The organism is Aureisphaera sp., from assembly GCF_059726885.1.
The window spans coordinates 3,207,108-3,264,778 of the sequence record NZ_AP041051.1 but is presented as its reverse complement, the minus strand read 5'-3'; the positions used below and the strand labels follow the sequence as shown (position 1 = coordinate 3,264,778).

Annotated in this window: 55 protein-coding genes and 1 other RNA gene (2 of these 56 cut by a window edge); 23 read left to right on the top strand and 33 right to left on the bottom strand. The window is 40.4% G+C overall.

Features of this window, described 5'->3' with window-relative positions; translation table 11 throughout:
- The 3 genes from AC6JAD_RS14700 to AC6JAD_RS14690 form a co-directional block, all read left to right on the top strand.
- Positions 1-2,318 carry the 3' portion of an ATP-dependent Clp protease ATP-binding subunit gene (locus AC6JAD_RS14700; protein WP_461303108.1) on the top strand. The gene continues 241 nt to the left of window position 1, outside the view, so only the last 2,318 of its 2,559 coding nucleotides appear in the window; its start codon lies beyond the left edge, outside the window; it ends in the stop codon at positions 2,316-2,318.
- Positions 2,319-2,404: 86 nt separating this feature from the next.
- Positions 2,405-2,788 (top strand): hypothetical protein, encoded by a 384-nt coding sequence (locus tag AC6JAD_RS14695; RefSeq protein WP_461303107.1) that lies wholly within the window; start codon positions 2,405-2,407, stop codon positions 2,786-2,788.
- Between the two features lie 4 nt (positions 2,789-2,792).
- Positions 2,793-3,119 (top strand): TraR/DksA C4-type zinc finger protein, encoded by a 327-nt coding sequence (locus AC6JAD_RS14690; RefSeq protein ID WP_461303106.1) that lies wholly within the window; start codon positions 2,793-2,795, stop codon positions 3,117-3,119.
- A 9-nt stretch (positions 3,120-3,128) separates the two neighbouring features.
- Here the strand turns inward: AC6JAD_RS14690 and AC6JAD_RS14685 are convergent, their stop codons facing one another.
- Together AC6JAD_RS14685 and hutH are read right to left on the bottom strand one after the other, a co-directional pair.
- A complete protein-coding gene (locus tag AC6JAD_RS14685) occupies positions 3,129-3,995 on the bottom strand; it encodes a GH12 family glycosyl hydrolase domain-containing protein (RefSeq protein WP_461303105.1) in 867 nt (288 codons plus the stop codon).
- A 40-nt stretch (positions 3,996-4,035) separates the two neighbouring features.
- The gene (hutH, locus tag AC6JAD_RS14680) at positions 4,036-5,544 is read right to left on the bottom strand and encodes a histidine ammonia-lyase (protein ID WP_461303104.1); all 1,509 of its coding nucleotides are present in this window, start codon (positions 5,542-5,544) and stop codon (positions 4,036-4,038) included.
- Positions 5,545-5,654: 110 nt separating this feature from the next.
- Between hutH and AC6JAD_RS14675 the strand changes: the two genes are divergently transcribed.
- Positions 5,655-6,665, top strand: coding sequence for a TlpA family protein disulfide reductase (locus AC6JAD_RS14675; RefSeq protein WP_461303103.1), 1,011 nt, complete (start codon positions 5,655-5,657; stop codon positions 6,663-6,665).
- A 55-nt stretch (positions 6,666-6,720) separates the two neighbouring features.
- On the opposite strand, the gene AC6JAD_RS14670 is transcribed toward AC6JAD_RS14675, so the two are convergent.
- Positions 6,721-8,277 (bottom strand): NAD(P)H-hydrate dehydratase, encoded by a 1,557-nt coding sequence (locus tag AC6JAD_RS14670; protein WP_461303102.1) that lies wholly within the window; start codon positions 8,275-8,277, stop codon positions 6,721-6,723.
- A gap of 108 nt (positions 8,278-8,385) precedes the next feature.
- Here AC6JAD_RS14670 and gcvT point away from each other — a divergent pair, with 108 nt between their 5' ends.
- From gcvT to AC6JAD_RS14650, 4 genes are read left to right on the top strand one after another with little or no spacing between them, the layout of a single operon-like run.
- Positions 8,386-9,468: a glycine cleavage system aminomethyltransferase GcvT gene (gcvT, locus tag AC6JAD_RS14665; protein ID WP_461303101.1), complete on the top strand. Its 1,083-nt coding sequence runs from the start codon at positions 8,386-8,388 to the stop codon at positions 9,466-9,468.
- Position 9,469: 1 nt separating this feature from the next.
- Positions 9,470-10,384, top strand: a complete 915-nt coding sequence (locus AC6JAD_RS14660; protein ID WP_461303100.1) for a glutaminase — start codon at positions 9,470-9,472, stop codon at positions 10,382-10,384.
- Between the two features lie 7 nt (positions 10,385-10,391).
- The gene (locus tag AC6JAD_RS14655) at positions 10,392-11,261 is read left to right on the top strand and encodes a sugar nucleotide-binding protein (RefSeq protein WP_461303099.1); all 870 of its coding nucleotides are present in this window, start codon (positions 10,392-10,394) and stop codon (positions 11,259-11,261) included.
- Positions 11,258-11,539 carry a 4a-hydroxytetrahydrobiopterin dehydratase gene (locus AC6JAD_RS14650; RefSeq protein WP_461303098.1) on the top strand — a complete coding sequence of 94 codons (282 nt, stop codon included), beginning with the start codon at positions 11,258-11,260 and terminating at the stop codon, positions 11,537-11,539. The genes AC6JAD_RS14655 and AC6JAD_RS14650 overlap by 4 nt, the downstream gene beginning before the upstream one ends.
- Before the next feature lie 3 nt (positions 11,540-11,542).
- On the opposite strand, the gene AC6JAD_RS14645 is transcribed toward AC6JAD_RS14650, so the two are convergent.
- Positions 11,543-15,370 (bottom strand): M48 family metallopeptidase, encoded by a 3,828-nt coding sequence (locus AC6JAD_RS14645; RefSeq protein WP_461303097.1) that lies wholly within the window; start codon positions 15,368-15,370, stop codon positions 11,543-11,545.
- Positions 15,371-15,573: 203 nt separating this feature from the next.
- On the opposite strand from AC6JAD_RS14645, the gene AC6JAD_RS14640 reads away from it, so the two are divergent.
- A complete protein-coding gene (locus AC6JAD_RS14640; RefSeq protein WP_461303096.1) occupies positions 15,574-16,296 on the top strand; it encodes a YebC/PmpR family DNA-binding transcriptional regulator in 723 nt (240 codons plus the stop codon).
- A gap of 141 nt (positions 16,297-16,437) precedes the next feature.
- Positions 16,438-17,823 (top strand): T9SS type A sorting domain-containing protein, encoded by a 1,386-nt coding sequence (locus tag AC6JAD_RS14635; protein ID WP_461303095.1) that lies wholly within the window; start codon positions 16,438-16,440, stop codon positions 17,821-17,823.
- 6 nt (positions 17,824-17,829) lie between these two features.
- Here the strand turns inward: AC6JAD_RS14635 and AC6JAD_RS14630 are convergent, their stop codons facing one another.
- From AC6JAD_RS14630 to AC6JAD_RS14615, 4 genes are all read right to left on the bottom strand, one after another.
- Positions 17,830-19,248, bottom strand: a complete 1,419-nt coding sequence (locus AC6JAD_RS14630) for a choice-of-anchor B family protein (protein WP_461303094.1) — start codon at positions 19,246-19,248, stop codon at positions 17,830-17,832.
- 40 nt (positions 19,249-19,288) lie between these two features.
- The gene (locus tag AC6JAD_RS14625) at positions 19,289-19,825 is read right to left on the bottom strand and encodes a 1-acyl-sn-glycerol-3-phosphate acyltransferase (RefSeq protein ID WP_461303093.1); all 537 of its coding nucleotides are present in this window, start codon (positions 19,823-19,825) and stop codon (positions 19,289-19,291) included.
- 15 nt (positions 19,826-19,840) lie between these two features.
- On the bottom strand, positions 19,841-21,655 hold the full coding sequence (gene kdsB, locus AC6JAD_RS14620) for a 3-deoxy-manno-octulosonate cytidylyltransferase (protein WP_461303296.1): 1,815 nt from the start codon (positions 21,653-21,655) through the stop codon (positions 19,841-19,843).
- A gap of 113 nt (positions 21,656-21,768) precedes the next feature.
- Positions 21,769-23,199 carry an ATP-dependent DNA helicase gene (locus AC6JAD_RS14615; protein WP_461303092.1) on the bottom strand — a complete coding sequence of 477 codons (1,431 nt, stop codon included), beginning with the start codon at positions 23,197-23,199 and terminating at the stop codon, positions 21,769-21,771.
- Positions 23,200-23,329: 130 nt separating this feature from the next.
- On the opposite strand from AC6JAD_RS14615, the gene AC6JAD_RS14610 reads away from it, so the two are divergent.
- The 6 genes from AC6JAD_RS14610 to AC6JAD_RS14585 all read left to right on the top strand — a co-directional run bounded on the left by AC6JAD_RS14610 (position 23,330) and on the right by AC6JAD_RS14585 (position 26,564).
- Positions 23,330-23,989 carry a hypothetical protein gene (locus AC6JAD_RS14610; protein ID WP_461303091.1) on the top strand — a complete coding sequence of 220 codons (660 nt, stop codon included), beginning with the start codon at positions 23,330-23,332 and terminating at the stop codon, positions 23,987-23,989.
- On the top strand, positions 23,964-24,800 hold the full coding sequence (locus AC6JAD_RS14605) for a DUF3822 family protein (protein ID WP_461303090.1): 837 nt from the start codon (positions 23,964-23,966) through the stop codon (positions 24,798-24,800). The genes AC6JAD_RS14610 and AC6JAD_RS14605 overlap by 26 nt, the downstream gene beginning before the upstream one ends.
- Positions 24,775-25,323: an RsmD family RNA methyltransferase gene (locus AC6JAD_RS14600; protein WP_461303089.1), complete on the top strand. Its 549-nt coding sequence runs from the start codon at positions 24,775-24,777 to the stop codon at positions 25,321-25,323. Before AC6JAD_RS14605 ends, AC6JAD_RS14600 begins: the two co-directional genes overlap by 26 nt.
- Complete coding sequence (locus tag AC6JAD_RS14595) at positions 25,320-25,700, top strand: hypothetical protein (RefSeq protein ID WP_461303088.1); 381 nt, start codon at positions 25,320-25,322, stop codon at positions 25,698-25,700. The genes AC6JAD_RS14600 and AC6JAD_RS14595 overlap by 4 nt, the downstream gene beginning before the upstream one ends.
- A gap of 27 nt (positions 25,701-25,727) precedes the next feature.
- Positions 25,728-26,114, top strand: coding sequence for a hypothetical protein (locus AC6JAD_RS14590; RefSeq protein WP_461303087.1), 387 nt, complete (start codon positions 25,728-25,730; stop codon positions 26,112-26,114).
- A 63-nt stretch (positions 26,115-26,177) separates the two neighbouring features.
- Positions 26,178-26,564 (top strand): hypothetical protein, encoded by a 387-nt coding sequence (locus AC6JAD_RS14585; RefSeq protein ID WP_461303086.1) that lies wholly within the window; start codon positions 26,178-26,180, stop codon positions 26,562-26,564.
- A 1-nt stretch (position 26,565) separates the two neighbouring features.
- Here the strand turns inward: AC6JAD_RS14585 and rnpB are convergent.
- Positions 26,566-26,887, bottom strand: an RNA gene (gene rnpB, locus AC6JAD_RS14580) — RNase P RNA component class A.
- 92 nt (positions 26,888-26,979) lie between these two features.
- Between rnpB and AC6JAD_RS14575 the strand changes: the two genes are divergently transcribed.
- Genes AC6JAD_RS14575 through AC6JAD_RS14565 form a run of 3 tightly spaced genes read left to right on the top strand, consistent with a single transcriptional unit; the run spans position 26,980 to position 29,963 of the window.
- Complete coding sequence (locus AC6JAD_RS14575; RefSeq protein ID WP_461303085.1) at positions 26,980-28,767, top strand: DNA polymerase III subunit gamma/tau; 1,788 nt, start codon at positions 26,980-26,982, stop codon at positions 28,765-28,767.
- Between the two features lie 40 nt (positions 28,768-28,807).
- Complete coding sequence (locus AC6JAD_RS14570) at positions 28,808-29,389, top strand: MiaE family protein (protein ID WP_461303295.1); 582 nt, start codon at positions 28,808-28,810, stop codon at positions 29,387-29,389.
- A 58-nt stretch (positions 29,390-29,447) separates the two neighbouring features.
- A complete protein-coding gene (locus AC6JAD_RS14565) occupies positions 29,448-29,963 on the top strand; it encodes a 5' nucleotidase, NT5C type (RefSeq protein WP_461303084.1) in 516 nt (171 codons plus the stop codon).
- Here the strand turns inward: AC6JAD_RS14565 and AC6JAD_RS14560 are convergent.
- The 12 genes from AC6JAD_RS14560 to AC6JAD_RS14505 form a co-directional block, all read right to left on the bottom strand.
- A complete protein-coding gene (locus AC6JAD_RS14560) occupies positions 29,960-30,874 on the bottom strand; it encodes a Ppx/GppA phosphatase family protein (protein WP_461303083.1) in 915 nt (304 codons plus the stop codon). The two genes, AC6JAD_RS14565 and AC6JAD_RS14560, sit on opposite strands and share 4 nt — an antisense overlap.
- Positions 30,861-32,960 (bottom strand): polyphosphate kinase 1, encoded by a 2,100-nt coding sequence (gene ppk1, locus AC6JAD_RS14555; protein WP_461303082.1) that lies wholly within the window; start codon positions 32,958-32,960, stop codon positions 30,861-30,863. The genes AC6JAD_RS14560 and ppk1 overlap by 14 nt, the downstream gene beginning before the upstream one ends.
- Complete coding sequence (locus tag AC6JAD_RS14550) at positions 32,957-33,445, bottom strand: SixA phosphatase family protein (RefSeq protein ID WP_461303081.1); 489 nt, start codon at positions 33,443-33,445, stop codon at positions 32,957-32,959. The genes ppk1 and AC6JAD_RS14550 overlap by 4 nt, the downstream gene beginning before the upstream one ends.
- 97 nt (positions 33,446-33,542) lie before the next feature.
- The gene (gene pdxH, locus AC6JAD_RS14545) at positions 33,543-34,187 is read right to left on the bottom strand and encodes a pyridoxamine 5'-phosphate oxidase (protein ID WP_461303080.1); all 645 of its coding nucleotides are present in this window, start codon (positions 34,185-34,187) and stop codon (positions 33,543-33,545) included.
- A gap of 130 nt (positions 34,188-34,317) precedes the next feature.
- Positions 34,318-35,556, bottom strand: coding sequence for a hypothetical protein (locus AC6JAD_RS14540; RefSeq protein ID WP_461303079.1), 1,239 nt, complete (start codon positions 35,554-35,556; stop codon positions 34,318-34,320).
- Positions 35,557-35,666: 110 nt separating this feature from the next.
- Complete coding sequence (locus AC6JAD_RS14535) at positions 35,667-36,248, bottom strand: hypothetical protein (protein WP_461303078.1); 582 nt, start codon at positions 36,246-36,248, stop codon at positions 35,667-35,669.
- Between the two features lie 21 nt (positions 36,249-36,269).
- The gene (locus tag AC6JAD_RS14530; protein ID WP_461303077.1) at positions 36,270-37,082 is read right to left on the bottom strand and encodes a hypothetical protein; all 813 of its coding nucleotides are present in this window, start codon (positions 37,080-37,082) and stop codon (positions 36,270-36,272) included.
- 184 nt (positions 37,083-37,266) lie between these two features.
- Complete coding sequence (locus AC6JAD_RS14525; protein WP_461303076.1) at positions 37,267-37,950, bottom strand: CPBP family intramembrane glutamic endopeptidase; 684 nt, start codon at positions 37,948-37,950, stop codon at positions 37,267-37,269.
- Positions 37,951-38,445, bottom strand: coding sequence for a hypothetical protein (locus tag AC6JAD_RS14520; RefSeq protein WP_461303075.1), 495 nt, complete (start codon positions 38,443-38,445; stop codon positions 37,951-37,953).
- Between the two features lie 305 nt (positions 38,446-38,750).
- Complete coding sequence (locus tag AC6JAD_RS14515; RefSeq protein WP_461303074.1) at positions 38,751-39,062, bottom strand: hypothetical protein; 312 nt, start codon at positions 39,060-39,062, stop codon at positions 38,751-38,753.
- A 93-nt stretch (positions 39,063-39,155) separates the two neighbouring features.
- The gene (locus tag AC6JAD_RS14510; RefSeq protein WP_461303073.1) at positions 39,156-40,115 is read right to left on the bottom strand and encodes a sodium-dependent bicarbonate transport family permease; all 960 of its coding nucleotides are present in this window, start codon (positions 40,113-40,115) and stop codon (positions 39,156-39,158) included.
- 41 nt (positions 40,116-40,156) lie between these two features.
- A complete protein-coding gene (locus AC6JAD_RS14505) occupies positions 40,157-40,375 on the bottom strand; it encodes a hypothetical protein (protein WP_461303072.1) in 219 nt (72 codons plus the stop codon).
- 87 nt (positions 40,376-40,462) lie between these two features.
- Between AC6JAD_RS14505 and AC6JAD_RS14500 the strand changes: the two genes are divergently transcribed.
- Positions 40,463-41,386 (top strand): LysR family transcriptional regulator, encoded by a 924-nt coding sequence (locus tag AC6JAD_RS14500; RefSeq protein ID WP_461303071.1) that lies wholly within the window; start codon positions 40,463-40,465, stop codon positions 41,384-41,386.
- Between the two features lie 12 nt (positions 41,387-41,398).
- On the opposite strand, the gene AC6JAD_RS14495 is transcribed toward AC6JAD_RS14500, so the two are convergent.
- Positions 41,399-43,621: an ATP-binding protein gene (locus AC6JAD_RS14495; protein ID WP_461303070.1), complete on the bottom strand. Its 2,223-nt coding sequence runs from the start codon at positions 43,619-43,621 to the stop codon at positions 41,399-41,401.
- A 313-nt stretch (positions 43,622-43,934) separates the two neighbouring features.
- Entirely contained in the window at positions 43,935-44,900 is a 966-nt protein-coding gene (locus tag AC6JAD_RS14490; protein WP_461303069.1) for an ankyrin repeat domain-containing protein, read from the bottom strand.
- 285 nt (positions 44,901-45,185) lie between these two features.
- On the opposite strand from AC6JAD_RS14490, the gene AC6JAD_RS14485 reads away from it, so the two are divergent.
- Together AC6JAD_RS14485 and AC6JAD_RS14480 are read left to right on the top strand one after the other, a co-directional pair.
- Positions 45,186-46,235 carry a sensor histidine kinase gene (locus tag AC6JAD_RS14485; RefSeq protein ID WP_461303068.1) on the top strand — a complete coding sequence of 350 codons (1,050 nt, stop codon included), beginning with the start codon at positions 45,186-45,188 and terminating at the stop codon, positions 46,233-46,235.
- 1 nt (position 46,236) lies between these two features.
- Complete coding sequence (locus AC6JAD_RS14480) at positions 46,237-46,944, top strand: LytR/AlgR family response regulator transcription factor (RefSeq protein ID WP_461303067.1); 708 nt, start codon at positions 46,237-46,239, stop codon at positions 46,942-46,944.
- A gap of 248 nt (positions 46,945-47,192) precedes the next feature.
- On the opposite strand, the gene AC6JAD_RS14475 is transcribed toward AC6JAD_RS14480, so the two are convergent.
- From AC6JAD_RS14475 to rpsA, 8 genes are all read right to left on the bottom strand, one after another.
- Positions 47,193-48,557, bottom strand: coding sequence for a T9SS type A sorting domain-containing protein (locus AC6JAD_RS14475; RefSeq protein ID WP_461303066.1), 1,365 nt, complete (start codon positions 48,555-48,557; stop codon positions 47,193-47,195).
- 87 nt (positions 48,558-48,644) lie between these two features.
- Positions 48,645-49,550, bottom strand: a complete 906-nt coding sequence (locus AC6JAD_RS14470; RefSeq protein ID WP_461303065.1) for a ribonuclease Z — start codon at positions 49,548-49,550, stop codon at positions 48,645-48,647.
- Positions 49,551-49,613: 63 nt separating this feature from the next.
- Complete coding sequence (locus AC6JAD_RS14465; protein WP_461303064.1) at positions 49,614-49,949, bottom strand: ribonuclease Z; 336 nt, start codon at positions 49,947-49,949, stop codon at positions 49,614-49,616.
- Positions 49,939-50,877: an aspartate carbamoyltransferase catalytic subunit gene (locus AC6JAD_RS14460; RefSeq protein WP_461303063.1), complete on the bottom strand. Its 939-nt coding sequence runs from the start codon at positions 50,875-50,877 to the stop codon at positions 49,939-49,941. Before AC6JAD_RS14460 ends, AC6JAD_RS14465 begins: the two co-directional genes overlap by 11 nt.
- 7 nt (positions 50,878-50,884) lie before the next feature.
- Complete coding sequence (gene pyrR / locus AC6JAD_RS14455; RefSeq protein WP_461303062.1) at positions 50,885-51,424, bottom strand: bifunctional pyr operon transcriptional regulator/uracil phosphoribosyltransferase PyrR; 540 nt, start codon at positions 51,422-51,424, stop codon at positions 50,885-50,887.
- A gap of 177 nt (positions 51,425-51,601) precedes the next feature.
- Entirely contained in the window at positions 51,602-53,221 is a 1,620-nt protein-coding gene (locus tag AC6JAD_RS14450; protein WP_461303061.1) for a S8 family peptidase, read from the bottom strand.
- Between the two features lie 4 nt (positions 53,222-53,225).
- On the bottom strand, positions 53,226-53,549 hold the full coding sequence (locus AC6JAD_RS14445) for a hypothetical protein (protein ID WP_461303060.1): 324 nt from the start codon (positions 53,547-53,549) through the stop codon (positions 53,226-53,228).
- 120 nt (positions 53,550-53,669) lie between these two features.
- Positions 53,670-55,508 carry a 30S ribosomal protein S1 gene (gene rpsA / locus AC6JAD_RS14440; protein ID WP_461303059.1) on the bottom strand — a complete coding sequence of 613 codons (1,839 nt, stop codon included), beginning with the start codon at positions 55,506-55,508 and terminating at the stop codon, positions 53,670-53,672.
- 743 nt (positions 55,509-56,251) lie between these two features.
- Between rpsA and AC6JAD_RS14435 the strand changes: the two genes are divergently transcribed.
- Entirely contained in the window at positions 56,252-56,386 is a 135-nt protein-coding gene (locus AC6JAD_RS14435; RefSeq protein ID WP_461303058.1) for a hypothetical protein, read from the top strand.
- A gap of 63 nt (positions 56,387-56,449) precedes the next feature.
- On the opposite strand, the gene cmk is transcribed toward AC6JAD_RS14435, so the two are convergent.
- Together cmk and porQ are read right to left on the bottom strand one after the other, a co-directional pair.
- Positions 56,450-57,142 (bottom strand): (d)CMP kinase, encoded by a 693-nt coding sequence (gene cmk, locus AC6JAD_RS14430; protein ID WP_461303057.1) that lies wholly within the window; start codon positions 57,140-57,142, stop codon positions 56,450-56,452.
- Positions 57,142-57,671 carry the 3' portion of a type IX secretion system protein PorQ gene (porQ, locus tag AC6JAD_RS14425; RefSeq protein ID WP_461303056.1) on the bottom strand. 490 nt of this gene lie beyond the right edge of the window, so only the last 530 of its 1,020 coding nucleotides appear in the window; its start codon lies beyond the right edge, outside the window; the stop codon is at positions 57,142-57,144. Before porQ ends, cmk begins: the two co-directional genes overlap by 1 nt.

Genomic DNA, 57,671 nt, shown 5'->3' with positions numbered 1-57,671 from the left:
AAAACCTTCATTTAACAAGGCAAGCTGAGCGTGCTTTAAAAACTACGTTTCTGGAAGCAAAACTGTTTCAGAGCTCATCCATTAACACTGCTCATTTATTGTTATGCATTCTAAGAAATGAAAACGATCCCACAACCAAACTACTTCACAAAATGAAAGTAGATTATGATGGGGTTAAAGATCAATTTAAACTTATGATTACCAACGACGAAGAATATATAGAACCCACCGCATCCGATTCTTTTCCGAATGACGACGACGAGACCTCTAGCGGAGAAGGCGACAAGGACAATTTGTTTTCTGGAGCAAGTGCCTCTAAAGGAAGCAAAAAATCGAAGACACCCGTACTGGATAATTTTGGACGTGACCTAACTGCGCAGGCAGAGGAAGGGAAACTGGATCCTGTAGTGGGAAGGGAACATGAAATACAACGTGTTTCACAAATATTAAGTAGGAGAAAGAAGAACAATCCATTGTTAATTGGAGAACCCGGCGTAGGTAAAAGTGCGATTGCAGAAGGTTTGGCCCTTCGAATCGTTCAGCGTAAAGTATCGCGAATACTGTATGACAAAAGGGTGGTTACCTTGGATTTGGCAAGTTTGGTCGCTGGCACGAAATACAGGGGACAGTTCGAAGAACGGATGAAAGCGGTAATGAATGAACTGGAAAAAAATGATGATATAATCCTTTTCATTGATGAAATCCATACCATTGTAGGTGCCGGAGGTGCTACTGGGTCCTTGGATGCTTCAAACATGTTCAAACCAGCTTTGGCCCGGGGTGAAATTCAATGTATTGGTGCCACTACACTTGACGAATACAGACAGTATATAGAGAAAGACGGAGCATTGGAAAGACGTTTTCAGAAAGTATTGGTTGAACCCACTACGGTAGAAGAAACGATTGAAATACTTCAGAACATAAAGGAAAAATACGAGTCACATCACAATGTGGTCTATACAGATGATGCAATTGAAGCTTGTGTGAAATTGACCAATCGTTATATGACAGAAAGATTCTTGCCGGATAAAGCTATTGATGCACTTGACGAGGCTGGATCCCGTGTACACATAACCAATATAAATGTTCCTGAAAAAATACTGACCATTGAGTCTAAACTCGAAGAAGTACGGGAACTTAAAAATTCTGTAGTAAAAAAACAGAAATACGAAGAAGCTGCCAAATTGCGTGATGATGAGAAGAACTTGGAAAAAGATTTAGCCACCGCACAAGAAGCATGGGAGAACGAATCTAAGTTGCACAAGGAAATGGTAGATGAGCCAGAAGTTGCTGAAGTTATTTCTATGATGACGGGTATTCCCGTGCATCGTATTGCTCAAACTGAAAGTAACAAACTAGCAGAATTGCCAGACCTTATTAAGGGTAAAGTAATTGGTCAGGACGAAGCCGTGGTCAAGGTTGTAAAAGCTATTCAGCGTAACCGTGCAGGGCTTAAGGATCCTAACAAACCGATTGGTTCTTTTATATTTTTAGGACAAACCGGAGTAGGTAAAACGCAACTGGCCAAAGTATTGGCCCGTGAGCTTTTTGATAGTGATAATGCTCTTGTTCGAATCGACATGAGTGAGTACATGGAGAAGTTTGCTGTATCCAGACTTATTGGTGCCCCTCCGGGATATGTAGGATATGAAGAAGGTGGACAGCTTACCGAAAAGATTCGTCGCAAGCCTTACGCTGTGGTATTGCTGGATGAAATTGAGAAAGCACACCCAGATGTATTCAATATGTTATTGCAAGTATTGGACGATGGTTACCTAACGGATAGTTTGGGTCGCAAAATCGATTTCAGAAACACTATTATCATAATGACCTCTAACATTGGTGCAAGAAAACTCAAGGATTTTGGTCAAGGAGTTGGATTCGGGACCGCTGCAAAGGCGAGTCAGGCAGACGCACATGCAAAAGGAATTATAGAAAATGCCCTTAAGAAGGCATTTGCACCGGAGTTTTTGAATCGAGTAGATGATGTAATGGTATTCAATGTATTGGAAAGAGAGCATATTCATAAGATCATTGATATTGAATTGGATAAATTATTTGGTCGTATTTCGGATTTGGGCTACAATTTGAAGCTTACTGAAAAAGCCAAAGATTATATCGCCGACAAAGGATTCGACAAAGATTATGGAGCACGTCCACTAAAGCGGGCAATTCAAAAGTATATTGAAGATGCCCTGGCCGAGGAAATCATAAATTCCAATCTGAAAGAAGGAGATACCATTACCATGGATCTGGATGAAAAGGCAGATGAGTTAAAAATTCAGATAAAAAAACAGAAGAAAACTACGGAGTCATAAGACAACCGAATTTCTTAAATAATTAGCACCTATTTGTTTTCTGATGAATAGGTGCTATTTTTATTACTCACCAACCTTGGCATACCATGAGCATGTTTCACTATTATGATTTAGGGTATTGTGAGGCATTTATTTTTGATGAATTCCTCGTGAACCAGATTCGGGAAGGCATTACCATTACGCCAGAACATAATATTAAACTCAAGGAAATCGTAGACAAACACTTTCGGGATAGACCGGTCGTTTATATTTCCAATAGGATTCACTCCTACTCTGTCGACCCTCTTACTTATATTGAAACTTCCAAGATACATAATCTGTTAGCCATAGCGGTGGTGTCCGAAAATGTTACCTTTAGGGAAAGTGCTGCGTTCGAAAGCAAGTTCTATCAAAAGCCTTTTGCTATATTCGAAACGCTTAGCGAAGCTATTGAATGGGTCCATAAAACCATTCAGGAACAAATGGATTAAGCCTATGACAGAGAAAGATCAGATCAAGGAAAGGATAATTGAGGAAATAGAAAGTACCAAAGGATTGGTGGCTAAATATCGAGAATTGACGAAACCCATTGCTCCAGAAAATGCCATTGGACGTGTTTCCCGTATGGATGCCATTAATAATAAAAGTGTTAATGAAGCCGCATTGAAAAAAGCAGAACTCAAATTGAAAAACCTTGAAGTAGCCCTCACCAAAATCCATGATTCTGATTTTGGTCTCTGTATTCGTTGTAAAAAAGCAATTCCGCTAGGTAGAATATTACTAATGCCTCAAGCCATCACCTGTGTAAATTGTGCGCGTTAGCCACTAAAATTACTGCCTCTTTTTTAAGGACCAATCGAATTCCTTCACCATAGTGATTCCACTGGAATTACCTATTTCATTGCCCAGTTCTAGTGAAGCGAAATAATCATTTGGTGAAATATGCCTATTCTGTACCAAATAATTGATCAGGTGTTTTACATCTACCTTGCCCTTGGTGCGGGGTGTTTCACGCACGAAGGCAATATACACCCAATCCTGTGCGAACTTATCATTTTTTAGATATCCTTTGTACACCTTATAACGGCCAAACGGGGTGATAATCTTCTCAATAACCTTCCCATAGGAACTGAAGTCAAAATAGTCCTCCCAGATCATGATTTCGGTAGTGATGTTTTTGTTATCGGCTTGGGCCACATCTGTTAACCAGATATCGAATGCCAAGTTATATTTTTGGTGCTTAACATGGGTTTCAAAATTATAGGAAACATCCAAGGTTTCCACATCGGAAACCAATAAGGGAAACCCACCGCTATTCTCTCTTTTCTTCCCGCCCCATGGGGTTCTTCCTATTTCAAGGGCTGGATAACCTATTACTCCACTTGCTGAATTATCGATTTTCCATTCCCAACCACAGTAATCCCCATCTTTAAATATGCAGAGTTCCGCCGTTCCCTTTTTAAGTTTTGTTTTACCCCATAAATTGTTTTTTAGGGTAACCTGATCACCAAGTTTTTCCCTATGACCGCTCCTACAGGTTTTAAAATCCGATTCTCGCACCAACTTCCTAGCTTCCGAAGATGCCTTTTGAGCTACCATTTGCTCATGGGTAATGTCCTTGTTAAGGGTTTTGCATGAAGAAACAAAAAAGAGGGCCAAAAGACATGCAATTGCCTTGAAAAGTATTGAGGTTTTCATTGTACTGGAGTTTCTATAAAAATATAAAAATAGAAGGTTATTAAAACAACAGGTCATTTTCGATCGAAAAACTCTGCATGAACGCTATGGAGGCATGAATGTCATCCGCCAACAGACGGTCTTCATCCACAAAAGGCACATTTTGCCTAAAATGCTCCAAAAACGATTCTACAAAGTCCGATGATTTCTTGGGTTTCCTGAAGGCTATGGCCTGAGAGGCATTAAACAACTCTATGGCCAAAATGGTTTCCACATTATCCAAAATACGCAAGCATTGGGTCGCAGCATTTGCTCCCATACTAACATGATCCTCTTGCCCATTAGAAGAAACGATACTATCTACAGAGGCTGGTGTTGCCAACTGCTTATTAGCGCTCACGATACTGGCAGCGGTATATTGCGGAATCATAAAGCCACTATTCAATCCAGGGTTATTTACCAAAAATTGGGGCAACTCCCTTAGTCCAGAGACCAACTGAAAGGTCCTTCTTTCAGAAATATTACCCAATTCTGCCATAGCAATCCCTAAATAGTCCAATCCCAGTGCCAATGGCTGTCCATGAAAATTTCCTCCCGAAATAATCTTATCCTCCGCTCTGAATATGTTGGGGTTGTCTGTAACGCTATTAATTTCCGTTTTAAACGTTTTGGTAACAAACTGAATGGTATCCTTGGTAGCACCATGTACCTGTGGAATGCACCGAAAGGAATATGGATCTTGAACTTTTTTATTTTCGGAGGTTCCAATTTCACTTCCATCCAGAAATTCCAAAATTTGCTGAGCCGTCTTAATCTGTCCGCGATGAGGGCGCACAATGTGCACCAACTCATTAAATGGGCTCATGTTACAATCGAACGCATCGATAGAAACAGCGCTGATTAAATCAGCCAAATAGGACAACTTATATGCTTTTAAAAGTCCATAAGTCCCATACGCACTCATGAATTGGGTCCCATTCAACAAAGCCAAACCTTCCTTGGCCTGTAACGCAATGGGTTCCCATTGGTACTTTTTAAGTATTTCGGATGCAGGGATAAATCCATTATCTCCATGTACGTCTCCTCTACCCAACAAAGGAAGCGATAAATGAGCCAGTGGCGCTAAATCCCCAGATGCTCCCAAACTACCTTGGGTGTATACTACAGGTAATATATCGTTATTGTAAAAATCGACCAAACGCTGCACCGTCTGTAATTGGATACCACTAAAGCCATAACTCAAAGATTGAATCTTTAACAGCAACATTAATTTGACGATGGGTTTGGGAACCAGCTCACCGGTACCACAAGCATGGGACATTACGAGGTTTTCTTGCAACTTTGATAGATGCTCCGAGGAAATTTTTACATGGCATAGTGAACCAAATCCCGTATTAATACCGTAGGTCGGCGTATCATCCTTTTTTATTTTTTCCTGAAGGTATTCATGTGATTTGTTGATGTTTAGGACAGCTTCATCGGAAAGGGCAATCTCTTTATTCTCTTCAATAATATCCTTAATAACAGCTAGAGAAAGGATGTCGCTGCTCACATAATGAATTGGGCGCATGGGCTTGGGTTGTTTGCAACAAAAATACCAATTTCTTGTTAAGGTTTTAACGATTTTCACTTAATCGAAAGAATATTATTTTATTTTAGCAAAAACCAAATAAATAAAGCATGAAAAAATTGTTTTTTCTGTTTGCTGGACTCCTAATTATTGGATGTCAAACGGAAGTAAAAAAAGACTATGTTACCTTTTCCGGTAAAGTAACCAACAAGAACAGCGACTCTATTGTTATTTCTAATAAGAAAAAGGAATTTCGTAAAGTAATACAGGTAGCTGAAGATGGGACCTTTAGCGATACTTTAAAAGTTGAAGAAGGTTTTTATTCCTTTTACGATGGTGGCGAAAGCACCGGTCTTTTCCTTAAAAATGGTTATGATTTGAATATGACCCTTAACACAGATGAATTTGATGAGACCATTGTCTATCAAGGTGAAGGTGCCGACAACAATAATTTCCTAGCTCAAGAAGCGCTAATGAAGGAGAAGTTATTCGATTTCGAGATCGATAATATGGATGCTGCTGGCTTGGATGCCAAGTTGGGTGAGGTTTCAAAAGAACTGAATGCTTTTGTAGAAAAACAGACTGCATTGGATACCATGGTTGTTAATGATGCCAAAAAAGGAATTGAAGGTACCATTAAGAGCTACAAAGGGTATTTAGGCGATCTAATTGCGTTGAGAACCAATCTTCCCAAAGGTGCTCCATCACCTACTTTCTCTAACTATGAGAACCATGCTGGTGGGACCACAAGCCTTGAAGAGCTAAAGGGGAAATATGTGTATATCGATGTTTGGGCTACTTGGTGTGGACCTTGTAAAGCTGAAATCCCTCACTTGAAAAAAGTAGAAGCCGATTACCATGATAAAAATATTGAATTCGTGAGTGTCTCCATAGACCGTCCGAAGGATCACGATAAATGGATTGCAATGGTAGACGATAAAGAATTAAAAGGGGTTCAGTTATTTGCTGACAACAATTGGGAGTCTAAATTCGTAAAGGACTATTACATTAAAGGAATTCCCCGTTTTATCCTTATCGATCCAGATGGAAATATAATTAGCCCGGATGCACCTCGTCCATCCAATACCAAGCTAAGGGAAATGCTCGATGAGATGATCTAGAAAGATCCCCTTATTTTATAAAGAAAATGAACCGTCACCTAGAGTGGCGGTTTTTTTATGCCTGCTCCTGTCCGTTTTCCGCTGGAGCTTCTGGAACTTGTTCTTGCCGAAACAGTTCCAAAAAAGCGGCGCCAATATGCTCAATAATATCGCTTGCCATCAACGCTTCGAAACCTATTTCCTGTGTGGCCAGATTTCCTGCACTACCATGCTGATATACCCCGAAGAGCGCTGAGACTAGTGGTTCATACCCTTGCGCTAACAATCCTGTAATCATTCCAGTAAGCACGTCACCACTTCCAGCAGTTGCCATTCCTGGGTTACCCGTACTGTTAATGTATAAATCATTACCAAGGACAACTACCGTATTCGCGCCTTTTATCACGACAATCACCTCATGCTTTTTAGAGAATTCTTTGGCCTTTTCTAATTTTTCTATGTCATTGGCCCAGACACCAATAAGACGTTTCAACTCACCTAAATGCGGAGTCAAAATAGATCCTTTGGGTACATTCTTTATCAAATTTGGGTGCTCGGCCAAGAGGTTGATTGCATCTGCATCGATCACCATTGGGTTTTCAGATTTAGACAAAAGCGCTGTGAACGCATCGAGCGTTTCCTTTTCTTTTCCCATTCCAGGTCCTACCCCAATGGTGTAAGTCGACACCTCCCAATCTGAATTGGTAATATGCGCATCGTTTTCATCGCAAAGTACCATGGCCTCTGGTAACTGCCCAATAATGATATCATGGCCACAAGCGGGCACAAATGCGGTGGCAAGGCCACTACCGGTTCGCAAGGCCGCTTTACTTGCCAAGGCTATTGCTCCAATCTTTCCTCGTGATCCCCCAACAAGAAAAGAATGCCCGAAGTTGCCTTTGTGTGCATATTTGGGCCTTTGTTTATAAAAACTTTGTGCAATGGGTTTTACCATTACCCTAGCCAATGGCTGGGTAGTCATTAGGAACTCAGGATCTAAACCAATGTCCAGTGCTTCAAAAAAAGGAACATACTTCCCTGTATCAGGCAAGAAAAAGGATAGTTTTGGAGCCTGAAAGGTAAGTGTATGATTGGCATGTACTACGGCTTCTGGATCCAATAAAGGTCCATTGGCGCTTAGCCCACTAGGAATATCAATGGATAGTTTAAATGCCTTTTCTGCATTGAGGTATTGGATCAGTGATTTCACCCAACCTTCGGGGGCCCGGTTCAAACCAATCCCAAAAATTGCATCTACAATAATATCATCTGGGTGAATTTCCGGGAAATCCTCTTTACCTTTCATCAGAATGGGCCATTTTTTGGTAACATCCTTGATTCGTCCGTAGTTGATCAAAAAACACTTGGAGCGTTTATCGGTAAAGTTGGCTATGTATACATTTACATTATAACCACTTTCAATAAGAAGGCGGCCCAATGCCAGGCCATCTCCTCCATTATTTCCGATTCCACAGAAAATATGAATGGGAACCTGCGCTCCTTGCATACGGGAGTGCAGCCAATGATAAATCTGAGTAGCAGCCCGTTCCATTAAATCGGTAGAAGTAATTCCTTGCTTTTCGGTGGTGATTTTATCGGCTTCGTACAGCTGTTCTGCGGAAAAAATATTCATGAAATAGGATTTTGTGCAAGTTACCAACTTGTTGAAAACAATCAAACAAATCCTACGTTAGCTTTCATAGAATCTATAAATTTGCATTCCAATTATAAGTTCATATCTATGAAAAATATTGCTTTATCTGCTACTCATGAGGCGCTAGGAGCCAAAATGGTTCCATTTGCTGGCTACAATATGCCTGTTTCTTATGAAGGGGTCAATGCCGAACACGAAACTGTTAGGAATGGTGTTGGGGTTTTCGATGTTTCCCATATGGGTGAATTTTTGATCACAGGACCCAATGCCTTAGAACTCATTCAGAAAGTAACGAGCAATGATGCTTCTAAATTGGTAGATGGGCAGGCACAATACAGTTGCTTCCCGAATGACAATAATGGAATCGTGGACGACCTAATCGTATATCGATTGTCTGAAGAGAAATGGTTGTTGGTGGTAAATGCATCCAATATCGACAAGGATTGGGACTGGATTAGCTCACACAATACCATGGGCGCAGAAATGCGAAACCTTTCTGAGGATTATTCATTGTTGGCCATTCAAGGGCCTAAAGCTTCAGAAGCCATGCAATCCCTTACCAGCGTCGATTTAAGTGCCATTAAGTTTTACACCTTTGAAGTGGCCGATTTTGCAGGAATAGAACATGTTATCATTAGTGCCACAGGTTATACAGGCAGCGGTGGTTTCGAAATCTATTGTAAGAACAGCGAGGTAGAACAAATTTGGAACAAAGTGATGGAAGCTGGCGCCGATTGGGGTATTAAGCCAATTGGTTTAGCGGCAAGGGACACCTTGCGATTGGAAATGGGTTATTGTCTGTATGGAAATGATATTGATGACACCACTTCTCCACTTGAAGCTGGCTTAGGATGGATAACTAAGTTCACTAAAGATTTCATCAACTCAGAAAACCTAAAAAAGCAAAAGGAACGTGGAACGGATAGACGTTTGATCGCTTTCGAATTGAATGATAGGGGTATTCCAAGACAAGGGTATGATATTGTAGATGGACAAGGAAAGGTAATTGGAAACGTAACCAGCGGAACCATGTCCCCTTCGCTCGGCAAAGGAATTGGTATGGGATATGTACCTACCGTTATGAAAGACGTAGGAACCCAGATTCATATTCAAATTCGCAAGAATGCCGTTCCGGCCACTATTATAAAACTTCCATTTTATAAGGGATAGTATGCCCGATTTCAACTCCATTATAAGTACCATACACGGTGCCTTGCGCCAAAGTACAGATCGTGGTACGGTTGCTAGCTATATTCCCGAATTGGCAACGGTTTCCGACCAAAACTTTGGAATATACCTGAACTGTATTTCTGGAGATGATTTTATGGTGGGAGATTGGAACACAAAGTTTTCTATTCAGAGTGTTTCAAAGGTCTTGTCACTGGCACAAGCATTTTCCCTCGTCGATGATTCTATATGGAATCGTGTTGATGTAGAACCCTCTGGAAATCCGTTTAACCATTTATCGCAGTTAGAGATTGAAAATGGCATTCCAAGGAATCCTTTTATTAATGCTGGAGCGTTGGTTATTGCAGATATATTGGTTTCAAAATTAGACCATCCGAAGGAAGAATTCTTGAGCTATGTGAGGAAACTCACAAACGATGATTCCATAAATTATAATGAAAAAGTAGCATTATCAGAAAAGGAAACAGGCCACAAAAATTATGCTGCTGCTTATTTATTGAAATCCTATGGCAACCTAAAATGTGATGTAGATACGGTCTTGGACTTCTATTTTCATCAATGTTCCATCGAAATGAATTGCCAACAGCTTTCCAATGCGTTCTATTTTTTGGCCAATCGTGGACATTGCATGCAAAATTACTCGTATCTAACAGAAAGCCAGGTAAAGCGTATCAATGCTTTGATGCTTACCTGTGGCTTTTACGATGAAGCTGGCGAATTTGCTTTTGAAGTGGGACTTCCCGGAAAAAGTGGTGTAGGTGGTGGAATCATTGCTTTGTTACCCAATCAATTTACCATAGCCACTTGGTCTCCAGGGCTCAATAAAAAAGGAAATTCCCACTTGGGCATGCAAGTTTTGGAACAATTTACAACGGCAACCCAATTATCTATTTTTTAACCTACTTATGAATACTTCCCCGTCACAAAAGAACAACACCATATTGCTACTGGGAGCAAGTGGATTTATAGGCAATGTAATTTATAAGGAGCTCCTCTCCTATTATAACGTCTATGGTACCTACTCCAGTCAGGAGGGGAATTACAGGGACAATCAGGTTTTTTATCATTACAACGTAGAAGAAGGTGGATTGGATGTCATCCTATCCCAAGTGCAGCCCAATATCATTATTTCATCACTACGAGGGGAATTTAATGCCCAATTAGAAGCGCATCGCCTATTGGTTTCCTATTGTTTCGCCACTAATGCGAGATTGTTCCTTCTATCTTCGGTTAATGTGTTTGATGGTTTGGGGGCTTTTCCATCGTATGAAAATGATATTCCTAAAGCGGAAAGTAAGTACGGGCTTTTTAAAATTGGATTGGAAAAAGTGGTTCAGGAACTCCCAGAAGAACAATACGCTATTTTAAGGCTCCCATTGGTTCTTGGTGTAAATGCTCCAAGGATATTTCAGTTAAAGCAAGCAATTAAGCACTCGGCAAGTTTTGAAGTCTATCCCAACCTAATCATTAGTACAATCACTGCGGATAAAGTGGCTCAACAAATACACTATATCATCAACAAGGACCTTAACGGTATTTTTCATCTTACGAGCAACGATGTGATTCACCACGATGATCTCTTCAATGAAATTGCTGAAAGGATAAGCAATAAAAAGCCTATCTTTAAGAGTGTCTATCAGAGTAATGAAGAACGTTACCTTGCCCTGCTGCCTAAGAAGAACAAACTTCCGAAGAACTATCAGATCAAGGTAAGCGAAGTCATAGAAGATAGTACCTTACGTGATGAGATTGATACATTAAAAGCTAGCCTATGAAACCATTGACAGAATTACAGATACGATCAAAACTCCAAGAATTGGATGGTTGGTTGTTCGAAGATAACGCCTTGCATACCCGATTTGAATTCGATGATTTTAAAGATGCATTTTCAGCTATGACCCGTATTGCCTTTGAAGCCGAACGGTTAAATCATCATCCAGATTGGTCTAATGTCTACAATACGGTCGAAATATCATTATCTACCCACGATGCGGGAGGAGTAACGGATAATGATTTTGAATTGGCTCAAATTATAAATGATCTTGTAGCCTAGACGTTAAGGTTGAAAATAAGGTCTTTCGTTCACAAATAGAAATTGGTTGGCCTGGGCTTTCCAATTCTTAGGTGCTCTATCCTGGAGTACTATGTACCCTACTGCATATAGATATCCTTTAAAATACACTTCAGTATTTCTTATCTCAGTCTCAATAGCGGCAATATCCTTTCTTCTTAGTTTATTGACAAAATCATTGACCCAAATCTCATCAAACCCCATTAAATCGAATGTAGGTAGTAATTCACCATACTCTCTACCATTGTTTACCTGAAGCGCAAGGGCATACCAAATGGTGGCAGCACTTATCCCTTCTGTTAAGGGTAAGCTCAATGCTTTTTCTTTAATTGCTGGCGTTGCACCATCTGAAACGGCCAAAAACCTATTGATATAAGGCTCATAATTGCTATGCTTCTTTACAAAATCACTGGCCTCAACTATCTTACCTTGGGACATGAGCACATATGAATTATTAGGGTTCAACAATGGGGAATCCACATCACCTTGTTCCAATTGCATACTAAAGGACAGATCATCACTCATAATCGTTACCGCTGGCCCCATATTATTAACCACAGTCGGATTTTCGAGCATGCGTCTTGTCCGTTCTGCATCTGTAGCGATGGTTTCTTCTAGCCCATCATTGTACTTTGCAGCTGTTCTAAAGGCCTTATAGGCTTTCTCCCATTGTTGCCTTCTGGCATAAATATACCCAGAGGCATATGCCAGCCATGGATGTTCTTGCCATCTCTCATTTCCCGCAGTAAATTGATTATCCTGATATTCCCCATCTTCTAGGCAGCGGGTGGATAAATAGTAGTAATCTGCATTTTCTGGATCGGTTGTAGTGCGCTGTTTAAAATCATTGCAAAGACTGATTCTTTCCAAGGAATCTGCCTGATTGGTTAACGCCCGCATTGTGGCTACGTCGTCTTTATAATTTTTGGCCCTATTTCGAAGGGCGTCCATTGGATCTTTTGACCTCGAAACCATATTTAACCAATTAACGATCTGTGGGCTTTTTGGATCATCCCAGGCGACATGTGATTTTATTATGCTTTCTTGTTCATCTTCTCCGTCCACTACACTTATTAAGTCATAAGGGTCAATATCACTATATGCCACGATTGCATCTTTTCTTTCTCCTCTTGTACTAGATGTGGAGATAGTGTTTGGTGGGGTTTCCAAGATATAGTCCGCATCTACCGCCAGCCAATTATGGGTTCCCAAATTCAGGTCTTGCGAATTACCATCATATCCATAGAACACATCGTATTTCACAAAAGCTCCCGAACTAGCAATATTGTAGATGTATTTATATTTTGGATTGGAAATTTCCCCGTCAAATTCCTCGATCAGGGCGCCTTCCTTTGTTTTAGATACAAAACGATAGGTTTCACCATTATCTGCTGCTATCTTTTTGTAATCGCTTGATGGCAACTCAATTTCCCTTCCATCATCAACCGTTACCAAAACAGGAATGGAAAGTCCATTGTAGAGATACAGATCGGTACCAGTGGTAAAGCTCCCCAATCCTAGTGCTCCAAAAACGAGCAGTGCGGATACTCCAAACTTCGCTGCGGAGCCGAATAGCCCCTCACCTATCATGAAGCGATCCCAAAGCTTTAGTTTTCGTTGTATTTTTCGCTCCGTTCCCGGAATTCGAAGGTTGTAATCGGACACTACGGCAATCTTGCCCGGTGCAGGTTCGGTTATGGGTGTATTGTTCAGATAACTTTCCTTGATAAGGCTTTCTACTTCCAGTAATCTTTCTAATGCAATGTTTCGAATAAGCATTAACGAGGTCCGAGCGGAACCAGCCCAACCATCCACTACATTTATCCATCCATCTAAAGAATCTCTTTCGGGCCAGCCTAGTTTAAACTCTTCAAAACCATCGGCATAGGAGTCCTTTCCGAACTTTTTCAATAAATGTGGATCTAAGTGAATCTTTTTGCTCTGCACAAATGGAGCCTTGATTGTTTTATAGTAATCGTTACTCACCACTAGAATGTCATTCATTTCTGAAGAGGAAACCCGGCCATCTGCCAATGCCACTGAAAGTACATTATGGAATTTCCCTGCACAATCTGAAATATCTGTTAAGGCATGTTCGGCGTAGTGTATCAACTTTGTTAGTTGCTTCGTGTAGTCTCCCCAACTAGAGTTCAAAGCCATAGCGGCTTTCCAATGCAGGGTGCGTGCCCTACTGTCGTGATTCTTTAGTTTATCCCTTATTTCTTTCTCTTCGGCTTCCAATCCCTTCATTAAAACTGGGATATCCTTGCGCTTCACCCTATCCCCTCGATGCCAGATTATTCTTTTCTCAACGGTAACTACTTCATTTCGAGCTACCTCCAAGGCTTCAATCTCCTCTTTAATTTCCTTTAGCTCATCTAATTTTTGAGCCATTAAATCTCCATATAAGCCCTCAAATTCTGGTTCGAGTTCCCTTTGGGCCACTTCATGCTCAAATATTTCATCTACAGTTTCAAAATTGGTAAATGCGAATCGATTGAGATAGGCAGAATTATATTTTGGGTGCAAGAACGACCAATTAAAGTGTTCCTTATTCTGCGCTTCAAGAGCTTCTTCTGTTGGCATAAGCTCAGTTTCTACCTTCGCCGTTTTTATAAGGGCAGCAGTCATGGATTCCTCGAATGCCTCCGGATTGGACAAAAGGGTATCGGCAGGACGATCATCTATGGGCGCATGGATATAGGTTCGTTTGGCATTCTCTTCGCGATCCTTATCGGCTGGATGTGTAGCCCACATTTGAGGTGGATTGTAAGCGCGGGATGAAAAAATACGATGCGTCTGTGGGTCTTCATTGTTTGGCTCTGGTGATTGTCCGTAGCGGGGCTGATTAAGTACCCAGCTCATTTTTTCAATGTAATTGGATTGTAATTTGTACAGGTTTTTTACTGCCTTCTTTCCCCCTAGTTGCTTGTTTACGACACTTATTGCATTGTTGTATGCCTCATCTGCCACTTGAAGTCTGTAGAGGGCATGAATGAGCGCATCGCTTCCCGTTAAGGACACGGCTACCAAATCTGCCTGAAACTCCATTTCGCGGGATAATGCCCTTTCAGCTATGGCAACAACGCTAAAGCATGTTTCAATAAGAGCCCTAACCGCCCAAACCAAAATAGAGAGTATCCATCCTATCCATGAAATGCGAATGTCTATGCTTGAGATGAGATTAAGGAAGCTATCGAAGATATCTCGCTTGCCAATAATCCTTGCGGCTATCTGTTGTGCAACATACACATATCTTCCCAAGAGCATGGAGCGCTGAGCAAAATGTCCAAATTCATGTGCCAATACTGCCTTAAATTCCCCTAAACTAAGTACGTTGGCCAAGCCAAGGCCTATTTCCAAATTCTTCTTCGATGGAAAGATAAGGTTCAAAAGGGAAAGGTCATACGAAACACTGGCGTTCACACGGTCGGTTAAAAACACTTTATGCGGTCGCGGGGCACCTGCTTCATCTGCTAGTTTATATAGAAAGTCGAATAAAACGGGTTCTTCCTTTTCGGTTACATAATGGCGCAACGGGTTCTCTTCCCTTTTTGTAAGGAAAAACAAGGATTTCAACATAAAAAGGCATAAAAAACCGTAGCCTCCGGCCAGTACGTAATTCCAAAAGCTACCACCGGACACCCAAGTGAAATAGGCCATACGGCCAAACCATATCATCAGCACAAAATAGAGTACCACAAATAGTAACAGTCCAGCAACCGACAACCATACATGCTTTGTAAATGAAGGACTGGGTTTGGTAAGATCGGCCGGTACATTGGTAGGGCCGCTGGTATATAAGCTTTCCATAGTTATTGGTTGTATTTAGTAATTAAATATAGGATTAATTTCCCCTTCAATTCATTGCTTTGCTTATATAGCTAATTATCAGTAATTTAAATTTATCAAGATTCATGAATTAAGACCACAATTACAGATAGATGTATCTACGATATCAATTCCCTTTGAAAAGGCCTGCAATTTTTTAAATTTGTAGCAAATATTTAAATCCTATGGGAAGAGCGTTCGAATTTAGAAAGGCGAGAAAAATGAAGCGCTGGGCAGCCATGTCCAAAGCTTTTACACGTATTGGCAAGGACATTGTAATGGCCGTAAAAGAAGGCGGTCCAGATCCGGATGCCAATTCCCGACTGCGAGCCATAATTCAGAATGCCAAGGCAGTTAATATGCCCAAGGATAATATTGAGCGTGCTATAAAAAGAGCCTCCGACAAAAGCCAAGGGGATTTTAAGGAAGTATTGTTCGAGGGGTATGCTCCCCATGGTATTGCGGTTTTGGTAGAAACTGCTACCGACAACAATACGCGTACAGTGGCTAATGTAAGGTCCTACTTCAATAAATGCAACGGGAATTTAGGGACCTCTGGTTCGGTTTCCTTTATGTTTGACCATGTGTGCAATTTCCGCGTAAATGTGGGTGATATGGACATGGAAGAATTGGAATTGGAATTGATCGATTTTGGAGTGGAGGAAATTTTTGAGGATGAGGACGGTGTTCTTATCTATGCTCCTTTCGAAAGTTTTGGCGCCATACAGTCATTCTTGGAAGAAAACAGTATTGAGATTCTCTCTTCGGGGTTTGAGCGTATTCCACAGGTGACCAAAAAACTAGATGAGGAACAGGTGGCAGACGTTGAAAAACTTCTTGAAAAGATTGAAGAGGACGATGATGTTCAAAATGTATACCACACCATGGACGAAAGTTCGACAGAATAATTATAAAATACAGTATAGATTTCTAAGGCCACTTGTACAGGTGGCCTTTTTTGATGGGCTTAATTCATAAATGCAGGCTGGTGTTATTTCAGATTCATTTGAGAATGCCTTACCTTATACTTCCAACCAAAATCCCATTCTATGAAATCGCTATTACTCCCCCTGGCATTCGTTGTATCCATGGTAAGCACCGCCCAAATTATTGAAATTCCCGATGCCAACTTCAAGAATGCCCTTGTTAATGATATGGTCGTAGATATTGATGATGATTTTGTGGGCGATGTAGATGCTGATACCAATGATGACGGGGAAATACAAATAAGCGAGGCAGAAGCTGTTTTGGGGTTAATGGTGCATAATAAAGGAATCATTTCGATGGAGGGACTGGAAAGTTTTGTCAATCTTCGGGCCCTTGGTGCAGAAAACAATCAATTCACACAAATTGATGTTACTCAAAATAGTGCCTTACAGCATTTAAATATTCCCGGGAACCCGATAACAGAACTGGATATATCACAAAACCCAAACCTTTTGGGAACGAATCTTAGGGAAAGTTTGATCACTGATTTGGATCTCAGCAATAATCCTAATATGACCTATATATTTTTTGAAGGTTCCTCCATACAGCACATAGACTTCTCCCAAGCTATAAATTTGGAGATCATATTTGGGGACAATAATCAACTTGTGGATGTAGATTTAAGTAATTGTACAAACCTTCGCACTGCTTATTTATATAATGGAACCATCCAAAGCCTTACACTTCCCAGTTCGGATATATTGGAGTTTTTATTTCTTTCCAATAATCCTTTAACGGCATTGGATGTTACGTTAAACCCTATTCTACGGGTCTTGGATGTACAATACACTTCAATTTCAGATGTAGATCTTTCACAAAACACCTTTCTAACAAATTTATCTGTTGAGGGCACAGATTTAACTGTAATTGATCTATCCCAAAATAGTAACTTACAATATCTAAACATTTCCAATACGGATATTTCATCCCTGGATGTTTCGAATAACAGTGTCCTATTGGATCTGGAGTGCAATTTCGCCAACCTTCAGGAGCTAGACTTATCTGCCAACCAGTTTTTAGGTTTTTTAAGCTGTGAATCCAATGCCCTAACTTCCTTGAATCTAAGGAATACTATAGTGAGTGAAATGATTGCTCTTAACAACCCTGATCTTTTCTGTATTGAGGTACAAGATGTGGACTATGCCAATAACAACCCGAATTGGTTCAAAGATGAAATTGCGGTTTACAGCAAGGATTGCAGTCTTGGTATCACCGAAGTTCACTCAGGGGATTTCAACCTCTACCCCGTTCCTGTTTCCCAATCCTTATACATTAAAAGTGACTTCTCTATAGATGGAGTCACTATTTACAACTTACAGGGGCAAAAAGTTAGTTTTACGAACGATGGCTCAAAAAGTATAGACACCTCCCATCTTTCCCAAGGCATATACTTGCTTGAGATCGTGTCCAATCAGCATAAAGTATTCAAGAAGTTTTTAAAAGAATAACTCTACTTATTCCTTAATAATTCTTTTGGTCACTTGATCGTTAATGGTCACAAAATACACCCCAGCACTTAGTCTGGATAAGTCTAGTGTAAAGCTTCCCTGTTCCATTTCTCCGCTCACATAAACCTGTTTGCCAGAAAGATCGGTAAGTTTTATGCTTTCTATGGCATACTGAGAAGAAGCAATAGAAACAGTTGTAGTAACTGGGTTAGGATAAATTGCAATTGTTTCTGCTAGTTCTACATCTTCGGCACCCAACACCACTGAAGGACGTACCAATAAGAATCCTTGGGCTCTATCGCTAATAACTATATGTCCACTTTCAAAATAAGGATATACATTCCATGATCCATTAAATCCAGAGTTGTCATTTGGAGGGTAGCTATCGAAATAGCCTTCTTCCGTAGCATTGGCATTTTCAATGTCGCTAATATCTACCACCCGCAACCCAGCAGCATTGTTTGCTAGGTAGAACTTATCACCTTTCACATATCCGTTGTGATCGGTAGCACCAGTAGGGCCTTCGTATTCGAAATGGAATTGAGGGTTGTCCAAATCTTCGAAGTCGAAGAAAATGGTACGGGAATTAATTCCTGTATTCAATTCATCAGTTTCATCTCCAAGGATAAAATATCTATGATCTTCAGTTAACCATCCTTGGTGCGTGTAATTCACATTGTTATAGGCAATCGAAGAAATAGTCGAAGGGTTGGTCTTGTCGGTCACATCAACAATAACTACTTGGGTTTCATTGCTGGCTATCATAATTTCCTGCCCGGTGTAATCGGAATCAGGGCCATTATAACTTACTATATGCGCATCGTGCGTGTAACCATCTCCACTATGACCCCCCGCGGCCAAAGGGTTCACTGGATCGGAAATATCTATAAAATGGGCACCGCCACCAAAGGTAGTGGTTCCAATGGCATAGGCATATCCTGTATCTTCATTAATGGCAATGTTGTGGGCACTGCCAAAATCGTTATATACATTATCTGGCGTAAAAATTTCCGGTGGGCTGGCCACATTGCGCAATCTTGTAAGATCGAACACTTGCATCCCATGACCACTATCTTCGCTAACGACATATACATGATTTTGATAGGTCTTTGCATCCCTCCACGTAGTATGTTGACTACTTTCCCCTGGCATTTGTCCTAAATAAAGAGGATTCAAGGGATCTGAAATATCTATAAAGGCGGTTGCCTCGTTCAAACAAATAATGGCATACTCCTTCCCGTCCATAGGATCTGTCCAACCCCATGAATCATTTGCCTTAACAGAATTCATAGTTGACAATGGTATTTGCGATACCAAGTCATATCCATCACAAGGAAAGATTCCTGCCATACCGCTTTCACAAGGGGTTTGCGCAATTAGAATGGATGAAAGGCATAGGGCCCCTAGGAGGAATAGATTTTTCATAGTTTTTTTATTTGTTCTAAAACTACGAATAAAAATGGAACTAAGTATATTCCGGACGCTTACCCACTACTCCATTATAGTAGGCTCTTAATAAAGGGGTATCTTTTTCAATATCCCCGGAAGGATAAAAAGGGGGATTGATCGTTACCGTTTTGGTTTTGTAGTCGAATGAGACAGGTATAATAGGGACATTCGCCTCTAAAGCAATGTAGTAATACCCCGTTTTCCATGTGTCCACTTTTTTACGTGTCCCTTCCGGAGCCAAAGTAAGCCTGAATTCTTCCTTTTCTTTGAATAGCTGGGCAATCGCCTGTACTTTATTCTGTCCTGAGGTCCTGTCCAAGGCGGAACCTCCCATCCATCTAAAATACCATCCCATAGGCCAATTGAAAAGCTCTTTTTTGCCTACCCAATGTATTTCCGTTTTGGCTATCCTTCGTGTAAAAGAACCTACATAAAAGTCATGCCAGCTGGTATGGGGCACCACAATGATTACTGCTTTTTTAACATCGGGAAGGAAACTCCCTATGATTTTCCAACCCAATAGGGTTTGAAATATAAATTTGGTTAAACCCATATGGTTTGTTTGACCTTACATTTTTAGGTAAAGCTCGCGAAGTTTATCACGGGTCATAATCTGTTCCCAATCCTCTCCTAGGGCATTTTCCCAAAGAGGAACAAGACTAAGGGCTATATCGATCATCGTATCCATCTGATAATCGGTAAGGTTACTGCATAGTCCCGTGGGTATATCAATATTATGGTATTCCTTCATCTGCTTGAACAAACGCACTCCTTCAGGGTAATAGTCTTCCAAATGATCAAATACGATACAATTTCCGATTCCATGTTTAGTTCCCAATACATAGGAAAGGCCATAACTCATCGCATGCGCTACCCCAACTTGGGAATAGGCAATACTCATACCACCATGCCATGAGGCCATCATGAGTTTTCCCCTGGATTCAACTTCAGAAAGGTTTCCATTCATAAAAATTTCCTTGCAGAGGTCGTATGCCTTTTCCCCATAACTCTTACTGAATTCATTAAGGAACGTTCCATTTAGTGATTCCACACAATGAATGAAGCAGTCCATTCCTGTATAGAACCATTGATTTCTAGGTACACCAATAGTTAAATCCGGATCCAGCACCACTTGATCAAAGGGTGTGAAATCGCTATTAATTCCCAGCTTTTTTTCAGGACCTGTAAGCACTGTAGTCCGCGATACTTCGGCACCTGTTCCCGAAATAGTCGGTACGCCCACATGGTATACCGCGTTGTTTTTAACCAAATCCCATCCCTGGTAATCGGCTGCACTTCCTTTATTCGTCAGCATAATAGAAACCGCTTTGGAAAGATCCAAAACACTTCCACCTCCAACACCTATGATCCCGGAAGGGCGATAGGTAAATTCGGATTTTATACTCTTAACAATGGTATCTACCTGTTCCGTTTTGGGTTCCTCTTCTGCAGAAACGAAAATGAGTTTATCATTAAATCGCAAGTTCATACGATTTATCAAATCTTCATTATCCTTAAACACATCATCTACCAAATAGATGAATGGTGCTTTGTCCTTTCGTTGGGGTGCCAATATGGAGGGCAATTGGTCGAAACATCCTCTACCAAATACTACTTTTGGTACCATTGGGAAATTTCTATACTTGTTATTTACGCTAATCCCTTTGTCCTCTTTAAGCACTTTATTGGCGCGAATAAGATCTTCGGGGGTATCGATTTCTATTCCTTGTGTGTTTGAAATGGCCATTTTAATGTTTTTACCGTATTCTAAAAAACGAATACATTCAATCTTTTCGGCTGCTTCCAATGATCGCATAGGTAGCCGATAGAAATCTAAAAGAGCCTCTTTTCGAAATGCATAGATGCCTTTGTGTTTATAATATTGAACCGCTGCGTTCTTATCCCTTGGATATGGAATGGGCGACCTAGAGAAGTACAACGCAAAATTATCCTTATCTACAATTACCTTCACGGCATTGGGATCGCTTATCTCTTTCCAATCATAAATCTCTGTCATAAGTGATGCCAAATCAATTTTATCGGCATCGGGAGCATTGAAAACACTCAATACTTGCTGCAGTCCAGATTTACTGGTAAAGGGCTCATCCCCTTGTACATTTACAACAATGTCTACATCCATTCCCTCTACTGCCTCGGCAATACGATCGGTACCGCAATCATGTTCTTTTTTACTCATGATCGCTTTCCCACCGTGAAGTTCTATTTCCTTAAAAATAATTTCACTGTCGGTTACGACATAAACTTCATCAAAAAGTTCCGTTTCCTGAGTCGCCTCATAGGTTCGGACGATCACGGGTTTTCCTCCAAGGTCCTGCATTAATTTTCCTGGAAAGCGCGACGCACCATAACGTGCGGGGATCATAGCAATTATCTTCAAATGATAGGATTTTTATCAAACATCAAAAATAGCATCTTTGTTAATTCTGAAAAGAATTTCCATAGATTATTTTATAGATGTGCAAAAAGACAAAAGGTTTACTGAGAATCTTCGAAAAATTCTCCTTTAAACCCTAAAAGGTACAATCGTTCCTTAGCTCTCGTCATTGCCGTGTATAACCAGCGCAAATAATCCTTATCCATTCCATTGGGAAGATAGGGTTGTTCTATAAAAACGGTATTCCATTGACCCCCTTGGGATTTATGGCAGGTAATTGCATAAGAAAACTTAACTTGAAGGGCATTGAAGTACTTATTGTTCTTAATGGAAAGAAAGCGCTTATAGTTGGACTTCACATCTGCATAATCCTTTTTTACTTCCTCATACAACTTATTGGAATCCTCATAGGATAACGATGGGGTTTCTGATGTCAGGGTTTCTAACAACAATACCGTTTCCAAGGGTTTCATGTTTGGATAATCCACCATTCTCACACGTACTTCGGCGAAGCGAAAGCCATACAATTCTTTAATAGCAAATATTTCGAGCACCTCAATAATATCGCCATTGGCAACAAATCCAGCTTCAGAATGTGGTTTCACCCAAAAATAATTGTTCTTCACGACCATTAAATAATCGCCTGCAGAAAGTTCTTCTTCCCTAAAAAGGATACGCTGTCGGATATTTTGGTTATACAGATTGGCTCTCTTATTGGACCTCACTATAATCACCGTATCTTCATTTCCATACTGATCGTAGCTATCCTGAATGGCATCCATTACTTCTTGGCCATCCTGAGGACGCACCACCTCTGGAAAATAGGACTCACTTATTTTAAAGTTTTCGTAAAAACCAGAGTCCAAAACGTCACGGATCCTAGTGGCATTGTATAAAATTCCACTTTCCTTTTGTTGTCGCACCACTTCATCCAATTCCAAGGAAATAACTTCCTTGTTGTAATAATTCTCCAGGGTTTTTTCCTCCAAGGCAGGACTTATGTCCAATTTTACAGGCGGTAATTGCGCCGTATCGCCAATTAATAAAAGCTTGCAGCCATGACCGCTGTACACATATTGCATAAGATCATCCAGGAGAGACCCATTTTCAAAAAGTCTGGAATCTTGGTTAATATCGGGAATCATAGAAGCCTCGTCCACGATAAAGATCACATTCCTCGCCTTATTCTTTTGAAGACTGAACACCACTTTTCCTACCCCTTCACTTTTGGGCATATAGATTTTCTTATGAATGGTAAGCGCTTGTTTCCCACTATAATTGGAGATTACCTTGGCGGCACGACCAGTTGGTGCCAAAAGCACAAAGGACTTCTGGGCCTTCCATAGGTTCTTCACCAAGGTCCCAATGAGGGTTGTTTTTCCGGTACCCGCATAACCCTTCAGCAAAAAAGTCTCGTTTTTTGCATCCGAAAGAATGAATTCGGCCATCAATTTAAGGGCGGTATCTTGCTTATTTGTAGTAGTATGCGGAAAATCGCTCCTTAACAAACCATAGAATTGGGAAACATCCATAAAGCTAGAAAAACTAAGGGCTAAAGATAGGTAGGTTTTTTTCGGTTTATCCTTTTACGAATAAAAAAAAATTGTAGATTTGCGATAGACGCATGTTAATTCAATAATCTAAAATTAAACTTTCAAAATAATGAAACTCATCATTCAAATCGTTCTTTGGATTGCCATCATATTCTTAGGGTATAGTTTGTACAACTCTATTACGAGCACAACCCGATTCAATAAATTGAAAGAGGATAGATATAAGGCGGTGATTGCAAAGCTTAAAGATATTCAATCAGCTCAGTTGGCTCACCAAACAATTACAGGTAGCTTTACTGGGGATTTTGACAGTTTAGTACGATTCATTGATACGGCCCAATTCGCCATTACCCAAAGACGTGACAGTAGTTATGCTGATGTTGAAAAGAACAAAGCCTACGGACTTGACGAAGGATATTATATAGATGTTATCGTAACTGACACCTTAGGGTTTAAACCAGTAAAAGATTCTTTGTTCGCAGGTGGTGACAGGTACAAAACCATGATGAACGTTCCTGAGTCCGATGCCAAATTCGAAATGAAAGCGGGTAAACTGGACAAAAGTGGAATTAATTACTCTGTATTCGAAGCCAAAGTGGCGAAAGAAGTGGTACTAGCCGGACAGGACAAAAATATGATCGCTCAAGAAAAGCAAACCAACGCTGTGGACGGTGTAAATGGCCCTTATATAAAGGTAGGATCTATGGATGATGTTGATACAAGTGGAAACTGGCCTAAAATTTATGACAACGCCACTGACAAACAATAATAAAACCAACCAAACTAGTAGATTGTCCGTTCAAATTTCTTTGACCGGACTTTCTTTTTTGGTGACATCCCAAGAAGGATCCCCCCTTTTCTTTTATGAAGAGAAGCTAGAAAGGTCCTATACCCCCGAAGAGCTATTAATGGCCATGGATGAAGCTTTTAAGGGCAACGAAGAACTGCAACGGGATTTTCAAGGGGTGCAATTACTGTACAGCACGAATACCTATTGTGCGGTTCCCTCTTCTCTTTTTGATGAAAACAAAGCTAGCGAGTACCTTAAATTCAATACTAAGATCCTGGGTAATGATTTCATAGCACACGATGTGCTAAAAAATCATGGAGTGGTTGTGGTATATGTACCCTTCATAAATATAAACAACTACATTTTTGACCGTTATGGGGGTTTCGAATACTATCATTCTGCTTCTGTGTTAATTAATGATTTCCTGAATATGGAAAAGCACAATACTGAAGAAAAGGTGTTTTTGCATGTAAAGGACACCGAATTCGATTGCATAGTTATTCATAGGGGAGAATTGCAACTTTGCAATACCTATTCCTATCAAACTCCGGAGGATTTTATCTATTATGTTTTGTTCTGTCTTGAGCAATTAAAACTAAATCCCGATACCGTAAACATCTCATTATGTGGCAGTATTGATAAAACTGATGAGAAATTTGAGTTCCTGTATACTTATATCCGAAATATTGCGTTTGTAAGCCGTGATTTTGAACCATTTGGGGAGGAACAAAGCCACGAGAATTATGTTTTAAAAACCAACTCGAATGCGCATAATTTCTGGGACGCATAAAGGAAAAAGAATTGTAGCCCCTAAGAGTCTACCCGTTCGACCTACAACAGATTTTGCCAAGGAAGGCCTTTTCAATATTTTAAGAAACAGAATAGATTTCTGTGAATTGGAAGTGCTGGATCTCTTTTCTGGAACTGGAAATATAAGTTATGAATTCGCATCGAGAGGAGCACTGAAAATTACAGCTGTAGATGGTCACTATGCCTGTGCAAAGTTTATTGATAAAACAGCCAAAGAACTTTCCTTTCCAATTACCGCGATTAAATCTGATGTATTCAAATTTTTGGAGAAGTCCAAACAGTCATTTGACCTGATTTTCGCCGACCCACCATATGCGTTTGATATTGAGCAGTTTGAAGAGATGGTACGAAATATCTTTCAGAATAATTTGTTGAAAACGGATGGAATTTTTATCATTGAACACCCAAAACAAACAGACTTAACAGAGCTTTCTGGTTTTCAAGAATTTAGAAAATATGGTGGATCCGTATTCAGTTTTTTCAGTAAAAACCCGATGCGTTGAAAAACCCAGAAACCATAGAGCTTTATTTTGCTAAGGTAGTAGTGAACCCTAATATGATAATTGCCTCTATTAATGAGGGAGTTATTTTTGACACAGCAGAATTGAAAGAATTTTATAATATATTCAATACCTATTTCCCCAATGAACCCTTTGGGTACATTTCAAATAGAGAATACGATTACACTGTGAATCCCACATCGTATTTAGAATCATCATCCCATCCTAACCTTCATTCTATCGCAATTGTTTGCCATTCGCAGAAATCCTATGATATGGCCCAATTCGAAAAACAATTCTATAAGCGACCCTTTAAGGTCTTTTATAGTATGAAGGATGCTAAAGATTGGATACAACAACAATTACCAAAGACCAGATAACAAAACAACGATAACAAACTTACAATAATGACTCCTCTCCCCCCCACAACCATTGACTTGGACTTTGTTCAAGTAGAAATATATGACCATTACGCACTTCTAACCATACAGGAAGGTATTGTGTTCGACATGCCTAAGCTAGGCGCCCTTTTTGAGGTTTTTGAGCAATTTTACCCCGATAAGCCCTTTGGCTATATTTCGGATCGGAAATTCGACTTTTCAGTAAACCCAACGTGCTATTTGGAGGTGTCCAACCACCCAAGATTAAAAAGCATCGCCATTCTTTGCCATACGGATGCATCGTATAAAACCGCCCAATTCGAAAAAGCATTTTACAAGCGACCGTTTGGAGCTTTTTATTCTCTGGAGGAATGTGAATCCTGGACACTGAAAAATGTTGAAGATTCGAAGTAATAGCTTGTCTTTTAGGACTAAAATTCAGTACTTTGCAGGCTTAATTATTCTGATTATTAGACCATGTCGTCCCCGACTATACACAAGATAATCGAACTGGATTTTGCCACGTTCGAACTATATGACCGTTTCATTGTTTCTACTATAAATGAAGGAGTGGTTTTCGACCTTCCTCATCTAGAAAAGTTAAAGGAAATCTTCAATACCTATTATCCCGAAAAACCCTTCATATCTATAGCCAACAGAAAATTTGATTACACCATAAACCCGACCTGTTTGTTGCATTCCGATCTGTTTCCCAACCTTTTGGGCATTGGCGTGGTTTGCTATACAAAATCTGCATTGGAAACAGCCACTTTCGAAAAGAAATTCTACAAAGGCTCCCTTGAGATTTTCTCCGACATGGATGAGTGTATGAAATGGGCCGAAGGTAAAATAGTATCCCAATAAAATAAAAAGCAGGCCTGTAAGCCGGATTCTGTTCCCAATAAAGGGCCCTTATCATTTATCTAGGCAATTTGTTACCAAAGAGCTCTATCTGCCTACCCTCCTGGATTGGGCGGGAACCCTCAAGCCCAGGTATACATGGCATTTCACCGCATAGAGTTTACCTGATTTCACTACAGCATTACCTGTACATTCTTTCTGCTGCACTTGTCCTATCACGCCGAAACGTGATGACGGCTGTTAGCCGCTATGCTTCCCTATGGTGTCCGGACTTTCCTCAATGAATCTGCTTTCGCAAGACCCAGCGCGATAAGGCGGCCTGCCGTGCAAAAATAGACTAAAATGTTAATAACTCACACAAAATACGAAGCAGTATAGTTTCATTACTTCGAGTACCTTGCTATATTTGTTTTTGTCTATGGAGCACTTCATTGTATCGGCCAGAAAATACCGCCCTGCCACCTTTAAAGATGTGGTTGGACAACAGGCCATTACCAATACCTTAGTGAATGCCATAGAGAACAATCATTTGGCCCAAGCACTACTGTTTACAGGGCCTAGGGGCGTGGGAAAAACCACTTGTGCCCGTATTCTTGCCAAGAAAATAAATGATGACGGTAGTCATCATGAAGATGAAGATTTTGCATTCAATATTTTTGAACTGGATGCCGCTTCCAATAATTCGGTAGATGATATTAGAAACCTAATCGATCAGGTTAGGATCCCACCGCAAGTGGGGCAATACAAGGTCTATATTATTGATGAGGTTCACATGCTTTCTTCTGCAGCTTTCAATGCATTTCTGAAAACACTTGAAGAGCCTCCAAAACATGCCATTTTCATTTTGGCTACTACCGAAAAGCATAAAATCATACCTACAATATTATCCCGTTGTCAGATATTCGATTTTAGGAGAATAACGGTTCAGGACATAAAAATGCAGTTGGCAGAAGTTGCCAAGGCAGAGGGAATTGATGCTGAAGACGACGCATTGCATATCATTGCGCAGAAAGCAGATGGAGCCATGAGGGATGCACTTTCCATTTTCGATCGAGTGGTGAGTTTTTCTGGAAAAACCCTTACCAGACAGGCAGTTACAGAAAACCTGAATGTACTCGATTACACCTATTACTTTAGTATTACTGATCTGCTTTTGGAAAATAAAATTCCAGAAGCTTTATTAAAATATGACGAAATTCTTTCCAAAGGATTTGATGGTCATCATTTTGTGGCCGGTCTGGCTTCGCATTTCCGTGATTTGTTAGTATGCAAAAACCCATCCACCATTTCCTTATTGGAAGTAGGTGAACAAGTGAAGGAAATGTATTTGGAACAGTCTTCCAAAACCTCCCATGAATTCCTGATGGATGCCATTGGTTTGGCAAATGAAACCGACCTGAAATACAAAAATAGTCGGAATCAGCGGTTATTGATAGAACTTTGTTTATTGCAATTAGCCTCTCTCACTTTTGAGGGAGAAAAAAAAAATACTAGTGGGAAACGCTTCGTAATCCCTCCTTCCTATTTTAAAACTCAAAAAAATCCAGTTAAAGCCCCTACTGAAGCAGTGCCTACTGTGGCTACTCCTCAAGAGGATATAGCTATGGAGGAAAATACTGTTGTTGAAACCATTGAGGAAACCGCCACTGTAGCGGCAGAGCCTGAGATTGCGCCCATAGCCTCAGAGACAAGTGCTCCCAAAGAACGGGTTATAGACCGCCCGCAAATATTGGCCGAGCGTAATGCCCAAAAAGTATCCGCCCTGTCTCTAAAAAGCATTCGGAAAAAGCAGGAACTGAAGAAAGAGCTTGTTGCCAACAAACCTGACGAAAATAATCTGCCTAGGGAATCTTTTACTGAAGAAGAAATGCAATCTGCATGGACTACCTATACCAAGAAGGTGGAGGAAGATGGCAAGTTCAACTTACTATCCCACCTAACCATGGGAACCCCGAAATTAGAAGGGAATTTAATTCACTTGGTCTTTCCCAACAGCACCATAAAAGTAGAAGTAGAAAGAGCCAAATACGAACTGCTGGGCTTCTTGAGGGAACAATTGCGCAATTACGATGTAGATATCTCTATTGAGGTTAATGAGGAAGAAGTAAAGCGCTATGCCTATACCCCAAGGGAAAAATTTGATAAGCTAAAAGAAAAAAATCCACTGATCGATACCCTGCGACAGGAATTCGATTTGGATGTGTAATTATAGGATGATGAATGAGCACGAAAATGATGAGATAAAAATGCTAGGGTTAAAGTTACCCACGGATCCGCGTTGGGTGAATATTGTTGAAAAGAATATTGAAGAAATACTAGTGGACCATGCCTATTGTGAGCAAAAGGCAGCATCAACAGCTATTTCCATAATCATTGGATATCCCGAATATTCCGAATTGGTAGATGAAATGACTTTATTGGCCCAAGAGGAAATGAGTCATTTTAAGATGGTACACGACCTGCTCATGGAAAGAGGATTAACCCTTGGACGGGAACGAAAGGATGAATATGTGAATATCATCATGAAATTTTTTCCAAAGGGAGGTAGTAGAAATACCCAGCTTATACATAGATTACTATATGCCGCGCTCATTGAAGCGCGGAGTTGTGAACGATTTAGATTGTTAAGTGAACAATTGGAGGATAAGAAACTGGCTCAATTTTATCGTAAGCTCATGATTAGCGAGGCAGGCCATTATACGATGTTCCTTGCATTTGCCCGTAAGTTTGGCGACCGGGAGGAGGTGGACAAAAAGTGGCAGGATTTGTTGGAATTCGAGGCCAGTGTAATGAAAGATTTAAGTACTTCAGAACGGGTTCATGGATAAGATCTACGCAACCCAATTGCAATTTTCGATCTAATTAAAAATCCCGAAACCAAACCACATGGCAAAACGCTTGCTCATTGATATGGATGGTGTCTTGGCAGATATCTACCAACAAGCCATAAATTTTGAATACCAAGAAAGTGGACGTCTTATAAAACTTGAGGACGTTCAAGGAAAAGATGAAATCGTAGCATTTCCCAATGCAAAGCGACATGTCAGGGAAAAAGGATTCTTCAGGACGGCTCCATTAATTAAGGATGCCAAGGACGTGGTGAAAGCGCTTCATAACTCCTATGAAGTCTTTATCGTTTCTGCCGCCATGGAATTTCCAAATAGCCTTGAGGAAAAATACTATTGGCTTCAGGAGCACTTCCCGTTCATTTCCTGGCGAAACATTATTCTATGCGGCTCTAAAGTGCCTGTTACGGGACATATCCTCATAGATGATCATTACAAAAACCTGGATCCTTTTAAGGAAAGAAGCCTTTTGTTTACCCAGCCACATAATATTGGTGACGATCAGGGGCATGAAAGAGTACACGATTGGAAGGAAATTGCCGAACTCTTACTCTAAAGATGTACTTCTATTTCTGAAGCCCGTTTTTCGTTGTACAGACTTTTAATAATTCCATCAGAAAGACCAATTTTAGGCACATAGATATTTTTTGCCTTACTCCATTTCATGGCCGACAAGTAAATTCGGGTAGCCGGCACAATTACGTCGGCACGGTCCGGATTCATTTGTAATTGAAAAATACGGTCGTGATAGGTATACGATTTCAATCGCTGAAAGTAACTCGACAAATAGAAGTAGCTCAAGGGCTTGCCTAACTTCTTACCGCTAGACTTGTAGATGCTATTAATATTCCCCCCCGAACCGATTAGGCTTATCTTATCATAATCATTGGTGTTCTTTTTGATCCACTTCTTCACATCATCCCAAATGGATTCCTTCACCATATCATTTAGAATACGAACGGTTCCCAATTTAAAGGACTTGGATGCTACAGTCCTACCGTTAGCAAATACCGTGAATTCGGTGCTTCCGCCACCTACATCCACATACAGAAAAGTCTTATCTGTATCGATCAGGTCCATTAAATCTGTAGAGGCAATAATCGCAGCTTCATCTTGACCATCGATAATTTGAATATCTATACCTGTCTGCTTTTTTATCTTCTTGGCTATTTCATTTCCATTCGCAGCTTCCCGCATCGCAGAAGTAGCGCAAGCCCGGTATCGCTTAACCCCATGGGTTTTCATCAACAAACTATAGGCATTCATGGCATCAATCATTCGATCGAAGTTGGTATCCGATATCTTACCTTCCAAAAACACATCGGCCCCCAAGCGAATAGGCACACGAATAAGCGAAGTCTTCTTGAACTGTGGTTTTTGATGGTCCTTTTCAATTACGGTGGCAATAAGTAGGCGTATCGCATTGGAACCAATATCTATGGCTCCGTATTTCTCAATGTTCAGCAAAATTCTTTAGCTTTTCTTGGTAATACTCGTACAATTTAAACTGTGAACGAACCGGTTCCAAATCATTCTTACGATAGGCGTTATCTTGCTTATCCGAAATAATCCGTGCTTTTACATTATCGTTCCAGTTAATAGCAAAGGTATCCAATAATTCTTGTTGTATTTCTGTGTTATAGATTGGACAGGCAATTTCTACCCTATTATCCAAATTTCTGCTCATTAGATCGGCAGATGAGATATAATATTTCGGATCTCCCGCATTTTCGAAAATATAGAGTCTCGGGTGTTCCAGGAACTTATCTATGATACTTATAACTTCAATATTTTCACTCATCCCCTCTACCCCCGGGATTAGGCAGCAAATACCCCGAACGATCAATTGAATCTTTACTCCTGCCCTACTCGCGTTATAAAGCTTGTCTATCATCTTAAAATCGGAAAGGCTATTTACCTTAAGCTTTATTCCACTGGGTAACCCTTTTTCGTGATTTTCAACTTCAGTATCTATTAAATGATACAATGTATTCCTCGTATAGTGCGGGGAAACCATTAAATGATTGTATTTCTTGATTCTATAGTTCACTTCAAAGAAATCGAACACCTTGTTAATCTCTTTGCCGATCTTATTATTACTAGTGAACAAGGTGTAGTCCGTATAGATTCGCGCGGTAGACTCGTTAAAATTCCCTGTACTTATGAAGGAATAGCGTCGTATTTTTTCTTTTTCCAATCGCTCTACCACACATGCCTTACAATGTACCTTTAGTCCTGTAACCCCAAAAATAAGCTTTACGCCTTCCTTCTGCATGATCTCCGCATAACGAATATTGGCCGCCTCATCGAAACGGGCTTGCAGTTCAATCTGTACCGTCACATCTTTTCCGTTCTTGGCAGCATTGATCAAGGAGCTTGCTATGTGTGACACCTGGGCCAAACGGTATATGGTAATTTTAATGGACTGCACTTTTGGGTCTAATGCGGCTTCCCTGAGAAACTTTACGACATAGGCAAAAGTTTGGTAAGGGGCATATAGCAGAAAATCCCTTTTTGCGATCTTGTTCAAGATTCGGCTTTGCAAGGAAAGTCCTGGCACTGGGAGTGGTTTTACCGAATCGTACATAAGATCTTTCCTTCCCAAACTGGGGAATTTCATATAGTCCCGTCGGTTATGATATCGGCCACCTGGTATGACGCTATCGGTCGATTCTACCCCCATTTTATCCATTAGAAACTTCAAGGTTTCTTCGTCTATGCTCTTATCGTAAACAAAACGAACGGGATCTCCGGAGCTTCGTTGCGCCACACTTTTGGAGATTTTTTCCAAAAAACTCCTGGAAAGGTCGCTGTCTATATCCAATTCAGCATCCCTGGTAATTTTAATCATATGTGCCGAGATAGACTCATAATCGAAAATATTGAAGATGTTCCCCATTTGGGAGCGAATAAGATCGTCTAGGATAATGATATATTGCTTTCCATCTTCTTCAGGAAGCACTACGAAACGTTCTATAATATTCGGAATTTCAATAAGCGCATAGTTTACCACATTCCCATTCTCTCCATTTTCCCTCATTTTCATGCGTACGGCCAAGTAAGCCGCGCTGTCCATGAGCTCGGGAAATTCATCAATTTCTGAGATCATGATAGTCATAAGGGCAGGACTTACCTTACGAATAAAATAATCTGAGATAAAAGCCCGTTGGGAATCTGAAATCTGAGTTTCATTGATAATAAAGATGTTTTCCTTTTCAAGTTGTTCCTGAATATCTTTCAGAATACGGAGACTATGTGCCTGTTGCTGTATCACTGTTTGCGTAATCTCCTCTAATAATTCCGTAGCAGAAATTCCCCCTAACTCACTTCTTCCGCCCTTGCCAGCTTCTACAATTCGCTTAATAGTGGCATAGCGAACCTTAAAAAACTCATCTAGGTTATTGGAAAAAATTCCCAAGAAGCGAAGACGTTCAATTAACGGAACCGAAGGATCTTCCCCTTCCTGCAATACCCTTGCATTAAACTGCAACCAACTTAGTTCCCGGTTTAAGTATCTGTTTTCAACTTGTGCTGCTACTCTTTCTACTGTCATTCTTTTAGGTCTCTAGGGAATACCGTTTGTATTGTTTTACCGTTCGTAATTTCTTTCCAAGCGTTTGTGTCGAATTGCAGTTCAACAAAACCACAGGTAGGGACATTGTCAATATACGTACTTCCCAGCATATTGGCAATGGATGTAAAGGCATGGTTGTGCCCTACAATCATGATTCGCTCTTTGCTATTGTCAAGCCCTTTAATGATGTCCATAACATTGTGTCCACTAAAATCGTAGAGGTCATTATTGACTTCGAAGTTAGCATCGGTTATTTGAAATGCTTTTTTAAAATACTGAGCGGTGGACAATGCTCTTGTGGCACCACTGCTGATAATTCTCTCTGGAGGAATAATCTTATTGTTCAGGTATTCTGAAACCAATACACCATCTCTTTCTCCCCTTCCTTTTAAGGGACGTTTGTGGTCTATAACATCATGCTTCCATGAGGATTTGGCGTGACGCACCATATACAGTGTTTTCATTTTTTGGGTTTGTTAGTTAGTTGGTTTGTGTGTTAGCTATAATTCCTAATTCGATGTCCCCAACATCTCTATATTCAATACTTACTTCTGAATCACCTTAGGGTGCCAGTCTGTCAATTTTCCAATCCAGTCCATCCAATCTATAGCGAATCCTGTCATGCAATCTATTAGGCCTTCCTTGCCAAAATTCGAATTCGATAGGACTTATAACAAAGCCGCCCCAATCCTTTGGCTTAGGAACTTCCTTACCTTCATAAGCCTCCTCTAATGACCGCAATTCTGCCTCTAGAGTCTCCCTATTGGCTACTACACTGCTTTGGTTTGAAACCAATGCTCCTAACTGACTCCCTTTGGGCCTGGAGGCAAAGTAATTGGCTGAATCGGCTTCACTGGTCTTTTGCGCTGTGCCTTTTATTAGGATTTGTCGTTCTAAATTGGGCCAGAAAAAAGACAGCGCTACCTTTGGATTGGCAATGATAGCTGCCCCTTTTTCGCTAGTATAATTGGTATAAAAATAGAACCCGTGCTCATCATACTTTTTTAGGAGTACCACACGACCCTTTGGAAAGCTATCCAACCCAATGGTGGTTAAGGTCATGGCGTTTGCTTCGTCTACCCCTCCCGAATTCTCTACTTGATAGTACCAGGATTGGAATTGCTGCAACGGATTGGCGTCTACCATACTTATATCCAGTTCGCCCTTAGCATAGCTCTTACGTTGATCGTGTAAATTATCCCTCATACTCTGTTAAAATGAGTTTTAGATGTTCTATACAGCACATAGTTCACCATTTCACTATGCAAGATACGCCATTAAAGGATTTTATGGAAAAACGGATGATTTAAATTTGGGTTAAATTATGGGCGTGACCTCACTTTTTTAAAAGGAAATAATTCTTGTAATCTGAATATAACCATCGCAATTGTTTTCTCGACAAAAATGTTATTATAGGTTGGTTCCCTCCGTATAGGCACCCTTGGCAATAATACAATGAAATGTCCGAATCCTTAAATTGTTCCATTCTAGCAACTTCCGATGGCCGAATGACAACTCCACTCCTTTTCAGAAAGTACAAACCAATATATCCGTATACCGCCCTCTCCGGATTAATGGAATGAAGCCAACGTGATAACTCTTGATAGTCATTATTGGCAGCCAATTTATTCATTTTCGAATACCCGGAAGGCGGCATCCCTGCGAATCCACAACTCGTGCCAAACACAAAGACATCGAAGTCTGGAGATAGGCTCTTTAAATCTTTGAACCTGTTTAGTTCATCCCTTTCAATTATCAATTGGTACTCCCTTCTCGTTTGTTCCAGTTTAAGATATATAAGCGAGTCATTCCTTTTTATTAGATTCAATTCAAAGTTCCGTCCTGCTGCTCCTATCAACAAGTTCTGTTGATTAAGCCCAAGTTCCAAATCACGCTTAACAACAGTACGGATATCAAGTGCATGTGGCTTACGTGCTGCATATTGCTTATGTTCTTCGTCCAAAAAAGCTTGAAGTGCTTTAAGATCTATCTCTTCTTCTTCAAGAAATGAAAATAACACATCCAATTTACGATCATAGGGATCGTCGTCGAATTCAAACTTTGCCCTGGAATAAAGTCCCAAATCATCCTTGTTATGAACTTCTATTTTATATATCTTCTCTTCAAGGTTAAACCCTCTTTTCTTTCGCTCTTTTCTAATATAAAACGTAACACCTTCTTGTGAGTGCCATGCTTCTGTACTGTTAGTAAAACAACCATTTCCGTTGTATACATCCCATACATCTTGCATTGTACTTCTGTTCAACCTAATTCCATTGGCTAGTGTTGCATCTATAGGCGATTTAACCGTAATTGTCCTGACGATTTTATTCTTGTCATCCGTTATAATCTCAAACCCCAATCCCAAATCCTTGTAGATATATTGGGAAACCAAAGGGTTCTCATCTAGTCGGAAATCAGGTCCATAAAGATCTATAACCTCGGCAATGGTTGTTGAGTCGATTTTAACGGGTACACTTTCTATCCCAATTCCAGGGTATACTTTTAGGAATTGCCCATAAACGCTATTAAAACAGCACGCTAAAAGAATAAAGTAAAATAGGCTGTGTCGCATCAGTGTTTTATTAATTGAAATCCTCTTGAACAAATCGCATTTTAAAATCTGAGCTGAAACTTCTAAACTTTATAATAACGGCAAAGGATTCAAATTATTAACTTATCCGTTTATTCGGCCCATAATATATCCACGGGAAAAGTGTTGGCCGACCGAACTTCCTTTACCAAGTCCGGATGTTCTTTTAAAATTTTAAATGGTATGTGCCTATCTACTACCCTAAAATCCAAACCTACATTTTTTAATTTAGGTGCTCCTGTTTCCAAAAATAGTCTTGAAGTAAAATGGAGGGTATCCCCCATTTTCAAACTACTTATCATAGGCCAACTGGCATTACAATTCATTAGTGGGATTGGGGTATAGGTTTCAGGTATAGACTCCAAAAAGTATTCGAGACCGTTGCAACTATCCACCAAATACCATATATCGGCTTTCGTTCTGTTTACCACCATACAGCTAATTCCTATGTAGCTTAGGGGTCCGACCTTACTGCTATCTTGTAATGCATATTGAAATTGAATCCCTGTATTTTTCAAAAGCTTAACCTGTTGCACTTCATGATGTTCTTGACCCAATATGCTTTGTGCCTCCTTATCGGATCCCTCATATGAAACACAGGCCTGATAAATAGGAAAGCCCACCAATAGCAATAGGCATTTTACACTCCATGAATTTATGATCTTGAATACCATTTTACTTCTTTATGCCCCTCCTTAATCCCAACTTAAATGTCTTTTGTTAAACCAGCTATTAAGCTGCATGGTCACACCGCTGTTTTCTTCAATATTTTGAGAGGAAAAGTCATCCAGAATCGTTCCTAAAGCATCAAAATCGGCCTCATTTGTATACCGGAAAAATGAGGAAGGATGGTCCACCCCGTGCCCGGAGCTACTTTCCGGATAGGGAATCCTACCCTCACCTACAAAAGTGAATTCCTGCAAGGCAGGATTACTTAGTAAAACATTTTTGAAGTCGTTATATAGGTGGGTATTGTCTGTATATGTTCCACAGATATAAGCGAACGTATTTTCGGGTATCCTAAAGGTGTGCTCATACAATAGATGTGTAAAACTGCTTTCCGAAAGGGTTACATTAATCTTTTCTGCATTTATATCTACAGTGTACTTATCAATATTTTCGCCGTTTAAAAAAGTAAGGCGATCAATAGAATCAGGCAAATCGACATGGGTTGTCGCAGGGCCAATTGCCGTTAAACAAATATTGGGTCTAAATACCCCATCGAAACGTACGATCAATTCATTTTCCCTTATGAATGTGGTAGTTTCCAGCGCATAATTGGCACAAGGATATATTTCAGTTGTAATTAGCTTAAGTTTTAATAAGGGAGCCTGTGGAGTATCTGAATACTCTTCATATACCTCTGCGGGCATAAAATCGACCTCCGTTTCTATAGAAGTATCTGCCATAAAAGCGGCATAATCGTCACTTGGTTCTTTAGAATCGTCGTTGGAAGAACAACCTCCTAGGGTTAAGACGAATAAAGCAATAACAAAAACTCTTTCCATACTCACAATTTTTTATCATTCCAGACCAAGATAAAAAATATAACAGGCCAAATCCGGGATATTTACCATATCCATATAACTTATTTGTCGTATTTCATGAATTGGGTATGAAATTGTACCGCTTATAGCATTGGGACCCACAATATAATTTCGTAACAATGGCCCTGCTAATCATAATGCCTGATCAATTGGTTGGTTTCACAAAATACCTTACGTAAATCAGTACCAAAATGGGCGCAATGATCAATCCAATGGCAAAGTTGAGCAACGAAGTCCAATCGGTCAATTCGTGTCCTCCTTGCGAAATGAGCACCAATTCGCCCAAAGGACCTTTAGAATAAATGGTGTTATGAATTACATTCCAGCCCAAATGAAGTCCGAATGGCAACAGTATCGATTTGGTTTTTGAAAAAGCCCAAGCCCAAGCATAGCCCATCGTTGCCGTACCTACAAATACCAAGGCCATGGCCATAACATTGCCCAGCACACCATAAGAGAACCAATGATACACTCCGAATGCTATTGCCGATACTAAAATGCCTTTTTTTGATCCAATTTTACTGATAAGGATGTACAACAATGCTCCGCGAAATAGCAATTCTTCTGTGAAAACAGACTTAACATCCCACCAAAATGATTTTAGGACATCCCCATTGGTTATGGTTTCATTGAGAAGCCAGGTAGATGACTGCAGGTAAGACTGCAAATGTTGTACAAGCGCACAAAGAATACCTGTAACGAGAAACCCAATTAGGAATTGTTTTAATCTTAATCCCAACGGAAGAAACCCCAAGGCTAATAAGCTTTGCCTTTCTATGAAGTAAAGCAGTAGCCAAGAAATGGCAAGTGCTACGATGATCCCAAGCATTTATGCAATTTTTTTGTTTAACAAGCCAATTATTTTTCGCGCAGTCTTCTCCACTGAATTCCAGTCCCACAATTCAGGATTTCCAAACTCGGGATTGGTACTAAACCAATTTTCAGTCCTTTTCTTGGAGTTTACAGAGATTCTACATTGTATATTATTTTCATCATTTTGCATGTCTAAATGAATGAAAATTATTGCCCAACCCTGTATTGTATATCTATATGTTTTTCCGTTAGTGTATTTCGGGTTGAGCATTATTTTCGAAATGGAGAAATTTCCTTTGGATTCAGGATTGTAAATGCCAAATCCAAATTGTTTCTTTCCATTTGATATGCCATTTCCCAAGTAGCCTTTGAATCCAGATAGGGTTTCAATTCGGACTATTTCCTTTTCAAATTCAGAGTACGATTCATACAGTTGGTTTTTAGAATCTGAAAGAATCCATTCAATCAGGTGATAAAGTTGATTTTGGTCTATAAACTCTGTACTCTGCACTAATGTTTAATAATTTAATGCTCCATATTAATAAAGCAATATCGAGGTCTTTTAAAGTTTAAAATTAGCCAAATTTAGGCAATATGCTACTACTTTTGGGTTCTGCCGTAGGGTTAACTCCACTTAAAACCAACTTAATTACAACCAGATATAGACATTTCATACCTATTTTCTCTTTAAGTGACTGGCGCTCGACCGATAATGACAAAAAAAGGCGACCCATTTCTAGGCCGCCCTCCATTTTCAAAGCACACTTATTTAAAGGTTGAAACACATTAACTTAATAATCATCAATTAAGCTACCTTTACTCTTCAATGGAAATATGTATAGTACTTTGCATTTTGAGTTTCTTTCCTTGCAATCTCGCTTGCTTAAAGAACTCTTTTGCAATCTTTTGTTCGTTCAGCAGTTCATTCATTCTTCCACTGTCGTACTCACAACTATCATTATGATCCCCTTCCGTGATGGCGAGACGCTGTAGTTTGTGAAAGTTGATTTTAACATCCAATACGGAGTTAACGATGTCGGAAGCTTCGGAAGCACTAAAGTGCCCTTCGATTAAATTGATCGTTTGTTCTGTTTTCATCGTTGGTGCGGGTGCAGCCATTATTTTCATGATTTCTGGTTTTATTTGTTTGACAAATTTCGGACTATTTATATATATATTTTTATTTATATATTTAATACTAATCATTAATATTATTTATTATTAATTTACAAGGTATAGATAGAGCGGCAACCCCAACGTAATATTGAACGGAAAGGTGATCGCCAACGCCATGGGTATATACAAACTCGGGCTTGCCTTAGGCACCGCCAACTTCATTGCCGCCGGCACTGCAATATAAGACGCACTAGCGGCAAGGATCGCGAAGAGCAACCGGTTACCTACCACCGAAGTGAACAATCCGCTCGCCTCTGCCACCAAACAACCATTAATTATGGGGATAATGATAGCAAAGAGCAAGGCAAACCAGCCCTTTTTCAAAAACTCCGACAGCTTGCTCCCACTCGTAATTCCCATATCCAAAAGGAAGACCGCCAAGAACCCTTTAAATATGTCCGTAGTAAATGGCTCGATTCCCTGTGCTTGCGATTCACTGGCCAACAGCCCTATAACGAGGCTTCCAATGATGAGCAATACGCTTCCGTTGGTTAAGGCATGATGCACCACCTTCCGCATGGGCACATCGCCTTTATTTTTCCCCTTATTGAACAAGGTAATGAGCAAAAGGCCCACCATAATGGACGGAGCCTCCATGAGCGCCATTACCGCCACCATATGACCGTTGAACGCAATACCCTCCATCTCCAAAAACCCAATGGCAGTGACGAAGGTTACCGCGCTAACAGAGCCGTACGCCGCAGCAATAGCCCCTGCATTCTCAACACTAAACTTCCTCCTAAGAATAAAATAGGTGTAGACGGGAATGACCACGGCAAGGAAAATACCGAAAATCAATGACCACAAGATCTCCATGCTAAATTCGCTATGCGCCAATTCCTGCCCTCCCTTAAATCCAATAGAAAACAACAAATAGAGTGAAATAAACTTTGAAGAGTTTTCCGGGATGCAAAGGTCACTTTTGAGCTGAACGGCCAAGATGCCAAGAAAGAAAAATAAAAGTGCGGGGTTGGTTAGGTTATCGATCAACAGATGTAAATCCATAGTAGATATGTCCTTTTCTAGTGGGGTTTATTATAGATCTTCTAGGCATTGCCCTTAAAAAAAAGCAAGAATCCAATAATGAAGGCACAAAGGAGCAACTCCTTTAGGAACAAACTATCGTTTTGCAGGGATAAGCCCAAAAAGAACCCAAAGACCGCAAGAATCGCTAGCCAGGTCAGTAACAACCTATGTGACCTTCCCTTGGCCTCTGGGTGGGCTATAATTTTGCTCTCTAAGGAGCCACTCCGTGCCTGTTTCATAGTGGAACTTTTTTGTTACTGCAAAGATGATTCGATTTTTTTATATATTTTTATTTATGTTTTTTATACTATACATAATCTTTGTTTATGAATTATACCTTACACCAACTGGAAATATTTCGCAAAATTGCTGAGCTAAGGAGCGTTACCAAGGCTTCGGAAGAGCTTTTTCTCACACAGCCCGCCGTATCCATTCAACTAAAAAAATTTCAGGATCAATTTCAAATCCCATTGTTCGAAGTTGTCGGAAGAAGAATTTACATCACCGAATTTGGCGAGGAAATTGCCAGGGCATCGGAGACCATACTCAACGAAGTGCATGCCATTAACTACAAAGCCCTTTCCTTTCAAGGGGAGCTGGCCGGTAAGTTGAAAATTGCCATTGTGTCTACCGCTAAGTACGCTATGCCCTATTTCTTAGCTGGTTTTATGGAAAAACACCCAGGTGTTGATTTGGCAATGGACGTAACGAACAAAGCGGAGGTTGTTAGGTCCTTAGAAAACAATGATGTAGATTTCGCCATGGTTTCCACCATCCCAAAAAAGATGAAAATAGATCGCATCGAACTTATGGAGAACAAACTTTATCTAGTGGGTGGCCGGCAATACGAACACACGGGGAAAAACCTGAGCAGAAAGGCTTTTGAGCAACTTCCTTTAATCTACAGGGAACAAGGCTCTGCCACAAGGAATGCCATGGAACGTTTTATTGCTTCCCAAAAAATATCCAATTACAAGAAAATGGAACTAAAGTCTAATGAAGCCCTGAAACAGGCAGTAGTTGCCGGGCTGGGCTATTCTATTATGCCATTAATCGGATTGAAAAACGAACTGAGCAATGGAGATTTACAGGTCATTCCCGTAAAAGGACTTCCAGTAATCACAAATTGGAACTTAATCTGGCTAAGCTCTAAAAACCTATCGAGCATAGCCAAGGCATTTATAGAGCATATTAAAACGAACAAATCCAGTATTATGGAGGAGCATTTTAATTGGTTCAGTAATTACTAAAAAAAGAAAGGGCTAAGACAGCACTTCGGGTTTGGCGCTGTGCATATATACTAAGGCCTCAAAAAGACGATTGATATCAATAGGCTTCAGCAACACCCCGTTGAAGTAATCCCCATATTTCTCCTCACTCAAAATAGTGCTGTCTGCGGTTAAGGCAAAAATAGGCGTGTTCTTATTTGGGCCTCTTGAGGTTCGTATGGCGTGGGTTGCATCCAAACCATTCATAACTGGCATGTGAATGTCCATTAATATAAAATCCACCCGTTCCTTCTTTGCCATATCAATCGCTTCTATCCCATTGCTAACGCGTTTTAAGGTAACTCCCCATCTTTTAAGCAGTTCCTGCATGACCATTGCATTTATTTCATTGTCTTCGGCTACAATAGCCACCCTACCTTTCAACTGTTTGAACAGGGCCTTATCGGTTTGCAAAGGTGCTTCGCTTCGCTTTAACGTAAGGGGAAATGAGAAACGCGATCCTTTGCCCTCTGTGCTTTCTACGCATATTTCACTATCGTGCAATTGGACCAACTTCTTTACAATAGCCAAGCCAAGCCCAGTACCGCCTTCTTTTCTGGTAGTTACCGATGGCGGCATATAGAAGCTTTCGAACAAACGCTCTTTTTCCTTAGCTGGAATACCAATACCCGTATCGAGTACCGTAAAATGAAGGACATCACTATCACCTTGGGAATCCAGCAAATCCACACACATCTGTACTTTCCCTTTTTCGGTATATTTTATGGCGTTGCTTACCAAATTGCCTAATATCTGGAATAGTTTAGTCTCATCCAGCTCGTAATAATCGGCTACTTTAGGCGCGATGTTCATGTCGAACTCCAATCCTTTTTCCATGGCCATCCCATGGTATGTTTGATGGATATTGAGAATGAAGTCTTCGAAGCGCATAGGCCGGGTTTCCAGCTTCATCTTATTGGAATCCAACTTTGAAAAGTCTAGAATATCGTTAATGATTCGCAGCAGGTTTTTGGAAGAAAACCGCAGGGAAGTAAGTAATTTTTTGTCTTTTTCAGTTGAACGTTCTTCCAGTAAGGATATAATACTGGTTACTGCATTTAGAGGGGTCCTGATCTCATGACTGATACTGGAAAGAAACTCCTGCTTCATTTTCGTAGCTTCCTCCATCTGTTCCTGCTTCCGCTTAAAAAGCGCCTTTTCACGCGCCAAACTAGCTTCTTTCTCCAATGAACGCATTCTTGAAATCCGTTCGTAATTTCCGATCACCTTGAGAATTTGCGAATTTACAGCCGCATCCTTTTCATCTAAATATTTCTCCAGATGCTTGAGGGCCTTACTATTTTTTCCTTCTTCCTTATAAATGTGATACAGGAAGTGATTGCATTTATATTTAAGCAGGGATTGGTTACGTGCCTCGCTTTCCTTCACAAGCATTTTTAAGTACTTCTTGGCCTTTTTCCTTTTCCCCATCCCCATGTACAGATGCCCCATCTTATTGTAAACCATCCCTTTGCCAAAACTATCTCCAACTGATTCATGGATTTCAAGAGCCTCCAAAAAATCCTGTTCGGCTCGTTCATATTGCTTTAGATGCAAGAATACCTTTCCCCTTCCGTATACAGCAAATGCATACCCACGAACGTCTCCAGTTTCTTTTTTCATTGCAATGGAACGCTCAATAAGCGCCATGGCCTTGTCGGATTCATCCGATTTAAGTAAAATACCCGACAAAGGATTATAGGCATTCGACTCCAGATTTTTATCGCTTACTTCTTTTGCTGCTGTAATGGCCCCTTCATAAGCCTCTTTGGCACTTATGCCATCACCCAGAAGTTCATATACCGTTCCCAAGGATTTAAGCGTACGGGACTCATTATGATAATCTTTGTATTTTCTATAAATAGCCAAGCAATCAATTAGGTGAAACATCCCCAAGTGATAATTATTGGACTTGTAATACACCCCAGCAATACTGTAATTGGCATCTGCCATGCCTAGCTCATCATCGACTGCATTAAAGCATTTTATGGCGTCTTCGGAAAGTGTTATCGATTTTTCATGCTCCCCTTTTACCATAGCGTACAAGGCAAGTTTCCCCAAGCTCTTTCCGATGAGGCCAGAGTCCTGAAGCTTTCGGCTCGCATCCAGCGCCTTTTGTGTAAGCATAATACTTTTATCCAATCGCTCTCCACGTTGCTGATACGCATCGTCGAGTAATTGAAGAATTTCTGCTTTCGATATAGGACCCTGTGCCATGGGTATTAAAAATGAGTGAAACCTGCCGAAGGAAAACACCTACAAACAATGATTAAATATACATTATTTCTGCTAAAATGAAGTAATTCACGGATAAATGTAATTGATTGAATATCAATTAATAAAAAAAATAAGCTCGCAGGCAGGTAATTTTTACACGTTGAAGCATTACGGTTTTACCGCCAAATTTATTGTCAATTTATATACAGGGTTACCAATTAAGAAGCATCGATCCTGTTAATATCAAAAATTCAGGGTCCTTTCGAACCCCGAATTTAATAAACCTATCCTTAACCAAGGAAAATATACGGATTTACTCCTTAGCCCCCTTGCTAAGCAAGTACCTAACAACATGGGGATGATTGCCTTTCCTAGCCATTTTCAAGGCATTTCGGCGTTCGGAATTAATTGAAAAACTATCGCGTACAGTAGTATTGATGTCTGCCCCTTGATCAACCAAGTACCGAACGACTTCAAGATGTCCTCCCCAAGCGGCACGGATGAGTGGGGTTTCATCTCCCCTAACATGAATGTTAACATCTGCCCCCTTTTCAACAAGGTATTTAACGACCTCCAAATGCCCTTCTTTGGCCGCATAAATCAATGGATTCCCATCGCCATCACTCTCTTTGTTTACATCGGCACCAAGTTCGACCAACGCTTTGACCATAGTAAGATTCCCGCTTCCTGCAGCTCGTATTAAGGCAGTACCATCCCCTTTGCTTTCTTTATCGACGTCTCCAGAATAAGAGATCAACAGTTTTAAAATGGATGGATCGTCGCAATCCCCTGCTGCGGCCATAGCATTGCCATCTCCATCTACCTCTACATTGGGATCGGCACCTTTTTCCAGTAACAATCGTACAATGTTAATATTGCCTCCGCGTACTGCCGATATTAAAGGTGTTCCGTCATTCATAATCTTCTTATTTACCTTAGCCCCTTGATCCACTAGGAACTTGGCCACTTCAAAATGCCCTCCTTGGGCAGCGATCATAAGGGCACTTGCATCATTCATATGCCGATACGTAACCCGGGCACCAGATTGCACCAGCATTTTTACAATACCCAAGTTGCCATTTTTGGCTGCCATTCCCAGAGGGGTTCTTGGTTGCAACAGGCTATTAAATTTACAATTCGGGTTTTGATCCTTGAGAAGGACACCTACTTTTTCACTATTATTACTCTGTACAGCATATAACAAATCCTCGCAATCCTGGGCATGTGCCATTACAATGCTTGCTATTATTAGGGTTACTGTGGTGATTATGGTTTTCATACTATTCGTTTTAAATGTGCCTTCCTGTTATAAGTTTAGGCAATGATTGATGACTTTTTTTATTCTCATTCGAATGCAGGTCAAAAGTAAGGGGTCGGCACAAATACTTTTGGAAAAAAAGACCAACAGCCTTTTCCTACCCACAGAAACCCGATTTAGGTAAAAATCCCCATTCATCATCCGAAAACCATTTTCCATGGGTAGGAATCCTTCTTGTAAAGACTTTGGAGGCAACTAAGCCTTGTATTGTTTACTTTAGCCTCCATGAAAAAGCAGCCCAGGTTTATGGATCGTATTCTACAGTATCGCATTGCCTCCCACCTACTGTTTTGGGTGTTCCTTATTGGGGCATTTTCTCTTTCGGCTACGTTAAGTTCTGGCACCCTAGATCACTTTTATAATTACGCCGGTATGTTACCAGCACAAATAGCCGCTGCCTATTTCCTCAATTACTATCAAGTACCCAAACTTCTCTTCAAGAAAAAATATATCAGTTTTGCCCTATCCCTTATTGCAAGTATTTATGTGCTTTCCGTGATTGCCCGTTGTGGAATTGTCTATGTAGCTGAACCATTTTTTAGGGATGATTTTACTCAAGAATCCATTTGGGAAATCCTTTGGGATGTACCCTACCTATTTGCGGTCTATTTCCCCGCCATTTATATCTACGCATTTATTATGCTGATTATAAAGACCATAAAAAAGCGTTTCGAGGTGCGGCACGAAATGGAGGTGTTACAAAAAGAGAAAGCCAAAAGTGAGTTGAAGTTTTTGAAGGCTCAGATTCAGCCCCATTTTTTATTCAACACCCTCAACAACCTATATGCATTGACACTGGCAAAATCTGATCTAGCCCCAGAGGTGGTACTCAAACTATCCGAATTATTAGACTTTATACTGTACCAAAGCGATCAGCCTACCATTGCCATAGAAAAGGAAATAGAGCTTATTCAGGGTTTTTTAGATCTGGAAAGCCTCCGATATGGTGATGGATTGGATTTGGTTTTTGAACATTCGGTAGACGAGTCCAACACGCAGATTGCCCCTCTCCTATTGTTACCCTTGGTAGAGAATGCCTTTAAGCATGGTTCCAGCGGAAGTTCTGGAAATGCAAAAATCCACATTCATTTATTGACACAGGATCGCACATTGTCCTTTTCTGTGTTCAACAGCAAACCAGATCATAAAGAGGCCGACTATGACCGGGATAAACTGAGAATTGGTACTGCCAACCTAAAAAGGCAATTGGAGTTAAACTATCCCAAACGTCACCAGTTGGAAGCAAAGGACGCAAAGGATAGTTATTGGGTAAAATTATCTATAGATTTACATTAACATGAATACATTGAAATGCATAGCGATAGACGATGAGCCTTTGGCGCTTCAAATTATTGAATCGCATGTGGCACAAATCCCAAATCTGGAACTAGTCGCTACTTTCCCCAATCCAATTGAAGCTTCTGGGAGATTAAGGTCGGCCGCTGTTGATTTAATTTTTCTGGATATAGAGATGCCTCTAATGTCAGGAATCGATTTCCTGAAATCGTTGCAAAATCCACCTATGGTGATTTTCACTACCGCCTATCGCAACTACGCCATTGAAAGCTATGAATTGGACGTGATAGATTATTTACTGAAACCCATTTCCTTCCCACGGTTCTTCAAGGCAATATCTAAATGTAAAAAACAAGGAACCGAGATCGTGCAAAATCCGATTGAATCAACCCTTGTCAATGATCATATATATGTGAATGCGAACAAAAAGTTTGTAAAAATAAGGTTTGAAGAGATCTTATATGTAGAGAGTGTTAAGGATTATGTTAGGGTTCACACCCAGGACCAACGAATCATGACCAAAGAAACGTTATCGCAGTTTGAAGGAAAATTACCGCACGGATTTCTCCGTATACACCGTTCGTTTGTCGTAAATGTATCCAAAGTAACTGCATTTACTAAGGTAGATGTCGAAATTGGCGAAACCGAAATTCCTATTGGGGCTAGCTATAAAGATGCTGTAATTACTGTATTAAAGAAAAGTTCATAAATAATTGGTTAAATCTTTCCATAAGGTTGCTTCGGGATAAAATACGGTTGTTTCATCTAATCCTTTTCGTTTTAGGTCGGGAACATAAGTAGGAAACTTGAGGAATCCCATGGGAAGCAGTTAAAATAATCGTTTGCTAATGGGTCTGCTCAGGATTTTGGTATACAAATAATAGAGGATGTTGTTTTTTGCGAACTACAAGATTCCCCAGCCGAAATTCCAGTGGTATCTCATGGGTTTTGAAATTCTTATTTTTTAAGAACTTTATGAATCTCCCTGATCCCGTTTGAAAATTCCAACGAGACAAAATACAATCCCGACTGTAATTGTGCAAGATTGACAGATTCCGAATTATCTGTAACAAGTATTTCTTGCCCTATTTTATTAATTACGGAAACTTCGACAATTGTTAGGGTAGTATCGAAATGAAGCTCCCCTGCGGTAGGATTTGGGTACAGACTAGCTATCGTTTGAGTTTTATCCTCTATGCCAAATGTCCCTCCATATTCAAACCATACTATATCTCCGTCTATTGGGGAAGCCACCAAAACATCAATTGCCCCATCACCTGTAAGATCACCCGCAGCGACAGCCTCTGCCATCTCCACATCATCCCAAATAGTAATTCGACTAGAATAGGTTCCTGCTCCATCAAAATTATCATACCATGCTATCATATCTTCTCCGGCAGAGGACGAAAGAACGTCAACATTTCCATCTCCATTGAGATCAACTCCTAGAACATCGGTTGCTAAAATTGCACTACTTGTAATAATTATTTGTACGCCAAAATTTCCCAGTCCGTCTAAGTTTTCGTACCAAGCAATTTTACCATCACTTTTAGATGCAGACAATACATCCATATCGCCATCTCCATCAACATCCACGGCATGTACAGCTTGTACTGTATCTGCAATCGACGTGATTAAATTAGGTCCAGAAAATGTAGCCAGACCATCGAGGTTCTCATACCATGTAATCTTATCATCTAAACTTGATGATACCAATAAGTCCATATCGCCATCGCCATCTAAATCTTCGGTATATATATCTGAGGGACCATGAATATTTGTGTTAATAATCTGAGGAGGGCCAAAAGCACCATCTGCTCCTGTGTTCTCATACCAAGCCAAATAGTTGGGCGCAGTTCCCGTAATAACATCAATATGACCGTCACCGTTGATATCTGATGAAAAAACGGTACTTCCACTACTATCCAGGAAATCGATAAGAATCTGTGGTCCGAAGTTTCCTTGCCCATCCAAATTTTCATACCATGCTATATCATGGTCATGCGAACAGGAAATTAAATCTATATCTCCATCCCCATCTATATCGTTAGCATGAATCTCTCTCGGAATGATTGCTTCGAGCGTAACAAGGTTTTCGGGTCCAAAATTTCCCAATCCATCTAAATTTTCAAACCAGACTATTCTATCAGGAGTTCCTAAATCAGCCGCCACAACATCTAAATCCCCATCATTATCCAAATCGGCAACCAGCACATCAACAGGGTAATCTAGGTCCGTAGTAACATATAGAGATGATCCAAATTGAGCATAGACATTAGATAGGGTGCCAATGATCATAATACAAAAGAGCGCCTTTTTCATTGATTTTCTCAGTATTTACGATACAAAATACAATTTTTGGAAGGAACTCTTTGCCAAAGCAATTTGGTATTCATGAAAGTAACCACCTTAAAACTCAAAAACCTTCCCATCCTCTGCCAATTCTACGGCTTCGAAGATTTCCTGTGCCTCGGCCCTAAATGCTTCCAGATCGCCATATCGGCCGCTATAATGACCTAACACAAGTGTTCCCACCTCTGCTTTCTTGGCAATGACTGCGGCTTCCTTGGCAGTGCTGTGTTCTGTTTTCTCGGCCAAATGATGCTCCTTGTCCAAAAAAGTAGCTTCATGATATAAAAGTGTCGCACCTTCAATTTGCGGGACAATCTGTGGGAAATAAGAGGTGTCGCTACAATAGGCATAGGATTTAGGCGGAGGTGGATCGAAAGTGATTTCAGCATTTGGAATGATTTCACCCTCTGTAGTCACCGCATCGGCTCCTTGTTTGATCCTGCGATAGTAGCTCATCTCGACATTTAACTCCCTAGCCTTGTCTACATCTAATCCCCTTTCCGAAGGTTTCTCCTGAAATAGGAAACCATTGGTATACACTCTATGCTTTAAGGGTATCGTGGTTACTGATACCTTGGAATCTTCAAAAATGAGTTCTGGCTCCTTACTGTCCAACTCATGAAAATATAAGGGATAATTGGTCCAGCTCTTTCCCAGTTTTAACTGAAGTGTAATGGCCTCTTTTATGCCTTTTGGCCCATATACATGGAGTTCGGCTTCCCTCCCCAACAATCGGAAGGTAGAAATAAGCCCGACCAAGCCAAAAAAATGATCGCCATGCAAATGCGATATAAAGACATGCTTTATCCTTGAAAACTTCACTTTAAACCTCCTTAACTGCACCTGTGTTCCTTCGGCACAGTCAATTAAAAAAAGATGCCCTTTCATTTCCAACACCTGTGATGTTGGATTCGCATCCCAGCGGGGAGTTGCAGAATGACAGCCTAGAATGGTGAGTTTCATTAATTGAGTTGTGAGCAGTTCGTTGCAGATACAGGTCTTCTATTAGAGTGGAATACTTTCACCTTAAAAGCCCAAATCGCGTTCAATTTCTTCCATTTCAATGATATCGGCAGCTTCCTGTAAAGTAGGGACCACAACCAGTTCATCCGGGATTTCGTCTATATCTACCCCATTATTTACAAGGACAAAAGAATGCTTACTGGATCTATGATAGGTCGATATCTTAATGAAAGTCAACAAACTGGAAAGCTCAAGGGTGTCGAAACCCAATAAATCGATCACCAAATGATCGTTTTCGAATTTCTTGGGAATAATGTGCTCCAGATAACTTGCAAAGCCAGCAATGTCGCCTCGATCATCTGCCAAGACCGTAAACTTATCATTTACACTAATCTTCATTGTGCTTAATTTTTGATGCCAAAAGGTACAACACTGCCATTCGAACCGCCACTCCGTTCTGTACCTGATCCAATATAATAGCTTGGCCACTATCCGCAACCTCGGTGGTTATTTCTACCCCCCTATTAATTGGTCCTGGATGCATCACAACGATTTCTTTATCCAAGGATTGTAACAAATCCATATGAAGCCCAAATTGCTGTGTATATTCCCGGGTGCTAGGGAAATAGCTTATCTCCATACGCTCATTCTGCACGCGAAGCATATTGGCCACATCGCACCAGTTCAAGGCATTTCGCAAATTGGTTTCGACTTCTACACCCAACTTGTCTATATATTTAGGAATTAAGGTCTTAGGCCCACATACCTTTACTTCTGCTCCAAGTTTTTGCAATGCAAAAATATTACTAAGGGCTACCCTAGAATGTAGAATATCGCCTACAATTACCACTTTCTTTCCGGCCACATCACCCAATCGCTCGCGTATAGAGAAACAATCCAATAAAGCTTGTGTGGGATGCTCATGAGCTCCATCGCCCGCATTTACTATGCTGGCGTCTATATGATTAGAAAGGAATACTCCAGCACCTGGATTTGGGTGTCTCATGACCACCATATCCACCTTCATGGAAAGGATATTATTTACAGTATCAATTAATGTTTCCCCTTTTTTTACCGATGAAGAAGCCGCTGAGAAATTAACAACATCTGCCGAAAGTCGTTTTTCCGCCAATTCAAAGGAAAGACGGGTTCTTGTACTGTTTTCAAAAAATAGGTTGGCAATGGTAATGTCTCGAAGGGAAGGGACTTTCTTTATGGGACGATTGATCACTTCTTTAAAATGGTCTGCCGTTTCGAAAATGAGTTGAATGTCACCTTCGGTGATGTATTTAATACCCAGTAAGTGGTTTACACTTAGTTCCTTCATTCAATAATTATTTGTTTATAAGGTATACCGCATCCTCTCCTTCGTTTTCTACCCAGCATACTTTTACTTTTTCTTCATTAATTGCGTCCACCTGTCTTCCACGATAATCGGGTTGAATGGGCAAATGCCTACTGAACCGTCTATCGATCAGGGTTAGAAGCTCTATTTCTAAAGGTCTCCCGAAAGATTGTATGGCTGTAAGGGCAGAGCGTATACTTCGCCCAGTGTAAAGAACATCATCGATAAATACGACTTTCTTGCCTTCTACAATGAAATCTATATTGGTTGTGTTTGCCTCTAAGGTCTTTTCCCCTCTCCTAAAATCGTCCCTGTAAAAAGTGATGTCGAGATAACCCAACTGAATACTTTTGATTTTATACTCAGTTTCCAAAAGTTGTTTAAGGCGTTCTGCCAAAAACACCCCTCGTGGTTGTATACCTACAAAGACAGTATTATCGAACGTATTATGATTCTCGATTAATTGACAAGCCAAGCGATGAAGCGCGATGTTCACTTCGGTTGCGTTTAGTAACACTTTTTGGCTCATAGAAAAGGTCTGAATAATGATTCAGGATGCAAATTTAAGCGTTTTATTTTAGATTATGCGATGTTCTTATCAGGATCGTGTTTTTTAACCATCCCAAGAAACAATAGAATTCAAGAAAAAGAGGCTGCCCATTATCTAAACAACCTCCTTGGCGCATACACAAATTGTGTTTTATTATTATTCTTTAACTATCACCTTATTATAAACCGTTGCATCCCCTTCAAAAACGACATGTAGTATATACATACCAGCAGCAAGGAAGTCTACATTGATGGTTTCCTGGACATATTCTTGGTGTCCATTCATCAACTTACCATCCATTCCATAAATGTGCAGCTTCGAAATGGGTGCATTCTTTGTATTCGAAATGGAGATCGTACTTTGGGCTGGATTTGGATACACCTGTATACCATTCAATTCGCCTTCAAAATCGTTTGCAGCAAGCACATCACAATTATCCATTAACCCCTGAACGGCATTATTCACATTTAACCTTCCGCCGGTTGTGGTAATTCCCTTTAATGACTCATTTGGATCCACTCCCTGCAGAATAAAATCACGAACTGCCCTTGCAGCCCCGGCAGGGTCACTTACCACCAAATCGGCAAAGTTTTGACATGGGGCAGAGTACACCAATGCAATGGTTCCGGTTACATGCGGGGTGGCGCCTGAAGTTCCACCAAAACCGCCATAGGTGTTACCAAGAGCTGTATTGTAAGCTCCTGCACCAGGTGCTCCGAGATCTATGGTTTCTGCTCCGTAACCCGCAAAAAGAACTTTATTATCCGTTATATCGGTATTTGTAACCGTAATGAGGTATTCGCTAGGGCATGCTGTTGGAAGGTCACCAATAATATCTACATTTTGATTATCATTTATAGTGGCCCCACAACTTAAAATTCCATTCTCCCCAAGGGTGTCGTATAAGGCACACCACAATGGGGCATCATCTGGATTACCGAAGTCTACCCCCCAAGAGGCATTGGTGGACACTACAAAAGACCCTTCTGCCCCAGCCGTAGCATTATACAGCATTCTTGCTTCCAATACATAGCTATAGGCTTCGATAACTGCTGCTTCATTGGTGTTAAAATCATTTTTAATTACCATGACCTTCGTATCCCAGTTCACGCCTGTAACCCCAATTGCATTATTACCTTTGGCCCCAATAATACCGGCAACTGGTGTTCCGTGACCACCACCCGCTATATTATCATCATCTGTTACAATGCTCCATCCAAGATAATCATCTACATAATTATTATTGTCATCGTCCACATCGTTATCTGGGATTTCTGCTTCATTGATCCATAGGTTGTCTTCAAAGTCTTCGTGGTTCAAATCAATACCATCATCCAATACAGCTGCGACAATAACATCTCCGTTCATAGTGACTCCTCCAGTGGTGATATCCCAAGCTTCATCTGCATCTATGTCTTTATCGTTATCCTGGAAATATTGCCATTGATTCCCAAAAAGGGCGTCGTCGGGCACAGTGGCACGGCTCTTAACAATATGGTTCTTTTGGGCAATGAGTACATCAGGGTCAGAATACAAGGTGGCGACAGACTCACTCTCACTCATAGACGAAGGGCTTAGTTGCAAGCGCCAAATGTTCATGGGGGCCGAAATGAGTTCGGCTCCTGTAATTTGAATGGTAGATATTTTTTGGGAGAGTATATCCCCGGTTACTTCTTTATTCAATTTCACCAAAACTTCATGGCGAACGTAATTGGGTTCTTGTGCCTGCACATACAATGTAGAGCAGAACAGGGAAAGGAGGACTAACTTTTTCATAGCATTAGTTTCTTTGGGTTACATTTCTATTTAACTGTGCGTCTTTTACAAAGTTGGATTCTTTCAATAATTCAACTAAGTCCGCACTTTCTATTTTCTTGGAATTGAATGTGAAAAGAAATATTTGCATGGGTCTACTTAGCACTTTTTTATTCTTCAGGTTATATTCACTAAAGTCATTTTCCAATTCGGCTATGGCATTATTGTCATGCAACTGAACAATGACCGTATTTTCCTCACCATCCTGGGTCGAGTCGTGACTTTTACATGAAGTGATCAGGACAACAAGCAGCAATGCGGTCCATTTTACTAGGGTTTCTTTTCTCATACCATAGATGAAAGTAGTAACATTCCTTATAACAGCATGCCCACTATTAGTAAATAATGAGAAAAAGAAAAAGCCCTTCCATATGTTGGAAGGGCTTCGGTATCTAAAAAATGGTTGGAATTATGCTTTCCCGTCCATTTTATCTTTCAATTCTTGAAGCTTGGAGTTTGCATCACCCAAAGTTGGTTTTGCTTCGTCAGCTTGCTGCTTCGCACGCTTAGCGGCTTGCTTAACAATCTTCGCTTCTTCTTCCTTATGAATGGCCATGTGAGACGCAACCACTTTCTTGAATTCTTTATTGAACTCAATGATTTGGAATTCTGCTTCTTCACCTTTCTTAAGGTCACTTCCGTCTTCTTTCTCTAAGTGACGCTTAGGCACGAATGCACTAATGTCATCGTTGAAGTTGATCACAGCTCCTTTATCAACCATCTCGTCGATGGCAGCAGTGTGCTTAGATCCAACAGCGAACTCATTAGAGTATTTATCCCAAGGGTTTTCAGTAGTTTGTTTGTGACCTAGGCTTAGCTTACGCCCTTCAACATCCAACTCCAATACGATTACTTCTAGCGTATCTCCAATATTAGTGAATTCACTTGGGTGCTTCACCTTCTTAGTCCAGGAAAGGTCGCTAATGTAAATAAGACCGTCAATTCCTTCTTCCAACTCTACGAATACACCAAAGTTAGTGAAGTTACGAACGATACCTTCGTGCTTAGATCCTACAGGATATTTCTTTGTAATGTCGGTCCATGGGTCTGGAGTCAATTGCTTGATACCAAGGCTCATTTTACGCTCTTCCCTATCCAATGTCAAGATCTGAGCTTCTATCTCGTCTCCTACATTAACAAAGTCCTGAGCGCTACGCAAGTGCGTAGACCATGACATTTCACTTACGTGGATTAATCCTTCTACACCTTCAGCAACTTCGATAAACGCACCGTAATCTGCGATTACAACTACTTTACCTTTAACCTGATCACCAACTTTAAGCCCGTCTCCTAGTGCTTCCCATGGGTGTGCGTTCAATTGCTTAAGACCTAATTGAATTCTTGTTTTGTCCTCATCGAAATCAAGGATTACCACATTCAATTTCTGATCCAACTCAACAATTTCATTCGGGTGGTTAATTCGAGACCAAGAAAGATCTGTAATATGTACCAATCCGTCTACACCTCCAAGGTCTACGAATACACCGTAAGAAGTAATGTTCTTCACAACTCCTTCTAGTACCTGACCTTTTTCCAATTGTCCGATGATCTCTTTCTTCTGCTCTTCGATATCTGCTTCGATAAGCGCTTTGTGGGATACAACTACGTTTTTGAATTCGTGGTTTATCTTCACTACTTTGAATTCCATTGTCTTACCAACGTACATATCGTAATCGCGAATAGGCTTCACATCTATCTGTGATCCTGGCAAGAATGCCTCGATTCCGAATACATCTACAATCATACCTCCTTTGGTACGACATTTTATAAATCCGTTCACCACAGTACCTTCGTCATGGGCAGCATTAACGCGGTCCCAAGCTTTAATGGTACGGGCCTTACGGTGGGAAAGGATCAATTGACCTGTAGCGTCCTCACGAACGTCGATCAATACCTCTACTTTATCACCAACCTTAAGGTCTGGATTGTAACGGAATTCGTTTAAGGAGATTACCCCTTCACTTTTAGCGTTGATGTCGATGATAGCGTCGCGATCGGTAATGTGAATTACTTCTCCATCTACTACTTCGTCATCTAAAGTATCTACGAAATTTTCAGCAACCAATTTTTCGAATTCTTCCAATTGCTCACCAGCTACAGGATCGATTCCTTCTTCGTAGTTGTGCCAATTAAAATCTTCTAGAAATTTTTCAGGATTGCTTTCCTTAAGGGATACTTCCTTGGTAGGTTGCTCCACCACTGCTTTCTCTTCTACAGCAGCTTCTGCGTTTTTAGTTTCTTCAGCCATAGTGCTTCTGAATGTTATTTGGTTGATAATTAGTTATTAAGACTCAACCAAAAACGGTTTTTGTATTCTGTGATCTCTCTTCAAGTTTATGCGGCGTTCCCACAGAAGGGTTTTTCTTGTTTGTGTCTTTTTCCTTTTACTCAATAGATAATGCCGCTAAAAGGGCTGCAAAATTAGTGTTTCTTTTTTGATTTTCAAAGGGATAATACTAATTATGAATAGACTCAAGTTATTTATCCATCTTATCAATACTAAAGCATTCTCCTTCTTTCAATGATCAATTTCTATTAAACTAATACAGAAAGTAAAGGCATCCCTCTATGAAAAAGGAACCTTATTCCCTACTCTACTTTTTTAAATACGTCAAAATTTGTTAAACTTTGTTAAAAAGGTACTTTGCAATGCATAGTACTGTAACATTTTATTTTTCCTGTCGTCTATCTAGTAAATCAATCAAAAAACAAAATCATTCATCAATCAATAAAACGAACTAAAATGAGAACTTTAAACAGTAATACCTTAACAGAAAAACCAAAAGAATCATTGGGCTTTACCTGGAACAGCAAAAGACGTTTTAGGTAACCAAGCTCATCATCCATCAAAAAAACGAACTATCATGAGAACATTAAACAGCAATTACTTAACAGAGAAACCAAAAGAGTCCTTAGGATTTAATTGGAACAGCAAAAGACGTTACAGATAATAGTTATCTAAAGAACTTAATTAATCAAAAAACGAACAACATGAACCTTACACAGCGCATTCACAGAGTAATGAAACGGCAATCACAGCGCAGGGATCTCTTCTTATTCAAGACGAATGACTGTGGTTACCGAACTGAAGAGTGGCACGAAATAAACAATCCTTATATCATATAGTTTTCGCAGTGTTTATTTAGAGTTAGCCGAAGAGCCGTCCCATGGGCGGCTTTTTTTATTGGCCTATACCCTACCAGCTATCCGATCCTTGGCCAATTGTAACAGAATATGAAATTGATCCTCCAAATTCGTTTCGCTGTTATCAATTACAATGGCATCTGCTGCTTGTTTAAGGGGTGAGTCCTCCCGCGTAGAATCTATGTAGTCCCTTTCGGTTACGTTTTCCAGTACTTCTTCGAACGAAATATCGTGTCCCCTACCCAAAAGCTCTTCATACCGCCGCTGTGCCCTTACTTTGGGAGTGGCCGTCATGAATACCTTAAATTCGGCATTTGGGAATACCACCGTACCTATGTCCCGGCCATCCATTACAATGCCATTGTCCTTTCGCATGGCTCGCTGCTGCTCCACTAGTTTTTTACGCACTTCGGATATCGTGGCGACGGGGCTTACAAATTCAGATACTTCTAAGGTGCGGATCTGTCTTTCCACATTTTCCCCGTTTAAAAACATTTCGGCTTTTCCTTCAGTGTTCTTTTCAAAATGCAAAGTGATCTGCGGCAAAAGGGAAATCAACCTTTCCTCATCTACACTTTCACCAGATATGCAATTATTCTGCAAAGCAAATAGGGTAACTGCTCTATACATAGCGCCAGTGTCTACATACAAGTAACCAATGTAGTCGGCAAGTTGTTTGGCAACAGTGCTTTTACCGGTAGAAGAATGTCCATCGATGGCAATGGTAATGTTTCGCATTATTGAAGGTCGATATTGAGTCCAAAGAAACTGGAAGCAGCTGCACTACTGTATTTGGAATAGGCATAACTAAGTCGCATTTTATTAAGCTTAATTCCAAAACCAGCACTTAATCCCGCAAACGTTCGCTGTTCCAAGATACGAAGTTCTTCACTTCTTCGAACATTGTACCCCAATCGAATGTTGAACCCGCTCTCGGGGAACAATTCGATCCCAAAAATCATATGTCGGAACGCATTGTCAATGAAATTGATCTTTTCCTCGGTGGTGTTTCCTTCTAAATCACTTTGTTCACGATTGGGATTGGAAAAAGCCACATTCCAGCGTTGCATATTTTCTAATGTAAAGTGCCAGCGAATGGGAATGTTCTCTAATGTTTGGGAAGCCCCAAAAATCAATTCAAATGGTAACTTCTCCCTTGTTATATCATACGGAGTAATTTGGGTACCCACATTCCGTGCAACCAAGGCAAAATGCAAATCCCAATCTTCGTATACGTACATCAGGGCAACATCCAGGGCCACACCAA

Bases quoted from the DNA above. Each gene is read 5' to 3' on its own strand.
- AC6JAD_RS14695 (WP_461303107.1), top strand. From the start codon at position 2,405: ATGAGCATGTTTCACTATTATGATTTAGGGTATTGTGAGGCATTTATT.
- AC6JAD_RS14690 (WP_461303106.1), top strand. From the start codon at position 2,793: ATGACAGAGAAAGATCAGATCAAGGAAAGGATAATTGAGGAAATAGAA.
- AC6JAD_RS14685 (WP_461303105.1), bottom strand. From the start codon at position 3,995: ATGAAAACCTCAATACTTTTCAAGGCAATTGCATGTCTTTTGGCCCTC.
- hutH (WP_461303104.1), bottom strand. From the start codon at position 5,544: ATGCGCCCAATTCATTATGTGAGCAGCGACATCCTTTCTCTAGCTGTT.
- AC6JAD_RS14675 (WP_461303103.1), top strand. From the start codon at position 5,655: ATGAAAAAATTGTTTTTTCTGTTTGCTGGACTCCTAATTATTGGATGT.
- AC6JAD_RS14670 (WP_461303102.1), bottom strand. From the start codon at position 8,277: ATGAATATTTTTTCCGCAGAACAGCTGTACGAAGCCGATAAAATCACC.
- gcvT (WP_461303101.1), top strand. From the start codon at position 8,386: ATGAAAAATATTGCTTTATCTGCTACTCATGAGGCGCTAGGAGCCAAA.
- AC6JAD_RS14660 (WP_461303100.1), top strand. From the start codon at position 9,470: ATGCCCGATTTCAACTCCATTATAAGTACCATACACGGTGCCTTGCGC.
- AC6JAD_RS14655 (WP_461303099.1), top strand. From the start codon at position 10,392: ATGAATACTTCCCCGTCACAAAAGAACAACACCATATTGCTACTGGGA.
- AC6JAD_RS14650 (WP_461303098.1), top strand. From the start codon at position 11,258: ATGAAACCATTGACAGAATTACAGATACGATCAAAACTCCAAGAATTG.
- AC6JAD_RS14645 (WP_461303097.1), bottom strand. From the start codon at position 15,370: ATGGAAAGCTTATATACCAGCGGCCCTACCAATGTACCGGCCGATCTT.
- AC6JAD_RS14640 (WP_461303096.1), top strand. From the start codon at position 15,574: ATGGGAAGAGCGTTCGAATTTAGAAAGGCGAGAAAAATGAAGCGCTGG.
- AC6JAD_RS14635 (WP_461303095.1), top strand. From the start codon at position 16,438: ATGAAATCGCTATTACTCCCCCTGGCATTCGTTGTATCCATGGTAAGC.
- AC6JAD_RS14630 (WP_461303094.1), bottom strand. From the start codon at position 19,248: ATGAAAAATCTATTCCTCCTAGGGGCCCTATGCCTTTCATCCATTCTA.
- AC6JAD_RS14625 (WP_461303093.1), bottom strand. From the start codon at position 19,825: ATGGGTTTAACCAAATTTATATTTCAAACCCTATTGGGTTGGAAAATC.
- kdsB (WP_461303296.1), bottom strand. From the start codon at position 21,655: ATGATCCCCGCACGTTATGGTGCGTCGCGCTTTCCAGGAAAATTAATG.
- AC6JAD_RS14615 (WP_461303092.1), bottom strand. From the start codon at position 23,199: ATGGATGTTTCCCAATTCTATGGTTTGTTAAGGAGCGATTTTCCGCAT.
- AC6JAD_RS14610 (WP_461303091.1), top strand. From the start codon at position 23,330: ATGAAACTCATCATTCAAATCGTTCTTTGGATTGCCATCATATTCTTA.
- AC6JAD_RS14605 (WP_461303090.1), top strand. From the start codon at position 23,964: ATGACAACGCCACTGACAAACAATAATAAAACCAACCAAACTAGTAGA.
- AC6JAD_RS14600 (WP_461303089.1), top strand. From the start codon at position 24,775: ATGCGCATAATTTCTGGGACGCATAAAGGAAAAAGAATTGTAGCCCCT.
- AC6JAD_RS14590 (WP_461303087.1), top strand. From the start codon at position 25,728: ATGACTCCTCTCCCCCCCACAACCATTGACTTGGACTTTGTTCAAGTA.
- AC6JAD_RS14585 (WP_461303086.1), top strand. From the start codon at position 26,178: ATGTCGTCCCCGACTATACACAAGATAATCGAACTGGATTTTGCCACG.
- AC6JAD_RS14575 (WP_461303085.1), top strand. From the start codon at position 26,980: ATGGAGCACTTCATTGTATCGGCCAGAAAATACCGCCCTGCCACCTTT.
- AC6JAD_RS14570 (WP_461303295.1), top strand. From the start codon at position 28,808: ATGCTAGGGTTAAAGTTACCCACGGATCCGCGTTGGGTGAATATTGTT.
- AC6JAD_RS14565 (WP_461303084.1), top strand. From the start codon at position 29,448: ATGGCAAAACGCTTGCTCATTGATATGGATGGTGTCTTGGCAGATATC.
- ppk1 (WP_461303082.1), bottom strand. From the start codon at position 32,960: ATGACAGTAGAAAGAGTAGCAGCACAAGTTGAAAACAGATACTTAAAC.
- AC6JAD_RS14550 (WP_461303081.1), bottom strand. From the start codon at position 33,445: ATGAAAACACTGTATATGGTGCGTCACGCCAAATCCTCATGGAAGCAT.
- pdxH (WP_461303080.1), bottom strand. From the start codon at position 34,187: ATGAGGGATAATTTACACGATCAACGTAAGAGCTATGCTAAGGGCGAA.
- AC6JAD_RS14540 (WP_461303079.1), bottom strand. From the start codon at position 35,556: ATGCGACACAGCCTATTTTACTTTATTCTTTTAGCGTGCTGTTTTAAT.
- AC6JAD_RS14535 (WP_461303078.1), bottom strand. From the start codon at position 36,248: ATGGTATTCAAGATCATAAATTCATGGAGTGTAAAATGCCTATTGCTA.
- AC6JAD_RS14530 (WP_461303077.1), bottom strand. From the start codon at position 37,082: ATGGAAAGAGTTTTTGTTATTGCTTTATTCGTCTTAACCCTAGGAGGT.
- AC6JAD_RS14525 (WP_461303076.1), bottom strand. From the start codon at position 37,950: ATGCTTGGGATCATCGTAGCACTTGCCATTTCTTGGCTACTGCTTTAC.
- AC6JAD_RS14515 (WP_461303074.1), bottom strand. From the start codon at position 39,062: ATGAAAATAATGGCTGCACCCGCACCAACGATGAAAACAGAACAAACG.
- AC6JAD_RS14510 (WP_461303073.1), bottom strand. From the start codon at position 40,115: ATGGATTTACATCTGTTGATCGATAACCTAACCAACCCCGCACTTTTA.
- AC6JAD_RS14505 (WP_461303072.1), bottom strand. From the start codon at position 40,375: ATGAAACAGGCACGGAGTGGCTCCTTAGAGAGCAAAATTATAGCCCAC.
- AC6JAD_RS14500 (WP_461303071.1), top strand. From the start codon at position 40,463: ATGAATTATACCTTACACCAACTGGAAATATTTCGCAAAATTGCTGAG.
- AC6JAD_RS14495 (WP_461303070.1), bottom strand. From the start codon at position 43,621: ATGGCACAGGGTCCTATATCGAAAGCAGAAATTCTTCAATTACTCGAC.
- AC6JAD_RS14490 (WP_461303069.1), bottom strand. From the start codon at position 44,900: ATGAAAACCATAATCACCACAGTAACCCTAATAATAGCAAGCATTGTA.
- AC6JAD_RS14485 (WP_461303068.1), top strand. From the start codon at position 45,186: ATGGATCGTATTCTACAGTATCGCATTGCCTCCCACCTACTGTTTTGG.
- AC6JAD_RS14480 (WP_461303067.1), top strand. From the start codon at position 46,237: ATGAATACATTGAAATGCATAGCGATAGACGATGAGCCTTTGGCGCTT.
- AC6JAD_RS14475 (WP_461303066.1), bottom strand. From the start codon at position 48,557: ATGAAAAAGGCGCTCTTTTGTATTATGATCATTGGCACCCTATCTAAT.
- AC6JAD_RS14470 (WP_461303065.1), bottom strand. From the start codon at position 49,550: ATGAAACTCACCATTCTAGGCTGTCATTCTGCAACTCCCCGCTGGGAT.
- AC6JAD_RS14465 (WP_461303064.1), bottom strand. From the start codon at position 49,949: ATGAAGATTAGTGTAAATGATAAGTTTACGGTCTTGGCAGATGATCGA.
- AC6JAD_RS14460 (WP_461303063.1), bottom strand. From the start codon at position 50,877: ATGAAGGAACTAAGTGTAAACCACTTACTGGGTATTAAATACATCACC.
- pyrR (WP_461303062.1), bottom strand. From the start codon at position 51,424: ATGAGCCAAAAAGTGTTACTAAACGCAACCGAAGTGAACATCGCGCTT.
- AC6JAD_RS14450 (WP_461303061.1), bottom strand. From the start codon at position 53,221: ATGAAAAAGTTAGTCCTCCTTTCCCTGTTCTGCTCTACATTGTATGTG.
- AC6JAD_RS14445 (WP_461303060.1), bottom strand. From the start codon at position 53,549: ATGAGAAAAGAAACCCTAGTAAAATGGACCGCATTGCTGCTTGTTGTC.
- rpsA (WP_461303059.1), bottom strand. From the start codon at position 55,508: ATGGCTGAAGAAACTAAAAACGCAGAAGCTGCTGTAGAAGAGAAAGCA.
- AC6JAD_RS14435 (WP_461303058.1), top strand. From the start codon at position 56,252: ATGAACCTTACACAGCGCATTCACAGAGTAATGAAACGGCAATCACAG.
- cmk (WP_461303057.1), bottom strand. From the start codon at position 57,142: ATGCGAAACATTACCATTGCCATCGATGGACATTCTTCTACCGGTAAA.